This window comes from Solibacillus sp. NPDC093137 (genome assembly GCF_050280445.1).
GTDB classification, from domain to species: Bacteria; Bacillota; Bacilli; order Bacillales_A; family Planococcaceae; genus Solibacillus; species Solibacillus isronensis_B.
This window is the reverse complement of sequence record NZ_JBNNVH010000003.1, coordinates 172,393-230,063: the sequence shown is the minus strand read 5'-3', so window position 1 is coordinate 230,063 and position 57,671 is coordinate 172,393. Positions and strand designations below refer to the sequence as shown.

The following is a 57,671-nucleotide window of genomic DNA, read 5'->3' as shown; positions in this document are numbered from 1 at the left end:
CTTGCTCAGCCAGTTTTCTTACCTCATCAGCAACTACAGCAAATCCTTTTCCATGCTCTCCAGCCCTTGCAGCTTCAATTGCAGCATTTAAAGCAAGAAGATTTGTCTGATCGGCTACATCCTTAATGACGGTAACTAGGTTTGATATTTCCTGTGATTGCTTGTCTAGCCCTGCAACCTTTTTAACGGATTCATTTACAATGGAATGGATTTTTTCCATCTGTTGAATTGACTTTTTCATTAATTCCGATCCGTCATTGGTCATATTTAATACATCTTTTGAATTCTCCTCTATCCGTAACCCATTCTCATTTGCATCATGGACTCTTTCGACAAAAGTATTCATTACAGAAGCTAATTCACTTGCATGATTAGCTTGTGTTTCTGAACCAGCAGCCAATTCTTGCATTGTAGATGCCACTTGTTCTGATCCCATTCTCACTTCATCGGCAGATTGTGATAGTTCTTCACTTTGACTAGTTAATGACTCTGAAGTTTCGGAAACCTTCTTCATGGAATTTTTAAGATTTTTATGTAATAAATTGATGGCATCAGCCAATCTGCTTATTTCATCTTTTGATTTGACTAGCAGCAGTTCTTTCGTTAAATCACCATTTGCTAGATGTCCCATCTGTTCCGTTACTTTAATGATTGGTTTTGTAATTAAATTTGCATAGAACCATATGATGATTACCCCTAAAATAATTGAAATACCCATAACAATAAGAATAATAGTCAACAGCTCTGTAGCAGGTTGATTAAAATCCATCATATAGGTACTGGCAGTCACTACCCAATCCCAGTTTGGGTCTATTTTTGAATAGGAAACCTTCTCTTCAATTTGCTCTTTATTATTTGGTAATGCTGAATTATAAAAAGTAAAGCCACCACCGGCATTCGCTATTTCAATCATTTCTTGAGCGAATTTTACACCGTTTTCATCCTCATCATCCCATGCACTAGCACCCTCTTTAGATGGGTGCGCAATACGAGTTCCATCTTGACTATATACAATCATATAGCCGTTTTTACCAAGATCAATTGAAGAGTTTATAGGTCGAATCCCATCCCCATTCTTTTCGCCTAAAATAATCTCCTTTACTTTCTCTTGAGCACTTTCAAGTGAAATATTTCCTTTTTCAACTTCCGAATTATAAGCATCAATTGTAGCAAGTGTAAATTCAACACTGTTTTGCAAGTTTGTTTTACCTATTTGCTCTAAGCTAGTAGAGCTTTTCTGGTAACTTGTCACTCCAATTACAATCATCGGAACAATCAATAGTAAAATAGAGATTCCAATTAGCTTGGATTTAATAGAAGAGCTAGATTTAAACTGCTTTTTCAATTATGTACACCCCTTATATTTAATTTTTTATTGGTTACTGCAACTAATTAACCTCCCTATTTATAGAATTAATTAACTATTCCCCCTCTAAAAAAGAGTACAAATTACTCCTATACAACTTTAAATTATAGATAAAAGTACTAGTTTTAATTCTCGAATGTTATTTTAACCTAATTTTTTATTTATTCCAACATATTTTTACATAATATCCTCTTTCAGTTGTTTATTTTCTGTTTTAAGCATAAAAAAAAGCCTCCATGATTTGTATGTTTAATAACATCACAAATCAAAGAGACTCGTTATTCACAATCCATTATTCACATGGTTGTTCTACTGCTGGGCGTGCTGCCGCTTTAAAGCTTGTTCCGCAGCCGCATGAAGCAAGTGCGTTCGGGTTGTCGATTGTAAAACCGCCACCCATTAATGATTGTTTAAAATCAATTTTCGTGTCTTGTAAAATGCCCGCATCTTCTTGGGATACGATAATTTGAATGCCGTGTTGGTTGTCAACGAAGTCATCGTCATTTATTGTTTGCTCAAATGCCATACCGTATGATAGACCACTGCAGCCTCCGCCTTTTACGGCAACACGCAGGCTCGCATTTTCTTCTCCGTTATGAACCATCATTTCTTTGACTTGAAATGAGGCCGCTTCTGTTAAAATGATTACTTGTTTTTCACTTGCCATTCCAGTCACCTACTTTCTTTTATTTATCATAACAATTGTAAAAGCTATCTGACAACAAAACTGCTCTACCTGATTATATTCCTGCATTGTGTAAAAGGGGATAAGGATAAAATACCTAAAAAATTCACATAAATTCAGTAGATTACTCACACTTTTTTAAATTTCCTTGCTATAATAAGGAATCATAATTAAACGAAAGGTATGAACCTTTATGGAAATTTCCCCATTTTACGAAAAAACAGTGAACTGTATTCATTGCAAGAAAAATTTTTCAACACTTAAAGTTCGTACCAAGTCCATAAAAATTGAACATACAACTTCCGACTTTCAACCAGTCTATACAGACAATAACGTGAATGCATTATATTATAATGTTTTTGTCTGTCAGCATTGCGGGTTTTCGTTTACCGAAGACTTCAGTAAATATTTTGCTCCAGGTGTAAAAGAACAAATCAATGAAAAAATTTGCAGTCATTGGATACCGCACAGTTTCAGTAAAGAACGTTCTGTTTTCGAAACAATTCAAACATATAAACTTGCGTTGTTTTGTGCAACGATTAAAAAGGAAAAATTCGTCATTACTTCTGGCTTGGCATTACGCTTGGCTTGGTTATATCGATCATTAAAAAATAACGTTCAGGAACTGCGCTTTTTAAAATTGGCCCGCGATCATTATATGGAAAGCTATTCAACGGAAGATTATGCAGGTACAACAATGTCCAGTGTACGAATTATATATATGATTGCTGAGCTGTCCCGTCGCCTTGGGGATTATGAAAATGCAACACGCTTCTTTTCACGTGTAATTGAAAGTCAACGTGTAGGCGGTGAAGCCAAACTCGTCAATATGGCTAAAGAGCAATGGGAATTAGTTCGAGAAGAGCGAGGTAAAATCGTCCAATAAAAGAGAGCTGCCAAGTAAGTAATAACTTTCTTGGCAGCTCTTTCAAATTTGAATTAGAAAACTTGTTCTACTTCGACGATACCCGGCACTTCTTCTAGTAGTGCACGTTCGATACCTGCTTTTAATGTGATTGTAGAACTTGGGCAGCTACCGCATGCGCCTAATAAACGCAATTTAACGATACCTTCTTCAATATCTACCAATTCACAGTCTCCGCCGTCACGTAATAAAAACGGACGTAATTTATCTAAAACTTCTTGTACTTGTGCATATTGTTCTGTTTCTGTCATTTTGCTCGACTCCCTTCATTAAAATCATTATAATGTGAAGGAGCAAAAAAATCCATTATTGAATAACGAAAGGTTGGAATTCCTATGTCACAATCACATCCAGTTATAGAAGTTTTCGGCGCTGACATCATCTGTGCCAGCTGTGTAAATGCACCATCTTCCAAAGATACATATGAATGGCTTCAAGCGGCAATTTCACGAAAATATCCGGAACAGCCGTTTACTATCCGCTATATCGATATTGAAGGTGTAATTGATAATGAACGTGATCAAGATTACGCAAATCGTATTCAAGAAGATGAATTTTTCTACCCTTTAGTTCTAGTCAATGATGAAGTAGTTGGTGAAGGCTATGTGCAGATTAAGCCTGTATTTACAGCGCTCGAATCAGCGGGCTTTGTACCAACTGAAGAGTAAATTATAACATAAACAAAAAATTCAATTTTCTCCTTGAGGAAATTGAATTTTTTTGTTTACAGTCAAATTGATTTCCTTTGCAGGGATGTTCAATTTTAATTTTCGTTTTGCTTTTTATAGTACCAAAGCAGACCCGACTTCATAAGGCGTGCAATGCGTCCTGTTACCGTTGTATCAGCTAGATGAACGAAGCCTTGTTTTTTACCAAGGGAGCCCATAAAGCCTTTCATTTTGATCTCTGAAAGCTTTTCTGGAAGTGGCTCGCCTTTCCAGCGCATTTTTAGAACTTTAACGATTCGTTCGCCTTGTTCTTCTGCCAATTGCGCTGTTGGAGGTAAATGAGAAGAAGCACAGTCTCCTACTACAAATACATTTTCATCCCCAACTACATGATAATGATCCGTAATGATCGGGCGATTGAATTTATCCTTTTCAACATCAAGTTCACGAACGATTTTCACAGGCTGTACACCAGCTGTCCATACGATTACGTCAGCTTCAATTACTTCATCATGGTTGTATAAACGGCCTTCTTCAACGCGAGTGATATTTGATTCTGCAATTACATCTACGTTGTGTTTAATAAACCAAGACTTAATATACTCACTTAGCTTTTCCGGGAAATCGCGTAAAATACGGTGTGAGCGGTCAAATAATTTAATTTTTAAATCTGAACGGCTTTCACGTAGTTCACTTGCAAGCTCGATTCCTGAAAGACCTGCACCAATAATGGCAACTGTCGAACCTGGAGCTAATCCGCATACTTTTTCGAATGTTTTACGTGATTTGGCGATTGTTTGAATACTGTATGTGAATTCATCGGCACCCGGCACTCCATGATATTTATCGATACAGCCTAAACCAATAACAAGCTGATCATAAGCAAGCTCTCCGCCGTCACCCAAGTAAATTTTTTTATCTTCACGGTCGATGCGTACTACTTCTCCGTATACGCATTTTAAGCGCTCATGTTCCGGAAATGCAACACGGACTTCCTTATCTGTTGATGTACCTGCAGCAAGTGCATAAAATTCTGTTTTCAAACTATGGAATGGTGTACGGTCTACCAATGTAATTTCTACATCTGCTGGTAAACTTGGTAATAGACGAAGTAAAATTCGCATATTTCCGTATCCGCCACCTAATAATACTAACTTTTGCATAGCATATTCCCTCATATCTGTAAGTAATCAATTATAAAGCTTTTAGGCATCATAATTGTGTTCACAAAGTTTCCATAAGTATTATAACTGTTTGTGATAAGTTTCACAATATGTTAAATGATATTTTGTGAATTTATTCACATAAGTTTTTTATTATTCTATTTTATTTATTTTGTTGCAATTGAAGCATATTCAAACATATGTTGAAAGATATTAAATCGGAGAAATTGACGTTCGCAGCAAAAAAAAGTAGGATTGCTAATAGTGAGGTGACAACATGTTAAATCCATTAGTCGAATTTTGCATCAGCAATTTAGCAAATGGTGCGCAACAAACATATGAACAACTGGAGCAAGATCCTGATATTGATGTATTGGAATATGGCTGCTTAAGCTACTGTACGAAATGTGCCGAAAACTTTTATGCTGTTGTTAACGGGGATATAGTTGAGGCGGACACTCCAGAAGAGCTGACGAAGCGCATTTATAAATATATAGAAGAAAATCCGATGTGGTAAACGTCCCACATCGGATTTTTTCTTTATTTAATAAGTTCCATCAAATTTTCTACACAATACGTAGACAGCTTGGCTTGCTGTTTTACAATTTCAGTAGGAGTAACTCCCGTATTGACATGAATGGTATCACAGCCAAAGTTTATACCACATAAAATATCGGTATCATAGTTGTCCCCGACCATAACCATTTCATTCTTTTCAAAGTGATGCTCTTCAGCAATGATCTCCAGCATAACCGGTGATGGTTTCCCTACGAACGTCGGTGTAACCCCGCAAACATTTGCTACTAATTGAACAAATGACCCATTCCCCGGAGTAAAACCCGTTTCATTCGGAAATTTAATATCACCATTTGTTCCAATTAGCTTCGCGCCATTCTGGACATAGCCACATGCTTTTACAAGTTTCTCATATGAGATTTGACGGTCTATCCCCATTACAAGAACATCGCTCTGTTCATCGGTAATCTCTAATCCTTGCTCGATTAAAGCTGTGCGAATGCCAAGTTCACCGACAACATTCACTTTATTATTTGCACTCATTTTTGCTACATAGGCTGCCGTTGCAAGTGAGCTTGAATAAATATGATCAAGCGGTGCCTCTACGCCAATATCTTGTAAAATTTGCTGAAGTCGTTCACGGGTTTTCGATGAATTGTTCGTTAAATAATACGGTTCAATTCCTTCATCCTGCAATAGGTGGACAAATTTCACGGCAGAATCGATCGCTTCACTCCCCCGATAGATTGTCCCATCCAAATCAAAGCAATACGCTTTATACGGAAACATTATGCCTCATCCTCTGGTAAAAAGGCTGAAACTGGTCCTAATTCATTTGTTAAGTAATCGTGAACTTTTGGAGTGAATTGCTTGAGTATATTTAAGTTTGCAGTTAATACATTTAAAATTTCTTCACTATCTACAGCGATAAATTCACGAACGATCATTTTGCGTAAGCCGACAACCGCTTTTAAGGGTGCATCCATCTCTTCTGTAATCACTTTTTCATCAACGAAAATATCGATAATGTCTTCGTAGCTTCCAGGATCACGCATAATAAAGCCGTCAATCACCAAGTTTCCTACATCCATCATCGCTTCCATTACATTATGGCCGATTCGTTGTAATGCCAGCTTATGAATATCATCTGCCAACCAGTTTTCAGTCGATTCAAAGATCGACAGTAACTCGTCCAAGTGTGCTAAGTTGTTTGTAATTTTATTTCTATCTACGAAGTACATAGATAAAGCCTCCATTCAATCAATAAAAGTTGATAGTGTTTTCCTTTATATAGTACCATATTCTATAGAGATGGAAGGGGTACAAAACAAAATGGAACGATTTTTCTTATATGATGATGTAGAAGATACAAAAACGCGCTTCGTCAGCTTTGCCGGAAAAACTCAGCGCTATGATTTAGCCATATTGCAAAGTAGTCGCTTTTTCGGAAAAGTGCTCGTTCTTGATATCCAGTTTGGCCGTTTTGCCATTATTGGAGCAGATGATGCGGAAGAACCTGGGTATTTAGAACATGTATACAACCGTACAGAAGAAGAAACGGAAGACTTACGTGAATATTTACGTGAACTATTAAGCTAAAAAAAGAGGGGGCGCTATACGGCGCCTCCTCTTTTGTACGTTATTCAGCTGATTCAACCGGCTCTTCTGCCTCAGTTTGTTGTGCAACGATTTGTTCTTTCTTTTGTTCTTGTGCACGGCCTGTTTTTTGAAGTATAAAATAGGCGCATCCAAAATTACAATATTCGTACAAATAGTCTTGAATCGTACTAATTTTTGTATCAAACGTGGATTTTTGATTTTTATCGTCAAAAAATCCTTTTAAACGTAGCTGACCGTAACCCCAGTCCCCTACAATATAATCATATTTCGATAAAATATCTGAGTATCGTGCGATAAATGCATCTTCTTGAAAACCTTCCCGCACATTTTCGATCACTTCATAAGCATACCCATCTGCAATAATCAAACTAGACACCACCTATCTATTTCCATGTTAATGAATATTGAACCTGAAAGCAATATTCACAACAAATTTTGTAGGTAAATATGGTGAAATCAGCTATAGTCCGTCTTTCGGCGAGTATTAAAATGCCCGCATAGATAAGTTAAACGTCTATTTTTCTACAATGTAACACTTGATTGTTTTGCTGCATTCACTTGTTCATCCGCATGATAACTACTGCGTACTAATGGACCTGCTTCACAATGGCTGAAGCCTTTTTCCATAGCGATTTTACGCAGCTTGCCAAACTCGATTGGAGAGTAATATTTTTTTACTGGCAAATGTTTTTTTGTCGGCTGTAAATATTGGCCGATTGTCATAATATCAACATTGTTTGCACGCAGGTCATCCATTACTTCATAGATTTCCTCTAACGTTTCTCCTAAACCAATCATTAAAGAAGATTTTGTCGGTATAGTTGGCTGCATTTCTTTTGCTCTGCGTAAAAACTCCAGTGAACGGTCATATGTCGCTTTTGCCCGAACACGTGGTGTCAGACTGCGTACTGTTTCGATATTATGGTTTAAAATGTCCGGCTTTGCGTCCATTAATATGCGTAAACTTTCTTCACGACCGCTTAAATCAGATGGTAGTACTTCCACAGAAGTTAACGGGCTTTTACGGCGGATTGCACGCACCGTTTCTGCCAATACTTCCGCGCCCCCGTCTTTCAGGTCATCACGCGCTACCATTGTAATAACAACATGCTTTAAATTCATTAACGCAACAGAATCTGCTACGCGCTCTGGTTCAGCCAAGTCCAATTCATTAGGCAAACCTGTTTTAACTGCACAGAAACGACATGCACGCGTACATACAGAACCTAAAATCATCATTGTTGCTGTACGACGCTCACCCCAGCATTCGTGAATATTCGGGCAGCGAGCTTCCTCACATACCGTATGCAAGTTATTGTCCCGCATTAATTTTTTTAGTGCTTTGTATTCGTCATTGGTATTTAGCTTAATTTTTAGCCACTCCGGTTTGCGCAAGTGTTCTTCTCTAGGATTAGTTGGTTTACAAGATGTCATATCATTTACTCCCCTCACTCAAATGCTACGATGTTCTGATGTCAGAGTATCATATTAACAACTTTCCAACAACAGAGTATTCTCATAATTTTAATTTATCATAATTAAGTTACTATTCGTAAGGGATTGGTACTTCGATAGACGGCTGTGCCCCTTCACCTGCACTGTAAATATGCGGCACGGTTCCTCTTACTAGACCAATTGCTATCGGGATTTTCTGCTCGACCGACGCAGATTTACTGGCAAATGGCACGATAATTTGGACATTCACTCCAATGAGTAAATTTACTTCTACAATTGCATTATTTATGCCAAATTCACTTACTGTTGATTCAACATTACTGCTCACATTCCCAATAATATGAAAGCGAATCGGTATTTTCGGCCCTAAATTCCCGATAATCGGAAGGTTTAAAGCCTGCCCTAACGGTACGAAAAATACGATTCCGTCACCGGCTTCCATTTTTCCTACGTCATATTCTACATTTTCCAAATTCGGCAAATGTGATAAATCTCCATTTTCAGCCTGTTCTAAATACTCTTTTACTAATGCTGTTGTTTCTGCCCGTACTTGGTTAATTATTTCCGTATTAAATTTTGTCGTAATCATATCATCTGATTGGGTCGGTAAATCGACGATGACATCATTTACATCAAGCACACTTGATGTTCTGGAATTAATTGCTTTACTCACAACATACGAAGCTACTTTAAATGTTTGGACTTCGGCGTACTGTAAATAGGTTGGCATTAATCTATCGTTAATAACATATATACTAAAACAAACCATACCGACAATACTGACGATAACGATTGTTACGGCATTATGCATTTTGCCTTTTTTCCTGCCATAGGAATTCCACTTTCTTTTACGAAAACGCAAAAAAAATCCTCCTTCCCATAAAATATGAGAAGGAGGATTTTTCTATTCTATATTTTCATCAAAATCTACATCAACTTTTTTAATATCGACTGTCGGGTAATCACTTAAACATATTTCATATGTAGCGTCCAACATCTGACCGTTTTCCTGGAAAATACGTATCCAAGGACGTGTCACATCGACAAGATTTTGCTTTGATACAATTCCACGTCTTCCATCGGACAACAGCACAATTGATCCATTTGCATAATGGACAACACTCCGTTTAAATGCCTGCATCACCTTTGCATCAAACTGCATTCCGTTACCGTTATCTATGATTGCAATCGCTTCTGACGGCAACATTTTCTTCCGGTATATCCGATTTGATGTTAATGCATCAAACACGTCTGCAACAGCGATAATTTTTGCAAACGGATGAATTTCATTGTTAACAAGTCCCCGTGGATAACCGCTTCCATCAATTCGTTCATGATGTTGAAACGCGCAATGTGCTACAAGCAATGACACTGAATGTAAATTGCGTAATAAGTCAAACCCGTAACGGGCATGGTTCTTCATCTCTTCGTATTCTTCATCCGTTAAGTTACTCGGCTTCAATAAAATATCAGGCGAAATAAGCAGCTTGCCCACATCATGTAAAATAGCCCCAATTCCAATTAATCGTATGTCTTCGTAAGAATAGCCCATTTCCTTAGCAATCGCGATTGAATACAATGCTACTTGGAATGAATGCTGGTAAATATATTTGTCATACAAATAAGCATCCGTCAGAACCATTAATACTTCCTCGCTATTAATAATGGCATTCATAATATCATCGACAATAAAGCCAATTACTTTGGACTGTTGATCCAGCACATAGGATGCCTGATCCCGTTTCGCATTTTTCACATTTTCGAACGATTTTGCCATATTTTTTACGGCTTCCATTCTTTTTAACGGTGCAATTGTTTCTTCTATTTCAATTCCGGCTGAGAGTTTGTCATCAATGTATAAATAATGAATATTCAGCTCTCGCAGCCTTTCAATAATTCGGCTTGTTACAACGACATTTTTATGAAGCAGTGGATGACCAGCTTCATTCCAAATAGTTCTGCCGACTGCCATACCTTCTTTCAAAACATTTATCGATATTAATCGCATCTATACTAATTTCTCCATTCTACTATTACGTTCATTATATAATTGGAAAGTGGCTTTTGGGAAATTTACTGAAACTTTTTCATACAATAATTTTTAAAGACATCCCGGATAAATTCCGGTAGCATATATTGCTTTTTTGCATATTTAAAGCTTGGGAAAAAATAACCGAATGTAAACAGATCCAGTGTTGCTAATCGGTAGATCCGATCCGGCTCCATGAGTTTCCCGTTAATATATAACTCACGCTGCTTCGTCATCTCAATACCATAATTCAATATTTTTCCGAATATCACACCCCTAAAACCAAGGCCTTTTAATTCAAGACGCGGCCATTCTTCGTTTTCGGATTGAGTATAAATTTCTTTTAATTCACTGCCGGTTATTTGCACGACACATATATTTATCGGATGGGGAAAAATTTTATGAATATCATATGTAGAAATTAGTCCTTTACGCAACGGTTCGACAAAAATTCCAGCATTGAACATAACACAATCCGCTTCTGTATAATCATACATACACTCTGCAAATAAATCCGATAATTGGGAACGGTGAAACCATTCTTTATTGTAAGGTTTCGTTAATGTGAAAATAGGCTTTTCCAAAATAGCCTTTGCTTCTTTTTGAAGATTGGACAACCACTGTTCTTCTTCTTCGACAGTTGGTAAAAGTGCGTTTTCAAATAATTGATCTGATTTTTCTACTAGTTTTCGGGACAAGTGGTCAAATTCCATCGTTAACTGTCCGGTATACTGCCCAAATTTCCCGCCTCCAGTTAAAAGTACATTGTTTTCCACTTTACCTTTTTCAAACACATGATGTGTGTGCGAACCGAAAATCACATCGATAATCGGGCATTCCTGTGCCAGCAATTCATCTTCGGTAATCCCTAAATGTGATAAACAAACGATTATATCTACCTGCTCTTTTAATTCAAATGCAAGCTTTACAAGCTCTGTACGCGGGTTTGTCACGTCCCACCCAAGCTCCTTATAGAAAAGGTGGAACGGAGCAGTCGCAGCTATTACAGCGATTTTTGTGCCATACTGGGTAGTCAATATTGTGTAAGGTTTCAACCACCGGGGGTTTTCTTCTGATTGTGAATATAGATTTGCAACAACTACTTCGAACTTTGCGTCATCATATAAATGATAGAGCAAATTATAGGAGAGCGTTATGCCTTCATTGTTTCCAATTGTCACAACATCATAATCCGCATCATTCAGCATTTTGATATTACCCTTACCTAGTGTTGCCTCTGTATATAAATTGGAACGGTCCAAATGATCTCCTAAATCGATCAAGAAGCTAGTTTCACCTTTATCGGCCAGTAATTGACGTTGTATTTGAATAAACGACTGACTGCGTTTCCAGTACGTAAAATGACTATGCAAATCATTCGTATGGAATATATGAATTACTTCTCGCACTTTTGCATTGCCACCTCGCTTTACGTTATTCTTCAAAAAGACCTAATTGCTTTGGCGCTAAACCATCAAATTCAAGATCAAGAATTTGCTGCATTCGTTTTGCATTTTTTGCTGCATGCCCTCCAGAATTATTATTAAATAATACGAAGACATGTTTTGATTGGCGTGCCAAAAATTTTACTTCCTCTGCAAGTTTCTGCAGTTCCTCTTCATTATAATCATATAAAAACCGCACTTTGCGCCAGTTTTCCCCATGCCCTATATTTCGCCATCCATGAACATTGCGACCATGAATACGTACGAGCACCTTCTCACTAGTAGCAATTGGTACAAAAGGAGCGGAGCCGCTTCCTGCCTGCGGTTCATCACAAACTGTATGAATCAACTGATTGTCTTTTAAAAATTGCAGTGTCTTCTCTTTCATTTCCGCACTGTACCAAGTTTGGTTTCGAAACTCAATAGCAATAGGATACCCTTGTAATTGTTGCTTTATATAACGGATATATTGAACATTTTTCCCTTGGCAGTCAAACCAAGGAGGAAATTGAACTAGTACCATTGCAAGCTTACCGTGCTTTTTAAATGTATCTGCACAATTTCGAAATGCGTTGAACATATCATTTTTCGTCTCAAATGGCAGTTCATCGCGTAAATGACCTGTCATGCCCTGATAAGCCTTCACGACAAATTGAAAACTATCCGGTGTATCCTTGCACCATTTCTCTACATTTGCCGGTGAAGGAATCGCATAAAAGGACGTATCTAATTCTACGACAGGGAAATGCCCGCTATAATCAAATAATTTATCTTTTGCTGCAGTAACTTCACTATATACTTCCGGGTGATCTCCCCAACCAGTTAAGCCGATTGAAATCATCGTTCTTCACCTCTCTAGCATTGTATAATACCTTACCCTTCTCAATGGTCATTCATTGCAAAACACTACATTTCACATCATAATAATAGAAAAAAGGAGGACAAGTTTATGCATATTTTACAATCAACAGAGGAATTTGAGCAATTTAAAAGCAGTGCAGCCGTTATTTTCGAATTTACAGCGGATTGGTGCGGAGATTGTCGTTTCATTGATCCGTTTATGCCGGAAGTCGTTGAAAAATTTCCGGAATATAAATTCGTTAAAGTAGACCGAGATAAGTTTTTAGATCTATGTATTGATTTAGGAATTATCGGTATTCCTAGTTTTTTAGCTTATGAAAACGGCACGGAGCTTGGACGTTTCGTCAGCAAAGACCGTAAAACACAACAGGAAATCGAAAACTTCATTTCCAACTTAAAATAGAAAAAAGCTTCAAACGCTTAAGTAGTCGTTTGAAGCCATTTTAATATTATTTAATAATACCTTCATGCTCTTCATTTTTCATAATCTTACCGTTCTTCTTTTCCTTTAAAGCCCAAAAAGTGAGTGCTACTGCAACTACAACTACAGCACCAGGAACCCCTAAAGCTACTGGCCAAAATAAGTTTTCCATTTTTGTCGCTCCTTTATATACATTCTAAATCCATTATTCCATCTAATACAATTATTGTAAACGTATACTGTGCGCTTTCTGGAATCTTTCTAGTAAAGTTGTTTATTTCTTCACGAATTCACCACAATTAAATAAAAAAGCACCTGTCTCCAATAAATTGGAGGCAAGTGCCTGGATAAAAATTATCCGATAGAACCTTCCATCTCGAACTTGATTAGACGGTTCATTTCTACTGCGTATTCCATTGGTAATTCTTTTGTGAATGGCTCGATGAAGCCCATTACGATCATTTCTGTCGCTTCTTCTTCAGAAACACCACGGCTCATTAAGTAGAACAATTGCTCTTCAGATACTTTAGAAACTTTCGCTTCGTGCTCTAAAGATACATTATCATTTAAGATTTCGTTATATGGAATTGTATCAGAAGTAGATTCGTTATCCATGATTAATGTGTCACACTCTATGTTCGAACGTGCACCTTTAGCATTTTTACCGAATTTTACTTGACCAAGATACGTAACTTTACCACCTTGCTTAGCAATCGATTTTGAAACGATTGTTGAAGATGTGTTTGGTGCTAAGTGAATCATTTTCGCACCAGCGTGTTGGTGTTGACCTTTACCTGCAATGGCAATTGATAATGTCATACCACGTGCGCCTTCACCTTTAAGGATACAAGCAGGGTATTTCATTGTTAATTTTGAACCGATGTTTCCGTCGATCCATTCCATTGTACCGTTTTCTTCAACAACTGTACGTTTTGTAACAAGGTTATAAACGTTGTTTGCCCAGTTTTGAATCGTTGTATAACGGCAGTAAGCGTTCTTTTTAACGATGATTTCTACTACAGCCGAGTGTAGAGAGTTTGTTGTGTAAACAGGCGCTGTACAACCTTCTACGTAGTGTACAGATGCATCTTCGTCTACGATGATTAGCGTACGTTCGAATTGACCCATGTTTTCAGAGTTAATACGGAAGTATGCTTGTAATGGTGTGTCTAATTTAACGCCTTTAGGCATATAAATAAATGAACCACCAGACCAAACTGCAGAGTTTAATGCTGCGAATTTGTTATCTGTATAAGGGATTACTGTACCCCAGTGTTTTTTGAAGATATCTTCGTTTTCTTTTAATGCTGAGTCAGTATCTTTGAAGATAATCCCTAAATCTGTAAGGTCTTGCTTCATGTTGTGGTAAACTACTTCAGATTCGTACTGAGCAGATACACCTGCAAGATATTTTTGTTCAGCTTCTGGAATACCTAATTTATCAAATGTTGCTTTGATTTCTTCAGGTACTTCATCCCAAGAACGTTCAGTTGCTTCAGATGGTTTTACGTAATACGTAATTTCATCGAAGTTTAATGACGCTAGGTCACCGCCCCATTGAGGCATTGGCATTTCATAGAATTTTTCAAGAGCTTTTAAGCGGTAGTCAAGCATCCACTGTGGCTCTTCCTTCATACTTGAGATTTCACGAACGATATCTTCTGTAAGTCCACGTTCAGAACGGAAAATTGATACGTCCTTATCATGGAAACCATACTTGTAATCGCCGATTTCAGGCATTTTTTTAGCCATGTTGTCTCCTCCGTTCATCTATTGAGAAGTGCTAAAATGTGCATAAACACACTTTAGCCTTACTACTGTTTATTTCTTTTCGTTGTTTACGCCTTTTTCCATCGCTTTCCAAGCTAATGTAGCGCATTTTATACGTGCCGGGAATTTTGCTACACCTTGCAGTGCTTCAACATCCCCAAGGTCGTACTTTTCATCGTCAAAGTCTTCGCCCAGCATCATTTTTGAGAAAATATCAGCCAGTTCCAAAGCTTCGTCCAATTTTTTGCCTTTAACGATTTGAGTCATCATTGATGCTGAAGACATGGAGATTGAACAGCCTTCCCCATCGAACTTCGCATCTTCCACGATATCATCGTTTAGCTTCAATGTTAAATGGATACGATCACCGCAAGTAGGGTTATTCATATCGATTGTCACACTGTTTTCTTCAAGAGACCCTTTGTTACGAGGGTTTTTATAGTGATCCATTATAACGGAACGATAAAGTTGATCTAAATTATTAAAAGACATCGCCAAAATACTCCTTCGCTGAGCGCAATCCTGCAACTAAACGATCAACATCTTCTTCATCATTGTACATGTAGAAGCTTGCTCGAGCTGTTGCTGTTACTTGAAGCCATTTCATTAAAGGTTGGGCGCAATGATGTCCTGCACGGACAGCGATTCCACTCATATCCAATACTGTCGCCACATCATGTGGATGTACGTCATCTAGATTGAATGTAACGAGTCCGCATCGTTTCATCGGGTCACGTGGTCCGAAAATCTGAAGACCATCAATTGTTTCCAATTGATCCATTGCATAACCTACCAACTTATGTTCGTGGGCTGCAATATTGTCTAAACCGATTTCCTCTAAAAAGTCGATTGCAGCACCTAAACCAATTGCACTTGCAATGATCGGTGTACCACCCTCGAATTTCCACGGTAACTCTTTCCATGTTGATTCATTTAAACCTACGAAATCAATCATTTCGCCGCCAAACTCTACTGGTTCCATTTCTTCAAGAAGCGCCTTTTTACCGTATAGTACCCCAATTCCAGTTGGTGCACACATTTTATGTCCTGAAAATGCTGCGAAGTCAACATCCAAATCTTGAATATCGATCTTCATATGCGGTGCTGCCTGAGCTAAATCCGCAACAACTACCGCGCCATTTTCATGGGCAATTTGTGCAACTTCTTTAATTGGATTGATTGTACCTAATACGTTGGAAACATACATCATAGAAACAATTTTCGTTTGTGGCGTAATTGTTTCACGTACTTTTTCCAATGAAATTGTACCGTCTGCTTCAAGGTCGATATATTTCAGTACCGCCCCTTTTTCTTTTGCAAGCTGTTGCCATGGAATAATGTTTGAATGGTGTTCCATGTACGTAATGACAATTTCATCACCTTCTTGTACATTTTGACGACCATAGCCTGAAGCAACTGTATTAAGTGCTGTAGTTGTACCACGAGTAAAAATTACTTCTTGTGTTGAACTAGCATTAATGAATTTACGAACTTTTTCACGCGCACCTTCATAGGAATCCGTTGCACGGTTACCAAGTGTATGAACACCTCGGTGAACGTTTGAGTTATCTAAATTATAGTAATTTGAGATTGCTTCAATAACTTGAATCGGCTTTTGAGATGTAGCCGCACTATCCAAATAAACTAAAGGATGTCCATTGACTTCCTGATTTAAAATTGGAAAATAACTTTTAATATCGTTAGGTATCATTATCGAACTTTCCTTTCGATAACCTCCGTCAGCTGCTTTTTAACGCCTTCGATTGGCAATTTAGCAACAACTGGCGCAAGGAATCCGTGAATTACAAGGCGCTCTGCTTCTGCTTTAGAAATACCACGACTCATTAAGTAGTACAGTTGAGTTGGGTCAACACGTCCAACAGATGCCGCATGTCCTGCTGTTACATCGTCTTCATCAATTAACAGAATTGGGTTAGCGTCTCCGCGTGCACCTTCTGAAAGCATCAGTACGCGAGACTCTTGTTCTGCATTTGCTTTTGTACCACCATGCATAATATGACCGATTCCGTTAAAGATTGACTGTGAAGAATCTTTCATTACACCGTGTTTTAAAATTTGACCGTCGGAATTTTTACCCCATTGACGGATTAATGTTGTGAAGTTAAGTTTTTGATCTCCGCTACCTACAGTTACCATTTTGAAATCTGAAGTAGAGTTATCGCCAATTAAGTTTGTAGTATTTTCATAAATTGTATCTGAGTTTGTCATTAAACCTAATGCCCAGTCAATTTTTGCATCGCGCTCAGCATGTCCACGGCGGTTTACATAAGCAGTATAGCCATGTGCCAAGTTGTCTACTGCACCGAATGTTACTTGTGCATTATCTTTTGCGATTACTTCTGTTACAACGTTTACTTGACCATGTGCTTCATCAAATGTAGAAATATAAGTTTCAACATAAGTAACAGCCGAAGATTCTTCTGCTACTACTAACACGTGGTTGAATAATGAAGCTTCTGTATCGTCATTTAAAAACACAACTTGAAGAGGTGCTTCGATTACAACGTTGCGTGGCACGTATACGAAAATACCACCGTTTACTAGTGCTGCATGGTAAGCAGTTAATTTATGCTCGTCCACTTTTACAGCTGTTGTCATAAAGTATTTTTCTACTAAATCTTTATGATCGCGAACTGCTGTTTGAATATCCATGAAAATTACACCTTTGTTTTTCAGTTCTTCTGAAACTTTAATGAACGCTGGTGTATTGTTGCGTTGGATATAAAGGTTTTCTTGTGTTTCAATATCAACTACTGATTTCACCTCTACAGGCAGCTCTTCCAATGAATTAAATGGAGTGCTTTCTACTGTATGGTTAGGGAAATCAATGAAGTTCCACTTGCTAATGTTCGTTCTGTCTGGTTTTGGTAAGTCAAGCGCAGCAGCTTTTTCCATTGCGCTCACACGGAAATCAGCAAATGTTGCTGGTTCAGCATGTTTTTGCGAGAACGAGCGTACTTCTTCTGCTGATAACGCTAATTTTGTTTCAACCGTCATCTTCGTCGTCCTCCTTAATTATGCTTCTGTTACTTCTTCAGTATCTTCAATGCCTAACTCAGCTTTAATCCATTCATAACCTTCTGCTTCCAAGCGTTGTGCTAATTCAGCACCACCTGATTTTACAACTTTACCTTGCATCATTACGTGAACATGGTCAGGTGTGATGTAGTTTAATAAACGTTGGTAGTGAGTGATCATTAAGCAGCCGAAACCTTCGCCGCGCATTTCGTTAATACCTTTTGAAACTACTTTTAATGCATCGATATCTAAACCAGAGTCGATTTCATCTAAAATACCGAATGTTGGTTTGATCATCATCATTTGTAGAATTTCGTTACGTTTTTTCTCACCGCCAGAGAAACCTTCGTTTAAGTAACGTTGAGACATTTCTTCAGGCATTTCTAAGAATTCCATTGTTTTATCTAATTCACGGATGAATTTCATTAATGAGATTTCTTGTCCTTCTTCACGACGAGCGTTAATTGCTGAACGTAAGAAGTCCGCGTTTGTTACACCAGGAATTTCTGATGGGTATTGCATAGCAAGGAATAAACCTGCTTGGGCACGCTCATCAACTTCCATTTCTAATACATTTTCACCATCAAGGTAGATTTCGCCTGATGTTACTTCATATTTTGGGTGACCCATAATTGCAGAAGCTAATGTCGATTTACCAGTACCGTTAGGACCCATGATCGCATGTACTTCGTTTGTATTGATAGTTAGATTTACACCTTTTAAAATCTCTTTTCCGTCGATTGCAACGTGAAGATCTTTAATTTCTAATGTTGACATTAAATTACCTCCAAATATTCATTTGCATACTTTTTGTACGCCAAATTAAGTTCATTACCAATCTTACCCGAAATGAATGTGGGTTGCAAATAGTTTAGAATGATTTTAATTAAAAAATATCTATCATTCTTGTAAAACACTTTACTGCGGTTTATTTCTACTATTTAAACAGTAATAATTTAGCTTTTCATTTTTTCAATAGCAATCGTTTAATTGAGAATCAATTTCACTTATTCAAATGATTGATTCTATATTTTCTCAAAAATATTTAAAGTTGGATTATAACTTAAAAACGCCATTTTTCTCCGGGAGAAAAATGGCGTTTTTTGCTGTGAGTAAAAATTGATTTCCATTCCAAGACGCTTTCCGCGGGCACGGCCTGAGCCTGTAGTCTCAGGCATCATGCTTTTCCCGCTGGAGTCGCCCTCCATTCCAATCAATTTTATTAAAATATCCGTTCTTACTATCCTATTAACTTTTAACTAACATTTCATTTAAATAATAATGAACACTTGCGGCAACTCCGCGTCCTTCTTTGATTGCCCATACGACAAGGCTTTGCCCTCGGCGTGCGTCACCTGCAGCAAAAACGCCCGGAATATTTGTTTCGTAGTCTTTAACCGATGCACGGATACGGTTATTCGTTAGTTCTACTCCGAAATGTTCTGGTGTTTCTTTTTCAGCACCTTCAAAGCCGATTGCAACAAATACATGCTGTGCCGGCCATACTTTCTCAGTACCATGCAACTCTTTAAAGTAGTGGAAGCCATCCTCGCCTAGAATTTTTTCCATTTGGATAGTATGAAGCGCTTTTACATTACCCTTACTATCTTTCTCTATTTTCGTAGTTTGAATACAATATTCTCGCGGATCACGACCAAATTTTGCATCAGCTTCGGCATAAGCATAATCCATTGTATAAATGTTCGGATCTTTTGGCCACATTGTTTCATCTGTACGTGTTGTGGCTTGTTGCGGATGTTTCCCAAATTGGTAGACAGATCGGCATTTTTGGCGGAGTGCTGTTGCTACACAGTCAGCACCTGTATCCCCGCCGCCAATTACGATGACATCCTTCCCTTCCACATTTAACGCCTGATTATCCGCAAAGTCTGAATCCAGCAGGCTTTTCGTAACATCCGTTAAATAGTCCATCGCTAAATGAATATTGCCTGCATCGCTTCCTTCTAAATGAAGAATTCTTTGTTTTTGTGCTCCTGTACATAAAATTACAGCATCGAAATCAGCTTGTAATTGCTCCTTCGTTATATCTTTTCCGATTTCCTTGTTTGCAACGAAATCGATTCCTTCCACTGAGAGTAAATGAATTCGACGTTCAATCACATCTTTTTCAAGCTTCATATTCGGGATTCCGTACATTAATAACCCGCCAAATCTATCGGAACGTTCGAACACCGTCACGGAATGACCTAGTTGGTTCAGTTGGTCTGCTGCCGCTAAACCTGCAGGACCCGAGCCGACAATCGCCACTTTAAAGCCCGTACGCGATGCAGGGATACGTGGTGTAATCCAGCCATTTTCAAATCCTTTATCAATGATCGTACGTTCAATCGATTTAATCGCGACAGCCGGATCCGTAATGGCAAGTGTGCACGACCCTTCACATGGAGCAGGACAGACACGGCCAGTAAATTCAGGGAAATTATTCGTCATGTGCAAACGTTCCAACGCTTCCTGCCATTTCCCTTTATATACTAAGTCATTCCATTCAGGGATGACATTTTGAATCGGACACCCTGCTGCAGTACCGCGAATTTCAATTCCCATATGACAAAATGGCGTTCCACAATCCATACAGCGCGCACCTTGTGTCTGTAATTTTTCATCAGATAGCCTGCTTGTATATTCACCCCAATTTGAAAGACGCTCTAGTGGTCGTTGCTCCTGAACTTTCTCCCGTTTAAATTCCATAAAACCCGTTGCTTTTCCCATGCTAGAAACCCCCTCTTATTTTGTGCTCACAAGCTTCTTCTGACTAGTCGTCACTTCCGTAAATGCCTGCATTGCTGCATCGTCTTTTGTAGAACCGGTTGCAGTGTAATTGTTTATTTTATCTACCATTATTTTATAATCCGTTGGTACAACTTTAACGAACTTCGGAACGAACTGCTCCCACTTCGCTAACACATCCAATGCGTAGGAACTATCCGTTTCTTCAAAATGCTGAATAATTAATTGTCGAACAGATTCTATCTCCGCTTTGTCTGTCAGTTTTTCAAAATGGATCATTTCCATATTGCATTGTGATTTGAACTTTTCCTCTTCACTCGGCAGAATATAGCCGATTCCTCCAGACATTCCGGCACCAAAGTTTTGACCGACATCCCCTAATATAACGATCTTACCGCCAGTCATATACTCACAGCCGTGATCTCCAATTCCTTCAACAACGATTTCAGCACCTGAATTACGAACACCGAATCGATGCCCTGCACGCCCGTTAATAAAGGCTTTACCACTCGTTGCCCCGTATAAACAAACATTTCCGGCGATGACGTTTTTCTCCTGTTCGCCTTTAATCGGTGCGATGGCTGTCACTTTTCCCCCTGACAAACCTTTACCGAAGTAATCATTAACATCTCCGACTACACGCATCGACATTCCTCTAGGGATAAATGCGCCGAAGCTTTGACCAGCATGGCCTGTAAACGTTAAGTTGATTGTATTATCAGGTAATCCTGCTTCCCCGTATTTGCGGGAAATTTCACTGCCGACAATTGTTCCCATTACACGGTCTGTATTTTTAATCGGGTAGTTTAATTCAATTCGTTCATTTCCTTCTATTGCCTTTGAAACTTGCGGCAATAACTCGCGTAAATCAAAGCTTCCCTCTATATTATGGTTTTGCTGATGATGCTTCGTGCGTGTTCCTTGGATTTGGTGAAGCAGTGCCGTTAAATCAAGCTGGCTTGCTTTCCAATGTTTTGCCGTGCGATCTGAAATTTGCAGTACATCTGTACGACCGACCATCTCTTCCACAGTACGGAATCCTAAAATACTCATATATTCACGCATTTCTTCCGCAACAAAACGCATATAATTGACAACATGATCAGCTGAACCCATAAATTTAGCACGGAGTTCCGGATTTTGTGTTGCTACACCTACCGGACAAGTATCCAAATGACAGGCACGCATCATGACACAACCTAAAACGATTAACGGTGCTGTCGCAAAACCAAATTCCTCTGCTCCTAAAAGTGCTGCCATTACGACATCTTTCCCCGTCATGAGCTTGCCGTCCGTTTCCAGTGTCACTCGGTCGCGCAGTCCATTGAGCATCAATGTTTGGTGCGCTTCCGCTAAACCGAGCTCCCACGGTAAGCCTGTATGCTTAATCGATGTTTTCGGCGATGCCCCTGTACCGCCATCATAGCCTGAAATGACGATGACATCTGCCGCCCCTTTAGCAACACCTGCAGCAATTGTACCAACACCCGCTTTAGCTACGAGCTTTACAGAAATTCTTGCATGACGGTTTGCATTTTTTAAATCGTGAATTAACTGTGCCATATCCTCGATTGAGTAAATATCGTGATGCGGCGGCGGTGAAATTAACCCTACCCCAGGAGTAGAACCACGTACATCCGCTACCCATGGATATACTTTATTGCCTGGCAACTGGCCGCCTTCTCCCGGTTTGGCTCCTTGCGCCATTTTAATTTGCAGTTCATCGGCATTTACTAAATAATGCGATTTCACCCCAAAACGTCCTGATGCAATTTGTTTAATTGCACTGCGCTTGTTGTCACCATTAGGCTCGATTGTAAAACGGGCCGGATCTTCCCCACCCTCACCAGAGTTCGAACGTGCACCTAGACGGTTCATCGCTACCGCTAATGTTTCGTGCGCTTCTTTCGATAACGAACCAAACGACATAGCCCCTGATTTAAAACGTTTCACGATGGAATCCACTGACTCGATTTCTTCCATCGGGATTCGGCGTTCATTCTTTTTAAAGTCGAATAAATTACGTAAAAATCCGATTCGTTCTTCATTGGCCATTTCCGCATACATCCGGTACAAACCAAAATCATTTTTACGTGTAGCCCACTGGAGTGTATGGATTGTTTTCGGATTGAACGCATGATGCTCTCCATCTGCACGCCATTGAAAATCTGAACCTGAGTGCAATTGTTCTGACATTGATTGCATTGCTTCCTCATGGCGGCGTCTCGCTTCTTCACCGATTGTTTTTAAGTCGATCCCGTCAATTTGAGAAGCCGTACCTGTAAAGTATTCGTCAATCACTTCTTTTGAAATTCCGACTGCCTCAAACACTTGGGCACCACGATAAGATTGAACTGTTGAAATTCCCATCTTCGACATCACTTTAACGACACCATCTGCTGCTCCCTTTCGGAATTTTTGAACTGCTTTTTCAAACGGTACAGATAGATGACCCTTTTCAATTGCCTCATCAATCGTTGCATATGCTAAGTACGGGTGAATGGCATCAACACCGAAGCCGATTAGTGCAACAAAATGATGAACTTCCCGAACTTCCGCACTGCTAACGATAATGCTGGCCTTCGTACGTAAACCGATTCGCACTAAATATTGATGGATTGTACTTGCTGCCAGAAGAACAGGCATCGTTAACTGCTTAGCGTCATCCATATAGTCAGACAGTACAATAATTGTCTTGCCGCCAAAAATAGCCGCTTCCGCTTCCGTTTTGATTCGGTTAAGTTCACTTTCTAAATTTTCCGTAAATTTAAGCGAGATTTCCGCTACTTCAAAATGTTCTTCGTTATTATTTACGATTTGCTCATATTCTGCAGTCGTTAATACCGGTGTTTTCAGCAGGAGGCGACGTGCATTTTGCGCATTCGGCTGTAATAAATCACCTTCCGCTCCAAGCAATGTCATTGTCGATGTCACGACATGTTCCCGAATGGAATCAATCGGCGGGTTTGTCACTTGTGCAAATAGCTGCTTAAAGTAATTAAATAATGATTGCGGTCTATCTGACAGAACAGCTAATGGTGTATCATTCCCCATCGAACCAAGCGGATCTTTTCCGTCATTTGCAAGAGGTACAATATATTTTTGTACATCCTCAAATGTGTAACCGTGAATTTTCTGGCGTAATGTCAGATCATTTATTTCAGGTAACTGCTCTTCCTTCACTTCGAGTTTGATCATATTTTCTTCCAGCCATGCTGCATAAGGTTTTTCTGCTGCTACTTCGGATTTCAGCTCCGCATCCGAAATAATTTTTCCTTGTTCTAAATCAATTAACAGCATGCGGCTTGGGCTTAATCGGTCTTTGTAAAGAATGTCTTCCTCAGCGTAATCGACTACCCCAGTTTCAGACGAGAAAATAACATGATCGTCTTTTGTCACATAAAGTCTTCCTGGCCGCAAACCGTTACGGTCCAGAATTGCCCCGATCTGTTTACCGTCCGTGAAACAAATAGCAGTCGGTCCATCCCATGGCTCCATTAAGCTTGCATGAAATTGATAAAACGCTTTACGATCTTCATTAATGCGCGGGTTTTCTGTCCATGGCTCCGGAATCATCATCATCGCCGTCTCTGCAGGTGAACGTCCAGCTAATACAAAAAATTCAAAGGCGTTATCAAGCATCGAGGAATCTGAACCCGTTGTATCAATAATCGGTAATAACTTTTCAAGGTCATCCCCAAACGCTTCAGATACGAACTGTTGCTCACGTGCACGCATCCAGTTAATATTGCCGCGCAATGTGTTAATCTCCCCATTATGGATAATATAGCGGTTCGGATGGGCCCGTTTCCATGATGGGAATGTATTCGTTGAGTAACGTGAATGCACGAGTGCCAATGCGGATACAAAGTTTTCGTCCTGCAGATCCACATAAAATTCACTAACCTCTTCTGGTGAAAGCAAACCTTTAAAAACAATTGTCTGACTAGAAAGACTTGGAATATACAATTCGAATTGTTGCTCCGTAGCCCAATGTTCGAGCTGTTTGCGGATGACATACAATTTTCGTTCGAACGCCTTATTGTCGTTTTCGTTTGAACGAATAAATACTTGGCGAACTACCGGTGCAGTCGATTTAGCAATCTCACTTAAGTTTTCCTTATTTGTCGGAGCAGTTCTCCAACCAATCAGTTGCTGATTTTCCTGTTTAATTAATTCGTTCATCTTTTGTTCAATTTTTAGGCGTTCGTTTTCATTCTCTGTGAAAAAAATTTGGCCAACACCATATTCACCCATTTCAGGTAAATTAAGATCCGTACAGTTTTTTTGAAAGAAAGCATGTGGGATTTGAACTAACAGCCCTGCCCCATCACCTGTCTTGCCGTCCCCGCCGCGTCCTGCACGGTGTTCTAAGCGACATAACATTTCCAATCCTTTTTCTACAATCTGATGTGAAGGTATTCCTTTTATATTTGCATACATGCCGATTCCGCATGCGTCATGTTCAAATTCAGGATTATATAACCCTTGTGCTTCTGGTAACTGATGAAAACTCATATTCATTCCCCCTCATTCTTTCAATCCCGTATTTACATTTTAAAGTTTTCGAAATAATATAAACAATATATAGTTTGGATATAAACAATCTACTTTTTAGATGAATGGGGTGGGAAATGTGGAATTAAGACAGTTACGTTACTTTGTAGAGGTGGCAGAACGGGAGCATATTTCTGAAGCAGCGGAGCATTTACACGTTGCCCAGTCTGCAATCAGCAGGCAAATTGCCAACTTGGAAGAAGAACTCGGCACACCGCTTTTTGAACGAATTGGGCGTAACGTAAAGCTGACGCCGGTCGGGAAGATTTTTTTGGAACATTGTATTTCCGCACTCAAGGGAATTGATTTTGCTGCAAAGCAGGTAGAAGAATATTTAGACCCGGCAAAAGGGACAATTAAAATAGGTTTTCCTACAAGTTTGGCAAGCTATGTATTGCCGACCGTCATTTCGGCATTTAAAAAAGAATACCCGGAAATTTCTTTCCATTTGCGCCAAGGATCCTATAAGTATTTGATTGATGCGGTCAAAAATCGCGAGCTGAATTTAGCTTTGCTTGGACCATTACCACCAAAAGACGAAGCAATCAATACAACCGTGCTGTTTAGTGAAAACATCCATGCTTTATTGCCTGCAACACATCCACTAGCAAAAAAAGATTCAATTAACCTTGTCGATTTGCGTAATGACCAATTTGTACTTTTTCCGGAAGGCTATATTTTAAATAAAGTGGCTGTTGATGCATGCCGCTCTGTAGGCTTTATGCCGAATATCACTACCGAGGGAGAAGATATGGATGCTTTAAAAGGGCTTGTGGCAGCAGGAATCGGTGTGACACTTTTACCGGAAAGTTCACTTTACGATTCAACACCGCGCATGACTGTCAAAGTGCCGATTGCCATTCCTAATATAAGACGCACAGTCGGCATCATTGCACCAACAGCAAGAGATCTTGCTCCATCCGAAGAAGTATTCGTCAAATTTATATCCAACTTTTATTCACGATTAACACGATTCCAATAAAATGCATTGGGACAGAAAAAAATTTTCATTGGATAAGGAGATACCCCTTATTTAAGAAAAGGCTATTTTATGTCCAGAAAAAAAACCATTTTCTCCCCGAAGAGAGAAAATGGTTTTTTGATCATTTTATTCGCCTGAAACAGGTACTACAGAGCCGCCCCACTCTTCAACGATAAAGTCTTGTACTTCTTTTGAGCGTAATGCATCTACTAATGCTTTAATTTCTTTTGAATCTTCATCACCAGATTTTACTGCAATAATGTTTACATATGGTGATTCACTAGACTCGATTGCGATTGAATCTTCCAATGGGTTAATACCGTTATCGATTGCGAAGTTTGAGTTGATTAACACCGCATCGCCTTCTTCATTTTCATACATTTGCACTAATAATTCAGCTGCTGTGTTTGCATCGAATTCGAAGTTTTTCGGATTATCTACGATGTCTTTTATTTCTGCTTTTGTTTTATCAATACCTTCTGCTAATGTAATTAAACCTTGTGCTTCAAGTAATGAAAGCATACGTCCATGGTCTGCCACTGAGTTAGAAAGTAAAATCGTCGCACCTTCAGGAAGTTCTTCTAAAGATGAATATTTTTTAGAGTAAATACCAATCGGCTCGATGTGAATACCGCCAGCATTTGCAAAGTCATAATCGAAATCCGCTTTTTGAGCTTCGAAGTATGGGATGTGCTGGAAGTAGTTTGCATCTAAATCACCGTTATTTAAATCTTGGTTTGGAAGAACGTAGTCTGTATAAGTTTCAATTTCTAGCTCAATACCCTGTTCCTCTAAAATCGGCTTAACTTTTTCAAGGATAACTGCGTGTGGTGTATTTGACGCACCAACTACTAATTTTTCATCTTCTCCGCCACATGCTGCTAAAGCAAGTACTGAAGCTCCTAAAATAACGCTTGATAATAATTTCTTCATTTGTTTTACCTACCCTTTTTTTAGTTTGTCCAGTTTATCGAAACCTTTTTTATATTCTGATTATTTTTCTTATAGACGCGCACTTTTTTAAAGTTTGCGTCCATATTGTTTCGATGCACCATTATTTATAATTACGGCCATTTATGAGCCACTAACTATCGTTTGTCCACTCTTACTGTAATGAAGTCCCCAATAAATTGGATAATGAATACGACAACTAAAATTAAAACAGTTGCCATTAATGTCACATCTGTTCGGTTACGCTGGAAACCATCAAGGAATGCCAGGTTACCTAAACCACCCGCACCGATAATGCCGGCCATTGCTGTATATCCTACTAAAGCTACCGCAGTAACAGTAATACCAGAAATTAATGCCGGTAAGCTTTCCGGGATCAGCACTTTCCAAATAATCGTAGAAGTTTTCGCTCCCATTGAGCGGGCTGCTTCAATGACACCTTTATCAATTTCTCTTAATGCTATTAATACCATGCGCGCATAAAACGGTGCTGCCCCAATAATTAGCGCAGGTAATGCTGCATTGGCGCCACGGATTGTTCCAAGTAAAAACTTAGTAAATGGAATTAATAAAATGATTAAGACGATAAATGGAATCGACCGGAAAATGTTTACGAGTGATCCTGTCAAAAAGTGCACAATTTTATTTGCCCATAATTGATTGTCGCTCGTTAAAAATAAGACAATGCCAATTAGAAGTCCTAGTATAAATGTGATGACTGTCGCAACAGCCGTCATATAAATTGTTTCATATGTTGCTTCGAGCATTTTACCCCAATCTACGTTCGGAAATAATTGATTAAACATGCTCAATCACCTCCGCCTGAATTTCTTGCTTTGCTAAAAAGCTTAATGCTTCCGCGACTGCTTTTGGCTCGCCATCGATATGAATAAACAATGTACCAAACGAACCGCCCGTTGTATTTGAGATTTTGCCATGCACTATATTAACAACTACGTCAAATTGCTTAATCATTTGTGAGATGACAGGCTGTTCTGTCGTTGCCGCTGCAAATGTTAATTTAGCGATTTTGCCTTCTGGATAATTGGCTAAAATCTGTTCCAGTGATGCTTGCGTTTCCTGTGTTTCACCAGAAGCCTGTGATACGAAGTTTTTCGTAATTGGTGCTTGAGGATGCTGGAACACTTGCAATACATCTCCCTGTTCCACTACTTTACCGGCTTCCATTACCGCTACTCTGTTACAGATTTTGCGGATAACATGCATTTCATGTGTAATGAGTACAATTGTAAGTCCGATGTTTTTATTAATATCGAGCAGTAATTCCAAAATTGAATCCGTTGTTTCCGGATCAAGCGCTGAAGTCGCTTCATCACATAAAAGCACTTCCGGGTTGTTCGCCAACGCTCGTGCAATGCCGACACGCTGCTTTTGACCGCCTGACAATTGTGAAGGATACGCTTTCCCTCTTCCTTTTAAACCTACGAGTTCAATCAGCTCTTCTACTCGCTTTTCACGATCAGCTTTTGAAACGCCCGCAATTTCAAGTGGAAATGCGATGTTTTCTTCAACTGTACGTGACCAGAGCAGATTGAAGTGCTGGAAAATCATACTTATTTTTTGGCGTGCTTCTCGTAATTTTGCCCCGGAAGCTTTTGCAATATCCTGGCCGCCTACAATGACAGAACCTGTTGTAGGCTTTTCCAAACCGTTCAGCAGTCGGATCATCGTACTTTTACCGGCACCACTGTAGCCGATAATTCCGTATATTTCACCTTTGTTAATCGATAGGCTTACATTATCAACTGCTGTAAGTTTACCGTTTTTCGTGTTATACACTTTTGTAATATTTTGTATATCAATCATCGGTTGTACTCCTTCTAAATTGAAATAACCTTCCTGCTATTTCAAAATCATGTTCTATTCTCATTCAAAACCTCCGTTGAATGAAAAAAACCTTTCTACCAAGACAAGTAGAAAGGTTTCACATACATTTATACGGTAAACCGTTCTCTCATCTTTCAAAGTTTAAACTTTGTGTGAATTGGCACCTTTGCGTAAACGCTGGTTGCCGGGCTTCATAGGGCACTTCCCTCCACCTCTCTTTATAAGAGCAACGTTATTAAGTTTTATTATTATGAATGTTACTTTATCACGACAAAGTGACTACGTCAATTACTTTTTTAATATTTCATACAAAAACGGTACGGATTTAAATGCATAAATTTTATTCGTTAGTTCCCCGTTGTCTGAAACGATTAAACAAGGTACACTTTCAATTTTCAATTCATATGGTAAATCCCCTAAATAATTGATATTTGCCATACCAAGCGGAAGATCTGGGAGTAATTTCTCAATTACTTCCAACATTTTTTCCGACACTTCACAAGTGCCGCACATAGGCGTATATAAGAAAAACGCTGTCTGATCATACTGTTCTACGTTCTGTTCCCATTGCTGTTTCGTCCATTGTTCCATTATACTGTCATCCTTCTTTTACTAAAAATTTTGCCTGTAGTAAAATATCCCTTAAGATTTTAGTAGGTGTTTTTTCTACTTCTACATATTCGTGAGGTATGATAAGCTGTGTCGCTTCGGGATATGCACGGTTCATCAGTTTACGTAACTTCTCACCGTTTTTATCTGCATCAAACATAGTGATAATTTCATCTTGCTCATATTCTTCCAATAAATCAATTAAATTGACTTCGCTTATCGTGCCATTTGTACAAATAATTGTCACGTCTTCAGCTAATATCGGGATTAATCTCAATTTATCGGCACGTCCTTCTACAACGATGCATCTTCCCATATAACACGCTTCCTTTCATTCGTCACCTTTATATATAGAATAACAAAAAAACACTAAAACCTTTATATAGAAGGCTTTAGTGTTTCATATTATTGTTCGATTAATGCAGTGTAAGCATCTGCGTCTAATAACTCGTCTACTTCTGCTTCACTTGTTAACTCAACAGTAACCATCCATGCATTACCGTATGGTGATTCATTTACATATTCAGGATTGTCCAGTAATTCTTCGTTGATTGCAACAACTTTACCAGAAAGTGGTGCATATAGTTCAGAAACTGTTTTAACAGATTCTACACTACCGAAAGGCTGATCCCTTGAAATTTCATCGCCTACTTCAGGTAACTCTACGAATACGATATCGCCTAGTTCAGACTGTGCGAAATCCGTAATACCGATTGTCGCTTTACCGTCTTCAATTTTAACCCACTCATGCTCTTTTGAATAACGTAATTCTTTAGGTGTGCTCATTCGAAAACCTCCATGTTATATGTAGTACATTCAAGTTCATTTTGCCATATTTCGTTCGGAAATACAATGTGAATAACTGTTTATTTCCAAGTTTCTAAGAAGTCAGACTCCTTAAATCCTAAAGTTAATTTTTTACCATCTGTAACGATTGGTCGCTTAATTAACATACCATCCGATGCTAATAGCTCTAATTGCTCATCCTCGGACATTGTCGGTAATTTATCTTTTAGGCCTAATTCACGATATTTCATGCCAGATGTATTAAAGAATTTCTTCAGCGGCACTCCACTAGCTTCGTAAATTGCTTTAAGTTCCTCTTTAGATGGTGTCTGCTCTACAATATGAATATTTACATAGTCCACACCTTGCTCATCTAGCCATTTTTGCGCTTTTTTACAAGTTGTACATTTCGGATATTGGATGAATTTTACTGTCATGTAAGTACTCCTTTTTGCCCTGGATTTTCCTATATTGTAACGGATATAGAAGGACAAATCAAAAATGTGTTCGCACTATCGGAGTTTTACTGGTTATGGTTGTTATTAGAAGATGTGCAAAAATATTAGAACATGCCCGACATATTTTAGAAGAACGGCTTCACTTCACTTATTAGAAACTTTGGGTGACATAATAGAAGATAGGAAACTTATATTAGAAGTTCCCATGTATATTAGACATTTTGAAATTATATTAGAACATTTTACATTTTATTAGAAAACCCATAGAAAAACCGGGTGCATTGTATACACCCGGTTACCGTCTTTATTAAACTACATATTTTTCTGCTTCGATTAGTTTCGCTGCAGCTTCACGTTTTTTCGGAATTAAGTTGTAAGGGTTGTTGCGCGTTAATTTACGTAATGCTGATAAAATCATACGTGCATCGTCACCTTCAACTGAAGCGATTAATGTTTCTTTTGCTTCTTTTTCGATTTCTGCGAATGCTTCCTGACAGAAAATTTGAGTGTAAAGAATTTTTTGTGCTGCTTTTTCTTCTCCGTCACGCTCGATTGCTTTTTGTGTACGGATTACTGCAGATTCCATTGCGTATAATTGGTTCGCAATGTTTGCGATGTTTACTAACAGCTCTTGTTCCGCATCCAGTTTTGCACCGTAGCGTTGTGCTGCTGCACCTGCTGCAAGTACTGCAATCTTCTTGGCATTTTTCACTAAATATTTCTCTTGCTCTAAAGCACCTTGGCCGATTTCTTCAGGCATAAGCATTAATAGCTCGTTTTGCAGTTCTTGCGCAACTTGTAATAGTGGTAACTCACCTTTTAATGCTTTTTTCATAAATGTGCCCGGTACGATCATACGGTTAATTTCGTTTGTACCTTCGAAAATACGGTTAATACGAGAGTCGCGGTAAATGCGTTCTACTTCGTACTCAGCCATAAAGCCGTAACCACCGTGTAACTGAACCGCTTCATCCGCTACGAAATCCAATGTTTCAGAACCGAATACTTTTGCGATCGAGCACTCAATAGCATATTCAGCGATTGCTGCTGCAACTGATTTGCCGTCTTTTTGCTCTTCATCAGATAACTGGCTTAAACGGTCTTCGAAATAACCAACTGTACGATAGTTTAAAGATTCAGATGCATAAATGTGAGAAGCCATTGATGCGATTTTTTCTTTCGTTAAGTTGAAATCCGATAATTTTGTTTTGAATTGCTGACGTTGGTTCGTATAAGCAACTGCTAATTCAAATGCACGTTTTGATGCACCTACAGTACCTACTCCTAATTTATAACGTCCGATATTTAAAATGTTGAATGCAATAATATGACCGCGGCCTACTTCACCTAGTAAGTTTTCTACAGGCACTTCTGCATCTTCTAAAATTAATGTACGAGTTGAAGATGATTTAATCCCCATTTTCTTCTCTTCCGGACCTACAGAAACACCTGGGAATGAACGCTCTACGATGAATGCAGTGAATTTATCGCCATCGATTTTTGCGTATACAACGAATACATCTGCAAAGCCTGCATTTGTAATCCATTGTTTTTCACCATTTAATACGTAATGTGTGCCAGCTTCATTTAACTTAGCTGTTGTTTTAGCGCCTAATGCATCCGAACCTGAACCTGGCTCTGTTAATGCATATGCTGCGATTAATGCACCTGAAGCTAACTTCGGTAAGTACTTCGTTTTTTGCTCATGGTTACCGAATAATACGATTGGTAATGAACCGATCCCTACATGGGCACCGTGCGTGATTGAGAAACCGCCAGCCGGTGACATTTTTTCTGCGATTAATGCAGAAGAAATTTTGTCTAAGCCTAGCCCTTCATATTCTTCAGGTACGTCAGCTGCTAGTAAACCTAAATCACCTGCTGTTTTTAATAGACGTACAGAGTGATCGAACTCATGGTGCTCTAAGTTTTCAACTACCGGTAATACTTCGTTCGTTACATATTCCTGTGTTGTTTGAGCAATCATTTTTTGCTCGTCTGTGAAATCTTCCGGTGTAATTACTCGGTTAATATCCACGTCCTCGATTAAAAAGCCGCCACCTTTAATAATGCTGTTTGTTGTTTGTGCCATTATAAATTCCTCCCTAGTTTCCTTTGTGATTTTTATTGTATTGTTTCCCCAGACAATTAAAGAACTTCAAATACCCCTGCTGCGCCCATTCCGCCGCCGATACACATTGTTACAACACCGTATTTACCGCCGCGGCGTTTTAATTCGTTGATTAACTTCACTGTAAGAATCGCACCTGTTGCACCTAGTGGATGACCTAATGCGATAGCCCCTCCGTTAACATTCACTTTCTCCATATCAATACCTAGCTCACGAACTACTTGGATTGACTGTGATGCGAATGCTTCGTTAATTTCCCATAGGTCTACTTGATCTTGTGTAATCCCTGCAATTTCAAGTGCTTTCGGTACTGCTACGATTGGACCGATACCCATTACTTCCGGTGGAACTCCGCCGACAGCAAATCCTAGGAATTTTGCCAGTGGCTGCATGCCTTGTTTCTCCGCTTCTTCACGGTCCATTACTAGTACTGCTGCTGCACCGTCAGAAGTTTGAGAAGCATTTCCTGCTGTTACAGAACCTTTTACATTGAATGCTGGACGTAATTTTGCCAACGTTTCTACCGATGTACCTGGACGAACCCCTTCATCTGTATCAAAGATTGTAACTTTTTCTTTTAACTGGTTGTTTTCATCGACGTAATATTCCGTCACTTCAACCGGAACGATTTCGTCTTTAAACTTACCTTCTTTAATCGCTTTTTCAGCTAATTCGTGTGAACGTACTGCAAAAGCATCCTGCTCTTCACGTGTTACATTGTAACGATTCGCTACCTCTTCAGCTGTGTGACCCATACCGATATAGTATTGTGGTGCCTCTTCAGCAATTTTCGGGTTTAGGCGAACTGTATTACCAGTCATCGGAATCATACTCATTGACTCTGTACCACCCGCAACGATTGCTTTTGCATGGCCAAGCATAATGCGCTCTGCTGCATAGGCAATTGTTTGTAGCCCTGATGAACAGAAACGGTTAACTGTTAATGCTGGTGTTTCATCCGGTAACCCTGCCAATGCCCCAACTAAGCGGGCAACATTCATCCCTTGTTCTGCTTCTGGCATTGCACATCCCATAATTAAATCATCAACTGGACCTTCATAGCCCGCACGTTTTAATGCTTCTTTTACTACTACTGCACCAAAATCATCTGGACGAGTGTTCGCAAGTGATCCTTTTTTCGCACGCCCGATTGGTGTTCGTGCTCCTGCAACGATAACGGCTTCACGCATAATGATGTTTCCCCCTTGTGATTAGCCAGCAAGTAAACTCGTAAGCTAGTTGCCGGCAAAATATTTCAACTGATACAACGTTTTAAGATAAAGTCTGTCGCTTTTTGCGCACGGACTTCGATTAGTTACGTAATGGCTTTCCTTTTACAAGCATGTGCTGCATACGCATTTGTGATTTTTGGTCTGCAACTAATTCAAGGAATGCTTGTTTTTCCAGGTTTAATAAGTACTCTTCTGAAACTTCTGTTCCGTATGGTACCTTTCCGCCTGCGATTACATATGCAAGTTTCTTCGCGATTTTCAGATCATGCTCTGTAATATAGCCTGAATCGAACATTCCTTGAGCCCCTAATAACAATGTTGCATAACCAGGTGCGCCTACTACTTTCACCGGTTTTTTCACTGGTGCTGTATAGCCAGCTTCCGCAAGTGCAAGTGCTGCTTGTTTTGCATCATAGATTAAGTGATCCGGATTTACTGAAATACCGTCCGCAAAGTCCAGGAAGTTATTTTCACGTGCTTCTTCACCAGAAGTCGAAACTTTTGCCATTGCAATTGTTTCGAATACTTTGTTTGCGATTTGCTGGTAATCTACTTCCACGCCATTTGGCAAGCCTTTAATGAACTTTTGGTAAAGCCCTAAGTTACCGCCGCCTCCTGGGATTAAGCCGACACCTACTTCTACAAGACCCATGTATGTTTCAGCAGATGCTTGAATATGTGCAGCCGGTAAACATACTTCCGCTCCGCCACCTAATGCCATTTGGAATGGTGCCGCAACAACCGGTTTTGTTGAATATTTAATACGGCGCATTGCTTGCTGGAATGACTTAATAACAAAGTCCAATTCAAAAATATTATCATCTTGTGCTTCCATTAAAATCATCGCAAGGTTGGCACCGACACAGAAGTTTTTACCTTGGTTCCCAATTACAAGGCCTTTAAAGTTTTTCTCAACTTCATCAATGGCATAGTTGATCATTTGAACAATATCCAGACCGATTGCATTTGATTTTGAGTGGAATTCAAGTAACGCGATTCCATCACCTAAATCGATTAGGCTTGCACCTGAATTCGATTTGATCACGCCATGTTTTTTCTTGTAGCGTTTTAAGTCGATCGCTTTTTCATTTACAGGAACTTTTACATATTCTGAACCGTTGTAGTAAGCTAAATCACCATCGATTTCTGAATAGAATGTTTTCTGGCCTTTCTCTAATAATCCAGTAACGAATTCTGGAATTTCACGGCCTTCTTCTTTCATTTTAACGACTGATTTTTCTACGCCGATTGCATCCCACATTTCAAATGGACCTTGAGCCCAGCCGAAGCCCCATTTCATTGCATTGTCAATTGCAACGATGTCATCAGCAATTTCACCTACTAATTTTCCTGAGTAAATTAATGTCGGTGCAAATGAATTCCATAATAGTTCCCCAACTCGGTCATTTGCATAAATTAAAACTTTTAATTTGCCTCCTGGACCTTTTGCTTGTTTTGCCATTTCCAATGATGGTGCTACAAGTTTCGTAGTCGGTTCATATTCAAATGTTGATAGATTCAATTGCAGAATTTCTTTTCCTACTTTTTTGAAGAATCCTTGGCCCGATTTCGCGCCAATCCAGCCATTTGAGATCATTTTCTTTAAAATAGGTGATTCTTCAAATACTGCCTGTTCTTCACCCGTTGTCTGGTCATATACGTTTGTAGCAACATGTGCAAAAGTATCAAGACCAACAACATCCAAAGTGCGGAATGTCGCAGATTTCGGACGTCCGATTAGTGGTCCTGTTACCGAATCTACTTCCCCTACTGTATAGTTACGTGCAATCATTTCGTTCATTGTCACGATTAGGCCGTATGTTCCGATTCGGTTAGCGATAAAATTCGGTGTATCCTTTGCGATAACAACACCTTTACCTAATACATCCTCACCGAATGTTTGCATAAAGCTTACAACTTCCGGGTTTGTCGTGTTTGCCGGAATGATTTCCAGTAATTTTAAATAGCGTGGCGGGTTGAAGAAATGTGTCCCAAGGAAATGCGCCTGGAAATCTTCTGAACGCCCTTCCGCCATTGCGTTAATGCTAACCCCTGATGTATTTGATGAAACGATTGTGCCTGGTTTACGTACAGCATCAATCTTTTCAAATAAGCCTTTTTTAATTTCTAATCTTTCTACAATTACTTCAATAATCCAGTCAACATCTTTCAGCTTTTCTAAATCATCGTCAAAGTTACCTGGTGTAATTAATGCTAGATTTTTTTTCGATGAAAGTGGTGCTGGTTTTTGCTTTAGTAATTTTTGCATTGCTGAAACTGCAAAACGATTTTTAACAGGTTTTGAATCAAGTGTTAACCCCTTAGCTTCTTCTTCCTTTGTTAGTTCGCCCGGAGCTATGTCCAATAACAATGTAGGAATCCCGATATTCGCCAAATGTGCTGCAATCCCTGAACCCATTACCCCTGAACCTAAAACCGCTACTTTTTCAATTTTGTAAGACACGAGCACTTCCCCCTTCTCTCTTGAATGAACAGTCATTCATTTTGAAATCAAAAAAAAACTTCAAACAGCTTTTCTGTTCTTAGTGTAGATTATTTTGACAATTTAAGCAATAATTTTCTCGCAATTTTAAATAAAATTATTATTCTTATATTTTTATTGCGAGAAGGAACATATATTAAGCTAAATTACTTTTCGTAAGCTGTCATAATCGTGTACAATGGGCGTAAGGAGCGTGATTAATATGCAAGAAATTACAACAATTGAACAATTCACAGAACTGACAAGCAATGAAAAACCAGTAATCGTAAAATTCTTCGCTGGCTGGTGCCCGGACTGCACACGTATGGATATGTTTATCGATCCAATTATTGAAGAGTACAATCAATATGACTGGTATTCAATCAACCGTGATAACTTCCCGGATTTAGCGGAGAAATATCAAGTAATGGGTATTCCTTCATTACTAATCTTCAAAAATGGTGAAAAATTAGCACACTTACATAGCGCTAATGCAAAATCACCTGCACAAGTAGAAGAATTCTTAAACGCACAAGTATAATATGTATTTATGAATAAATCCAAAAGTTTACCGCTTTTGGATTTATTTTTTATTTTTCATAAGCTAAAGCGCTAGTCATAATGCGGTTTTTTAATTACAATTGATTACGTGAAATTTTATTGTAAGAAAGGAAAATTTATGACTTCAGATCAACGAAAAAAGCTCGCTTTACTTATGCTTAACATGTTTATTGCTGTTGGGAGTTTCGGGATTATCATTCCAATTATCCCTGCCTATTTAAAAGAAATTGGGCAAGGCGGAACAGCTGCAGGTTTAATCATTGCGATTTTTGCATTCGCACAATTTTTAGTATCACCTATCGGGGGAAAATGGACGGATAAGTATGGTCGTCGCCCGCTCATTAATATCGGACTGCTTACGTTAGCTATTTCGATGTTTATTTTCTACTTTGCTGATTCCATTTGGCTGCTTTACTTTTCACGTGCTATCGGCGGAATTGGCTGTGCGTTCTTAATTCCTGCGATTTTCGCATATGTAGCAGACATTACAACAATGGATCAACGTGCAAAAGGTAATAGCTTTATTTCAGCCTCGATGTCACTCGGTATTGTAATCGGACCAGGTATCGGAGGTTTTTTAGCGGATTTCGGACTTAAAACACCGCTTCTTGTTTCAGCGGTAGTCGGATTGCTTGCGTTTATCGTATCTTATTTTACTTTGGCGGAGAGCCAGGAAGAGAAAGTCGAAATTCTTCAAGACGAAAACTCTTCAATGATGAAAGATATTCTTTTATCTGTTAAAAAGCCATTCTTTATTCCACTAATTATTACGCTAATCATGAGTTTCGGTTTAATGTCTTATGAAACTGTTCTTGGACTTTATGTAGATGATAAATTTGGTGCAACACCACAGGAAATTGCCTTCATGGTCACATCAACAGGATTAGTCGGTGTTATTATGCAATTATTTGTAGTTGACCGCCTTGTGAAAGCGATTGGCGAAGTAAATGTATTAAAATTATTTTTAGTCGTTACGGCTTCTGGCTTCTTCCTGTCGATTATCGCAGGAAGCTATACGATGTTCTTTGCGATTTCGTTATTAATATTCCTTGCGACATCAATTTTGCGTCCTGTATTAACGACATTAATTTCAAAAATGGCCGGGAATGAACAAGGGTTTGCAATGGGTATGAACAATGCCTATATGAGTATAGGCAATATTATGGGCCCTCTTCTTGCAGGCGCGTTATATGACATCGATATCCTATACCCGTTTATCGCAGGATTAATCATATTAATTTTCACTATTATTCTAACATTTATGTGGAAAGGTATTAAGATCCAAAAAGCAGCATTAAAAGGAGGCCATTAATCGTGAAAATTATTGTATTCGGGGCTACTGGTGGCGTTGGCCAGCATTTTGTTGAAATGGCTGTCGCCGCTGGTCATACTGTTACCGCATTTGTACGTACACCTGAAAAGTTAAAAACGAAAGATGTAACAATTATTCAAGGCGATGCATTTAATGCAGAGCAAGTGGCCGATGCGATCGTCGGGCAAGAAGCGGTCATTTCATGTTTAGGTTCAAGTACAGGTGTAAAGAAATCCAATGAACTTGAAACAATGGGTAAAAACATTGCGGACGGTATGGAGAAAGCTGGCGTAAAACGTTTAGTGTATTGCGCTTCAGCTGGCGTGGATGGAGAAATTCCGGGTGTATTGGGGAAACTCATGATGAAAATGCTCGCAAATCCATTAGCGGACCACCGCGCAGCGCTTAACTATTACAAAACAAAAGATATTACGTACACAATCGCTCGTCCTATGGGCTTAAAAGATGAACCGTTAAAAATCGATTACAAAGAAGCAGTCGATACGGTTCCAAAAGGTTCAAGCTCGATTCCAAGAGCAAGCGTTGCACATTTTATGGTAAATGCATTGGATGATGCACAATACGAAAACAAATCAGTTGGTTTATGCAGCTAAATATACAGACAAAAACTACCCCAAATACTTGAGGTAGTTTTTGTTTTTATTTGGCGTTGTTGATTTCTTCTATCTTCTCGGCTAATTGATGAAAATGATCGGCCAGTGCTTTTGGAATTTTGAACACTGTCAAAGTATTATTTACTATATCATGTTTTTTTACATAGCTTGCTTCATTGCTTTCACTCACCATTAGCTCCAGGTTTCCTCTATTTCCATTCTCATATTTAATATCAATCATGTACTCAGGTATGCTTAATCTAATGTACTCTTCATTCACGGTTGCCTGATTGAATAATTCATTTACCTCGTCTAAATCTTCCTCTAAAGTATAAGCATATGTCCCAAGACCGCCGATTTTATAAATCCCCAGCGATTGGATTTTATCATCCAGCAGAATATCACTAGTTTTAGGTATATCTTCAAAAGCAATCGGTATTGTATATTCATTACCTCTCTCGTCTACAAGGATACGAGGAGCGGTCCGTGTCAAGATCCAGCTAAACCCGTCATCCCCTGTAATGAAATATTGGTTATCTTTTGTTTTGATTTTTATATTTGTATATCTTTCCTCGAATAATTCCCCCGAGTAGGGTATTTCATCTTCTGATTTAGGTTTTTCTAAATAAAGGCGTGTATCGCTTGTGTAATAAAGTGTTCCATTATTAAATACATACATTAATCTGCTATCTCTACGATTTTGCATCATCATGTCATTAAAATGTTCAGGTTTTGCCAAATACATATTCTCATCTTCCGAATCTACCGCCAACTGGTCATCCGATTGTGGCATAAAGTAAAGTATTCCGCCAATTACAAATAGAAACAGTAATACAATGGCCGGTTGCATGAGCGGCACTTGCTTCTTACGTTGTTTTTTTCCATCCGACACTTTTTGTACAAATGCTTCATTCATCAGCGGCTCATTGCTAATCACTTCATCAATTGCTCGTTTCATTTGAGAATTCGTCATGCCACTCACCACCTTTTAATTGATCTCTTAACTTTTCACGTCCACGCCTAAGTCTCGTTTTCACGGTATTGTCCGAAATTGAGAGTAAATGTGCGATTTCATCGATTTTCAGTTCCTTATAATAATAGAGAATGATAATTTCACGGTACTTAATCGGAAGCTCAAGAACTGCATTTCCCAGTAACTGATTTTCGTTTTGTTCAAGCACTTGCTGTTCTGCAGATTTCGTCCCTTGAAAAATTTGCTGTATTTTATTCGTTAAAATGGTATTTTTATAGCTCCAGCTGCGTAAATAATCATAACTGCGATTGATCGTCATTCGGTATAAGTATGTTCGGTAACTCGCATTTCCGCGGAAGTGCTCACGCTGTTCATATGCTTTCAGCAGTACATCCTGTACAATATCTTCTGCCATTTCTTTATTTTTCACATATGTATAGGATAGTCGAAGTAATTCCTCGCCATGTGTTCTTATAAACTCTTCAAGCTGCATTTTCTTCCCCCCTCTTCTCCAAATGCCAACCGTTAGACGGAGCTGTTTTATTTTTAGTTTCAACTTTAAATGTTTATTTTTTTTGAATGTGGGTATTAAACTACTTTATAACAATTTGGAGGTTTTTAGTATGCGAGTATTATTAAATGTAAATGGCAGGTCACAATATAGTTCGGACATCCGGCCTGAATATCAAAACTCGGCATGCGGCCCAACGACTGCACACGTTATTTTGAATTACTTATGCGAAGACGAAAAAATCCGCACAAAAGATGTAAATGAACTTTATAAATTTTTAGGCGGCACAAAAATCGGACTTTTTAAATGGCGGATGATCAGAAACTTGCGTCGATTGCTAGGGGAAGACTGGTGTATCGAGGAATGTACATTAACACAGGCGATTGAGCAATTACGCTTAGGTAATCCGGTAGCGATGAAGTTTGATGTGTATTTTACCGGGCAGTTTTTGAAAAATTATACCCCTCTCTATAAATACCACTGGGTACCGTTAATTGGTTATGAAATAAAAGACGATGAACTCTACTTAACGATTCATGATAATGGCGGTCGTAACCGTGACAGTCAAATCCGGACTTTTAAATATGATGACCAACGCAATATTTTAAGCTTTGTGAAAATCGAAAAGGAACAGCAGTAGCATTTTATGCTACTGCTGTTCCTTTTTCTGAATAAATGCTTAGTCAATTGGCTATTACTGTAAAAAAACTGCGAGGATATATTATGAAATCAGTTGGCTCTATTAGTATTTTACATATAATTTTTTTAACGATGACATTCATCGGGTTAAAAAACCATGTCACGATTATTCCATCCTTACTAAATGGAGCAGGTCGTGATGCTTGGTTTTCTGTTATTTTTTCAATATTTTTAATGATTCCCTGGTTAGTTCTTCCTTTTATCACATTAAAAAAACTTAAAGACGAATCAATTCGTATGTATTTACTAAACAATTACCCAAAGCTGGGCAAAGTGCTTATTTTTATTATCGCTTTTTACTTGCTTCTCATGGCCGTTATTACAATGCATGAAACACTACAATGGGTTTCAACAACCTTTTTGCTGCAAACGCCGCCATTGCTTTTGTTTTTCTTTTTTACAATTGTATGCTTTTTACTGGCAACATCCTCCATATTAACGATTACGATGGTCAATGTTGTCGTCTTGTTTGGTGTTGTCGTCCTTGGTTTCTTTATCGCCATTGTTAATATTCAAGTGAAAGATTATGCATTGCTGCAGCCATTTTTCGAGCATGGATTTACACCGGTTTTCACATCTATGGTATATCCTGCTTCCGGCTTTATTGAGCTTTATTTGCTCGTATTCATTCAGCAGCACTTTAAAACAAAGCTTAAATTTTGGCATTTATTAATCATGCTCTTTATACTATTTGGTTTAACACTAGGTCCCTTATTGGGGGCAATTGCAGAATTCGGACCAACTGAGGCTGCTAAACAGCGCTACCCCGCATTTGAAGAATGGCGAATTGCCTCAATCGGAAGCTTTATAAACCATATCGATTTCTTTTCTATTTACCAGTGGCTTACAGGTGCATTTGTACGTGTTGGTTTTATATTATTCATAACTATCGAGCTATTAGGGTTCACTGGTCAAAAGAAGAAAGTTTGGGAATATACTTTTCCGCTCTTTGTTTTTTGCTCGCTGCCTCTTTATTTACTCGATGACAGTATATTTAGCAAATGGAAGGGGCAATATTTTCTAATAAGTACTACGTTATTCTTTTTCGTACTTTCATTTATTCTCTTAATATTAGTAAATCGAAAATCGAAGCGAAAGTTGGAATATAATGATTGAATACGCTACCTTAAAAAAGCAATTTGATAATTGTGCTGATATTCGCTTTCAAACATTCGACTTCCCTGCAAGCAATGTTATGCTCATCACCTGTGAAGCGATGACAGATAATCATTTATTCAATGAAGTAGTCGTACCCCGATTAAGAATGGCATGCCAACAAAAGGAACAATTTGATGAGGCAGTTTTAATGCAGAAACTGCATCTTCCCCAGCTATTGAAAATTGAAGATTTGCAAGAAGCTATTACGAATGTATTTAGCGGATTTGTTCTTATTTATATCGAGAATTTAAATATACTGTTATGCAGCAATATTGAAAACAAGCCTAATCGAAGCCCTGAGGAAACAAACTTAGAAGTAACTATTAAAGGTCCACGTGATAACTTCATAGAAGATTTAGGTGTAAATATTGCTCTTATACGCAAACGTCTGCCTACGAATTCTTTAAGTGTTGAAAAGATAACGTTAGGAACACGTTCAAAAACAAAAATCGCTATTTTATATTTTAATGACATTGCAGATTTATCTATCTTAAAACAATTAAAAAAACAACTCTCTGAAATTGATACAGATGTTATTCTAAGTGGTGAATTAATAATGGAACGGATGAATAAAATTTCATATTTAATTCCTTTAAATGATTCGACAGGTCGTCCTGATTTCGCGATGCAAGCACTCGTTACCGGACGCTTTATCATTTTAGTAGACGGAATTGCATACGCAATTATTACGCCCGCCAATATTCTAACATTATTAAAGTCCGGAGAGGATAATGATTTCCCGTCGATATTCAGCTCGTTTGAAAGATTATTACGTTTATTCTGCATATTAATAGCGCTTTTACTTCCAGCTTTTTGGCTTGCGTTAACAACATTTCATCAAGAGCAGCTCCCAATTCAATTACTTGCGACAGTTGTACAAGCAAATACGGGCTCCCCACTGCCTGCTGCTTTAGAAATGCTTGGAATGCTTTTTATGTTCGAGTTATTTCGTGAAGCGGGATTACGCTTACCGAGTATTTTAGGTGGAACGATCAGTGTTGTAGGAGGTTTAATTATAGGGGATGCAGCCATCCGAGCTGGGATTACAAGTCCGGCAATGATTGTGGTCATAGCCATTTCAACGATTGCTACCTTTACACTTGTCAATCAGTCCCTCGTTACAACGATAAGCATGCTGCGAATTGTAATTATTATTATTACATCGATTTTAGGACTTTTCGGCTTCTTCTTATCTATTTATATTTGCCTTGTTTATATCGCGAATATCCGTGTATTTGGAGTTCCTTATTTAAATATAGCAGTCAATTTGAGCTGGGATAATTTAAAAATGTCCCTGTTCCGTCCACCAGCAACTTCTAACACTAAACGACCGGAAGTATTAAATGTTAAAGATAAAACAAAGGAAAAAACAAAATGAAGAAATTACTTTTATTTCCATTGTTACTTTTAGTTGCTGGCTGCTGGGATACAAATCAGCCTGAACGTATGTATTATTTACTTGGCCTAGGAATCGATTATAAAGAAGATCAATATGAAATTTATAGTCAAGTTGTTGCTTTCACTAATATTGCTAAAAGCGAACAGCCAAACCCGGAAGCTACGCAGGCTGAAGTTGGGATTGCCAAAGGAAAGACTTTTGATGAAGCATTTTTTAATTTATATCAAACGATGGATGAACGCTTCTTTTTAGGGCATTTAAACTATGTTCTCTTTTCGGAAAATATCGCAAAGGAAGGTAAAGTAGAACCTGTTATCAATTCCCTTATCCGTTACAGGGAATGGAGGTATACAACTTGGGCTTATATTACAGATTCACCACTTAAGGAAGCTTTGCTCATCACACCCATTATTAATAAATCCATTACCCTTTCAAAGGTGTCCGACCCGCTCAGTTCATTTAATCAGTCATCCCGGGTCCGTCCTATACAATTACGGGAACTTATGATTCATTTGAATGAACCTAGTCATGAAACGAAAATACCATTCATCGAAATTAGCGAAAACTGGTCAAAGGAAGATGGACCGGACCCAGTCTATTCATTTAAAGGCATAAGCATTCTCGGTAAGAACTCTGGTTTAAAAGGGAACTTATTAGGCGACGATTTAAAAGGTATTCAATGGCTGGAAAATGAAACAGACCGCTCAGATATTACCGTTAAAACGGAAGAATTTGAAGAATTATATACAACGACAACCGTTGACGAAGTGCGTTCTAAAATTACACCAATTGTTTCCGATAGTAATGTGCAATTCGATTTACAAGTGCAATTGGTTGTTCAAACAAATGAAATGCGTGATGAAAATAAAATGGATTTATTAGAAAGTAAGATTAAGGAGCAAGTAAAAGAAGAAATCGAGCAAACCTATAAAGCTTCCTTAAAATTTGATGCTGATATTTACCGGTTAGCTGAGGTATTGTATCGAAAAGATTTGAAAACTTGGAAAAAGTATGAACAAGATGGAAATATTCCTCTTGACGAGTCTACTATTCGGAAAGTGGATGTGGAGCTTGTAAAAGTCAAAGGTGAACGTATCATTTCCCATTAAAAAGAGGTTGTGCAACTGTGCACAACCTCTTTCGCATTTTATTTATAAATCGAACGCGCATGTTTCGCGATTAAGCGGTAGCCATGCTTTTCAATGTGTTCAAATAACTCCGGAGCATAAGGTGCTAATGCTAATTGATCCAGCTCTATGTCAATCGGTACATCGCAGTGTATTGTAGCCAATTGATGCGATAATCGTAACATCGCTAAATTTTCACTGATTTTAATACGTTGGCCAGGCTTTAATGTCGGCAATGCTTCTAATACGCCATCAATGGAACCATGGTTTTGAATAAGCTGTAACGCTGTTTTCGGCCCAATGCCCTTTACCCCCGGGTAACCATCGCTTGTGTCTCCCATAAACGCTTTAACTTCAGCGAATTGTTTTGGCGCAATGCCATATTCCTCAACAAATCGGCTTTCCGTATACACATCGTATTCTGTATAGCCCTTTTTCGTAAAGGCAATCGTTGTCGAAGGGTTTAGTAATTGCAGTAAATCTTTATCTCCGCTAATCACAGTAATTTGAGCATCGTCTTTCCACTTTTCAATCATTGATCCGATTAAATCATCCGCCTCAAGACCTTGTGTTCCAAAGTTTTGCCATCCGATCATTTCCGATACTCTTTTAGCCATATCAAACTGCGGCAGCATCTCTTCCGGTGGTGCAGGTCGATTTGCTTTATAGCCATCGTACAGTTCATTGCGGAACGTAACCGCACCCATATCCCAGCAAACAGCTAAATGTGTCGGCTGCATCAGATTCTGTGCTGTCAATACATGACGGGCAAAGCCTTGAACACCGTTTGATGGTGTTCCGTCATCTAAACGTATAAATTGATTCATCGCTGCTGACGCAAAAAATGAACGAAACAATAGTGCCATTCCATCAATTATTAATAAATGTGGTTTTGTCATAATAAATCTCCTCTTTCTACTAAACACTTATTATAACAAAAGCACCGGTAGAATGTTGCTGTAAATACTTACCCGTTCGGTTTCAAGTAGTCGATGATACGATTCACGTCTTTGCTGAAAATCCGATCCTCCGTCATGGCAGGTGCTAAGTTACGAATGTCTTTCCACTTCTCATAAAGCTTTGGCGACATATTCTCTACACCTCTATATTCCACTGCCTGTGCGGCACAAAATGCCTCGATTGCCAGTACATTTCTTACATTGGCAATAATCATGCGCGCATGGCGAGACCCTGTCGTACCCATCGAAACGTGGTCTTCCTGATTCGCAGAAGACGGTATGGAGTCAACTGATGCGGGATGTGCCAATGTTTTATTTTCCGATACTAAACTTGCTGCGCTATATTGCAATATCATCGCGCCTGATTCAAGTCCTGGATTCGCACTTAAAAATGCAGGCAGCCCTTCATTTAACTGCGGGTTTACTAATCGCTCAATACGTCGCTCTGATACATTGGCTAACTCCGCCATCCCGATTTTCAGAAAGTCCATCGCAAACGCAATTGGCTGTCCATGGAAGTTTCCTCCTGAAATGACTAAACCACCGTCATCAAAAATGAGCGGATTATCTGTTGCCGCATTCATTTCGATTTCGAGCTTTTCTTTGACGTAATTCAATACTTGCCAACTCGCTCCGTGGATTTGCGGGATGCAGCGAAGCGAATACGGATCCTGCACCCGCTTTTCCCCTTGATGTGTAATGAGTTTACTATCCTTTAACCAATCACGCATACGCTCTGCAACACCCATTTGTTCTTGCATGCCGCGCGCTTCATGAACAGCTGGATGGAAGGCATCGATAATCCCGTATAAACTTTCCATTGTTATTGAGGCAATCCATTCACTCGCATAAGCCAGTTTCTCGGCTTCCAAATAATTGACTACGCCTTGTGCAGTCATTGCCTGGGTTCCATTAATTAATGCAAGACCTTCTTTTGCCTGCAGTTCAATTTTCGGCAGTCCCCGATGTTCAAATATTTCATGTGACGGATGTTTACTACCATTTACAAATACTTCTCCTTCCCCAATAACCGCCAAAACTAAATGAGAAAGTGGTGCTAAATCTCCCGATGCTCCAAGTGAACCTTGCTGTGGAATAACAGGAACAACATTTTCATTAATCATCCATAACAGCCGTTCCAGCACTACCAAGCGAATACCTGATAACCCTTTTAATAGTGCATTTAATCTAAGCACCATCATCGCTTTTGCAACTTGTTCCGAAAAAGGTTCCCCAAAACCGCATGCATGGGAACGGATTAAATTAACTTGGAGCTTGCTTACTTCGTGCTCCGCAATTTTCACATCGCTAAACTTTCCAAACCCTGTGTTAATGCCGTATACGGTTTTATCCTGCTGAACAATTCTTTCCACTGCTTCACGACTTTTAACAACACGTACTATCGCTTCCTCTGCTATTTCTACTTTTTCCCCATTATATAAAATGCTCCCTAATTGTTCGATCGATAAATTTTGTCCGTTTAACTGAATCATTTACCGCACCCCTTTTAACTATTCTTATCTCTCAATTTTATTATTGTTTAAATAGCAGTTAATTGCTACTAATATTTCACCTTTAAAACAATAGTTAAGTCGAAAATGCTTATTTTAAGGCCTTTATACGTTTTATTTCTAAAAAATTGTTTACCTGCTAATACATTAATCTTCTAGTGATTTAGTATTTTATTATAGTAAAGTGTTAAAGCGGAGAAGGATAAAAAAATAGAGATCCTGTAAAAGGACCTCTACTTTGTACGCTTCATATCTCGGATTGCTTGAATGGATAATCGCACGAGCAAAATCGCACATAAAAACAAACCTAAATAAGCAGCCGTATTTAAATAAATTGCATAAGCATTATGAATAAATTGCGAGATTGCTAGTAATGCAACCGATATAATCCCAAATGTAATTCCGACCATCAGCAAAACAAACCGTGAAAACAGCTGTGTTATAAACATGGAATTCGCTTTATCTGAGAAAATATCGTGATGCAAAATGATTTTCCCGCTCTCCACTTTTCTGAACAACTGATCAAGCCGGCGCGGTATTTTCCGTAAATTCGGCAACATCAGTGCCAGTTCTTCTTCGATTAAGTCTTTCGTCTCTACCGGATGTTTGAAAGGTTTCAGGAAGCTTGATTTCAAATAATCATTGGAGAAGTCTTTTACTTCACTGAAAATCCTAAATCCTGGGCAAATAATAGACAATGTACCGTCCAATGTTACAATCGCACGTAATGCCACGTTGACGGAAGGATAGAAATGGAGTCCAAACTCACGCACAACAGAGAAAATGGAGTACATTAGCTCATCAGTCGGGATCGTCGACACATAGTTGATTTTCAGCAGAATCTGGCTAATCGCCTGCTCCATTTCATGCCGATTGATCTGCTCGGCATTTTCTACAAGCTGGGCAATCCCATCAACAACAAGTGCTGCATCGTTTTGATGAATTCCGACAAGGAAATACTTTAACCCTTCCTGCTGCAATTCAGCTAAACGGCCGACAGCCCCATAATCGAGAATCGCGACACGTCCGGTTGTTTCCTCAATATAAATATTCCCTGGGTGCGGATCAGCATGGAAAATTCCAGAAATAAGCGTTTGCTCTAAAAACGAATACAATAATGTTTTTGCAAACTGATGACGGTCAGTGCCCAAATCTGTAAATAGTTCATTAGCTACTGTAACGGACTTCCCTTTTATATATTCCATCACCACAACATTGGAATTACTGCACTCCCGGTATACTTTCGGCACTTTTACGTCGATACTGCCACGTTCTACAATTTTGGCAACTTGCTCCATATTGCGGGCCTCGATATTAAAATCAATTTCTTCCTTCAATGCCATGCTGAAGCCTTTCGCCAAATCGTAAAATCCTAAATTTTCAGCCCACTGTGATTTGCTGGTAATCCATCTGGCAAACTCCATTAAAATCGATAAATCATCCTGCATTATATTTTTCACGTCAGGCCGTAAAAACTTCACAACAACAGGTTCGTCTGTTTCCTTTAACACCGCTTTATGTACTTGACCGATCGAAGCGGAAGCTAACGGTGTCTTACTTATATAGGAGAAGATTTGATTCGTTCCCGCATTAAAGTTTTCGGCAATTATTTGGTCTACTTGATGTTCGGAAAGCGGTTTTACATGTTGCTGAAGCTTTTCAAGTTCATCAATAAAAATCGGAGACAAGAGCTCTTTACGTGTTGACAGTACTTGACCAAATTTAATAAATACCCCGCCGCACTGCTCAAGTGTATCCCGTAATGCCTTTGCCAGTTCACGTTCATCTTCGCGTGCACGGGCATATTTCATCGTTCGTGTGACTCCGTTCGTTACAGCAATCCCCACCACTTCACGCAATCGTTTTTGACGCTTCCAATACGTAATGAGTGTTTTAAAATAGGAACGTCTGCCGACAGGTGTGCCGTTTTCATTCAATTCTATCGAATCAAACAGCTCGAAGAACAGATAAAGCAGCATCGAAATCAGAAGCATACTGCCGAGCCAGATAATTGTTGTTATGTTGACAACATTTGAAACGATTCCTTGGTCATAATAGTCCGATCCACGCAAATATGTATACCAAAAAACAAAGGTCGTTAATGAAACACTAATTAGCACGGATAATATTCTTTTCATGAGACTTATTTGTGAGCCGATTAAACGACCGCTAATAAAGAATATAAGCGCGGATGCAATGAGCAGTTGAATTATAGCTGAAATAAAATCCATTCAAATCGCCCCTTTAGGTCAAAGTTAAATGTGTATGCACTTCTACATTCCCTTTTAACGCTTTACTAATCATACAAGTTTCCTCTGCCTTATATGCATAGCGTTCCGCTATACGACGGGTACGTTCATCTTCTTTGTTCTGCAGATCAATATCGACATAATGGTGGATCGCTTTGTAAGTAAAAACTCCATTTGTCACATCAACAAGCCCTTCTGACTTCAAATCCAGCTTCGCGTCAATTTGGCTTCGCTCAAGCATTGCCGCCAATGTAATTAAATAACAGGTTGCCGCAGCACCTAGCAGCATTTCATCCGGATTTGTACCAATACCAGGACCATCCATTTCCGGCGGAATCGAAATTTGTGTCTGCAATCGTTCGGTTTTCAAGTCCCCAACCGCATTTCGTCCCCCTGGCCAGTCAATCGTTAACGTAAATGTATGTACCGTCATAAATATCACTCTTTTCAATTTTCTTTAACTATAACATTTTGGTATAAGATTTTCAGATAATGAAAACAGCCGATTAACAGAAAGTTCCTGTTAATCGGCTGATGTTTACCAAACGTTTTGTTTATATTTTTTATAGTAGTTGACCTGACGGATAAACATGTAGATTTTGCGTTTCAAATGCTTGTCCTGTTTATAGAACAACGGATTTACAAGTTTCTTTTCCTTGATTAGACGTCGAATATCCTTTTTCACCGTTTCATCGTAAACGAATTTTTTCAATACAATTTTCGGAACGACTGAAAACAGGACATCTCCTTTTAAATACGAGCAAGGTTTCGGAATATCGTGAATCAGATCTTCAACAAAATTGCGCGCCAAATTATGACCCATAGCGTTAATATAATAACTTGAACGACCTTGACGGATATTTACTTCGAACACTTTAAACTTCCCGTCACGTTCATCGTATTTCAAATCAAAGTTACCGTAGCCGCGATAGCCGACCGCTTCCAAAAAGCCGCGCAGTTTCGTCATCACTTCTTCGTTGTAGCGAGTTATTAGCGCTGTGTAATTGCCGATCGCCGTTTTCGTATGTTCCTGAAGGACAACTTGTGCAAACGATACAAGCTGTGTTTCCCCTTTTGAATTGACATAGACAACCGAATCCCACATTGCTGTGTCATCACCGGGAATATAATCCTGAATAATGAGTTCTTCCTGGTAACCGCTATTTTTAATCATATCGATTACATTTTGAACTTCTTCTTTGCTTTCCACTTTGAATACTTTGGCCTGGCCTGTAAATGGATGACGGCTGTATTCAATCCCGTTACTTGGTTTAATAATAACCGGATACATCATGTCGGTTTCAAATGCACCATCTGTTTTGCAATCATAAAATACAGTCGTTGGAATATCGATGCCGTATTGTTCGCACAGCTTATAGAAATTGGATTTAATCTGCAAGTCATTCATTAAATTCTCATCGATATAGTTGAACACGAAATAATCTCTTAAGATCGCTCGGTTTTCAATAATTAAACGGACGTATAAATCGTTTGTGCCAATTAAAATCAGTTTTTCCGCTTCATTTTCATATTTCTTCGCTACGCTAATTAATATTTTGGCAAACTGGTCCGGTTCACCAAGTTTTTTGTCATACTCAATTGCACGTGGAATATTGCTTAAGTTCGTAAAAGGCAAAACACCTTTTCCTACTAGAATCGGACGGATTTTATATTCTTCATGGAAAGAAATCGCCATGTTATATGCATTAATATCAGTACCGACTATAATCGGTAAAAATGGTTGTCGAGTCATTACTATACTTCCTCTCAATCTGTTCAGCGGTCTTTATATTTGATTTATCACTTATTTATCATACAATACTCTATCGATTTATGCTGTATTTTGTAAACGGTTTTTATTATTTCGCGAATATTTTAATGAAACTTCTCCTCGATTAAAACGTATGTATTAAGTAAGAGGTGATCGGGATGAATGCTCAATTACAATTATTTTTTACAAACATTGATAAAATCGTTTTATATTTTGGGGCTGATGCAAAATATTTTTATATTGACCTTGCATTAAAGCTGACTGTCCGCAATATCGTATTCAACTATGAAGATTATGAAAAAGTCCGTCAGCAAATCAAAAACAATACAAAATGGTATAACTTTGCTCGAGTTAATACTCAAATTATTAATACATACTTTGTTCATTATGCAAAGGAACCTGAAAAAGTCGGTGATGCTTTAAATCTCCACAAATCTCTTACAAAGCAGTTTACCCGCCATGATGACAGCTATATTGCGGCTGCCTATTTAAAATCGGAAGAACATATCGAGCGAATCAATCTGTTAATTAAAGATTTAATGAACAAACAAAGCGTAAAATATGCACCGTTAAAACTCTCCACTAACGCGATGCTAGCCGGACGGGCGGAAGACACAAAAGTACTGGCAAACAGTGTGGAGCAGTATTATCAGGCACTTGTGTCAATCGGATTTGAACGTACTAAGGACACGACAAATACAGCTGTCATTTTAACAATCGGAACAGGGAATTTTCATCACGAAACCTTTGCCCGGTTAAAAGAGCTGGTGACTTATATTAATAAGACAGAAATAACACTTACAACGCACCGTTACAATACGATTGCCCTGCTCTCACTCGCCAAGTTTGAAGTTCACCAGTTCCCGGCACTCCATGATATGCATGAAGAAATATGCCGCTTTATAAAGTTAGATCGGATGCATTTTAACTCTCTGCTTGTAGCAACCCAAATATACACATCGACTGAAGCAATCGGTGACTTACCCTCATACGATGTAGACTTCTCCACAATTATTTTCTCTGCTGCAGAGCATTCCAATACAGGGCGTTATGATAGTGACATTACTGCCGGCGGTGCTGATTGAATAATAAAAAAACTGTGCTGAACCGGAATCGATTCCGTTCAGCACAGTTTTTGTTAATTTTGTTTACGTTCTTTCGCATATTCAGCTGCTGCTGTAAAAACGATATCTGTCGAAGAATTCAATGCTGTTTCACAAGAATCCTGAATTACACCGATGATGAAACCAATTGCCACGACTTGCATTGCAATATCATCTGAAATCCCGAATAAGCTACACGCTAACGGAATCAATAACAGTGAGCCGCCTGCAACACCAGATGCACCTGCAGCAGACAGTGCAGCCAGTACCATTAAGATAACTGCAGTCATAAAGTCCACTTCGATGCCTAATGTATTAGCAGTTGCCATCGTTAGCACGGAAATTGTAATCGCTGCTCCGCCCATATTGATTGTTGCACCTAAAGGTATCGATACAGCATATGTATCTTTATCTAATTTCAGCTTTTCTGCCAATGCCATATTGACTGGAATATTGGCCGCTGAACTACGTGTGAAGAAGGCAGTAATTCCACTCTCTTTAATAGATGTAAAAATAAGCGGATACGGATTTCTTCTTGCTACCGCATATACAATTAGCGGATTCACAACGAGTGCCACGAAGAACATTGTCCCTACTAAAATTAGAATTAGACGGGCATATTCCCCTAATGCTGAAAGGCCTGTCGTAGAAATCGCTTCAAATACTATTCCTAATATACCGAATGGTGCTAAGTTAATAATCCATTGTACAACTTTCGTAATTGCATCCGAAAAATTCGCAATAACACCTTTTGTTGAATCATTGGCTGCTTTTAAAGCAATCCCTAAAACTACTGCCCAAGCTAATATACCCAGATAATTTGCATTCATAATAGCAGTTACCGGATTTGTCACGATATTGAACAATAATGTTTCAAACACTTCAAGGATCCCGCTAGGCGGTGTCACATCCTGTGCTTCTGTTTTTAAAGTTAATACTGTCGGGAAAATATAGCTTGCAACGACTGCTACAAATCCCGCTGCTAATGTCGCAACCCCATATAAAGCAAGAATCATTTTCATATTTGTTGCTTTGCCGCCAACATGTGAAGCAATCGCATTAATAACAAGCACAAATACCAAAACTGGTGCAACTGCTTTTAAAGCTGAAACGAATAGAGTCCCTAGAATGGTAATACCACTTACCGTATCAGGAATCGTTAGTGCTAAAATAACGCCAATTATTATACCAATAATAATACGGTTTACTAAGTTAATGCTGTTCCATTTTTCGAACAATCTTTTCATAATTTCCCCCGCTATTCTAAGATGTTACATTGCTTCTGGATGTTTGAGACGAGTAAGTGAATGGGATCATTGCACCACAATATTTCTCCGGCTGAAGCTTCATTTTTATATAACTCTTTAAAATTAAATAATTTACTATAGACCAATAATACAATGTGCGACCAAATAACACAACTGTATTTTTCCACAGTACACTATTAACGAACGTCTTTACTCTATTTCCGAATTTTTTCGGATGATTTTATAAAATATTGAAGCTAATACTTGCTGGAATAACATCCCGAAAACGACCGGCATTGCTACTTTTGACGGGAAATATGTTGTAGCGATAACGACCCCTACCGCAATATTCCTCATTCCCCCATTAAAGACAAATGTCGCCTGATCGGCCTCTGATTTCCAAAATAGACGGCCTAATAAAAGAGAAAATACATACCCCGAAACTGCTAAAAAGAGAACTACAGCAATTACTTTCGCGAGCTCCCAATCTATCGTTTTTACATAGGGGGCAATCGCACTACTATTAATCATAATAATTGCGAACAAACAGAGCTTCGAGATTAAAGACATTGGTTTACCATATTGTTCGAACAGCTTTCCTTTTGTCCATTCATTGACGAGGATACCTAATATCGAAGGTAAAACAATCATCCAAATGAGATCAAAAATAAGCGCTGGCGTATTTAGCGAAATAGACTCTCCAACAACTAAATGCAAGATTAACGGCATAAGAATCGGAGCAAGCAATGTATCAATCAAAATGATGGCGAGTGATAAAGGCAAGTTTCCTTTACTGATCGTCACCCAAATGACGCTCGTAACTCCTGTTGGCACGGCAACGGAAATGAGAAAACCGATTGTTAATAGGCGGTCATCGAATATGAGCTCCGCCAGAATGAATGCCCATAAAGGCATGAGTATATGTAGAAATGCAATCATCGATAAAATCGTTTTAGGGTATTGTTTAAACACTTTTATATCGCGAAATTTCAGATTCAAACTGCTAATGAAAGTCATGACCGCAAATAATATCGGAACTAGAAAAAGAAAATGTGTACCGATTTTTTCGAGCAGAACACCGATGACTAAACTGAGCGGTGTTAATACCGGCATCCACCTTTGAATAAATTGGTTGAGCGATTGAACCATGTACTGCGCCTCATTTCTTGAATTAGTATTCCTTACCGAATTGTAACATAAGCGGAATGCATCCGGACGAGAATGGAAATCATCTTTCTATTAGGTAATGGAACCTTTTAAATAGATAAGTCTGCCAACATTATGTTATTTTTATGATATGTATTTAAGGAGGGTTTGCAGTGTCATTATCTAAAAAGGGCTATCTTGTGTTATTTGTCGGGATGCTTTTATTAATCATTTCCATCTTTTTCACAACTAATTGGAGCATTACAGCATGGCTAGTATTATTTATCGTCAGTCTTCTATTCTGTACAGTCGGAATCATTATGTTAATCCTACATTTAGTTAAACAAATAAAGTTAGAAAAGCAGAACAAACAAAACAAATGAAAAAATGAGCAACCTTATTATTGGTTGCTCATTGTTATTTTTCTTCCTTTACTGACAGGATGTTAACGGCTTCTTCATATTGAATACGTACTGTTTTTCTGGCACGTACTGACGATCTTGCTTTTACTTGAACTTGCTTTTTTTCGCCATTATGCTCAATTTCTACTAAAAAGCATTTTGCCCCACATTGCATATTCTTCAACTCCTTATTCCTTCAATTATAACGACAATTGTCCTTATAATCTATTTGAGCGGCTTTCGTTAATATAGCAAAAAAGCCGCAAATAATGGATGATACAACCATCATTTACGACCTTTTTTTATCCCGCATTAACGAAAGTAAAAATCCCCGTTAATGCCTGATTGGTTCAACTAACAATCTGCGGGGCTGAAAAATACCCCACGGATTGGAATTTCACTTTAAGTTGAGGGAACGATAATTTCCCCATCATCTTCATCTTCAATTTCTCCCACAATTTCGGACAGGATATCTTCCATCGTAACAAGACCGATTGTGATGCCTTTTTCGTCCGTTACAATTGCCATATGGTTGCGCGATTGCTGCATTTTTAAAAACACATCTTTTATCGCCACCGTTTCTTTATAGCGAGGAATCTCACGAATGTACGTAATGAAAGAATTCGTACGTCCTGCAGCAATATCTGTCAGCATTTCCTTAGTGTTAATGAAACCGATAAAGGCTGCAGTATTTTTAGTACGATCAATGACCGGGTAACGCGTAAATTCGTATTCATCAATTACGTTAAGAATTTGCTGTAATGTAGATGTTTTTTCGATTGTAATCATTTCACTGCGCGGAATCATTACTTCCCGTAACTTTCGCGAATCAAAAGCGAAAATATTTTCTAAATAGGCAAGCTCCGTCTGGTTGATCTCTCCGCCTTCATAACTTTGCGTCACAATCAGTTTAAGCTCTTCTTCCGAGTAAACTGTATCGTGTCCAGCAGGTTTGACACCAAAAATTTTTAGCAGTCCACGAGCAGAACCATTTAATACGGAAATAATCGGTCCTGTAATTTTCCCGAACCAATAAAGTGGCGGTGCTAATAAAAGCGTCATTTTTTCAGCATATTGGATGGCCAATGTTTTTGGCATCAACTCGCCAAGTACTACGTGTAAAAAAGTAACAACTGATAACGCAATTACATAAGAAAGGGCTGTTGCAACTGCCGCAGGAATGCTGAAATAGTCAAAAACAGGCTCAAGCATTTTTTCTACGGTTGGTTCACCGAGTGCACCAAGAATTAATGCTGTAATCGTAATCCCAAGCTGACAGGCCGATAAATAGTAATCCAAATCCTTTGTCACCTTTTTTGCAGTGATGGCTTTTTTATTACCCTCTGCGATAAGCTGATCGATTCGTGACATTCGCACTTTTAAAATCGAGAATTCTGCCCCAACGAAAAAGGCTGTTAACAAAATAAATACCGCAATTAAAATTAAATTTATTATTATAATACTGTCCAATTAATTCCCCCGAAATATGAGGGATTCACCTCCAAGACATATAAAGTATCGATCATTTACTGCTGAAGTTTATATTGTCTTAATACAACTTCTTTAATATGATAATTGTCCATATCTGAAATGACCCAAATATGGTCGTCGAATTTTATTTCATCACCGATTTGAAGCTCTTCTCCGTTTTTGATTGAGTCGATATTTGTATGCTGAATCCAGCCGCCAATTGTATCAATCTCTTCACTGTCCTCAAACTCAAATCCGAAGCGATCTTCCAGTTCATCAAGCAGTACACGGCCATTAATCGTATACTCGTTTTCTCCTGACTTGCGGATATCATCTACTTCATCCTCGTCAAATTCGTCTCGAATCTCTCCAACCAACTCTTCCAAAACGTCTTCCATTGTTAAGACACCGGCAGTACCGCCATATTCATCGATAATAACCGTCATATGCACTTTCGCCTTTTGCATTTTTAACAGTGCATCTTGAATACTCGTCACGCCTAAAACAAACGGGACTTTCGTTAAAAACTGCTCGAGCTGTACCGTGCGATTTGAAACGATATAGCTAAGAAGCTTATTAGCATTGACGACACCAATAATGCGGTCTTTATCATTATTTTCAACAATCGGATAACGTGTATAGTTATGTTCATCTAAAATTTGGATAATCTCTTCTGCGCTCATATCTTTGTCGATTGTAACTAAGTCTGTTCG

General features: G+C 38.7%; 56 protein-coding genes, 1 pseudogene and 1 riboswitch (2 of these 58 only partly in view). Of the genes and pseudogenes, 15 read left to right on the top strand and 42 right to left on the bottom strand.

Annotated elements, in window-relative coordinates; genetic code table 11:
- Together ACQKN3_RS14095 and ACQKN3_RS14090 are read right to left on the bottom strand one after the other, a co-directional pair.
- A protein-coding gene (locus ACQKN3_RS14095) for a methyl-accepting chemotaxis protein (RefSeq protein ID WP_427712414.1) crosses the window boundary here: on the bottom strand, positions 1–1,345 show its 5' portion. 410 nt of this gene lie to the left of the window's left edge; only the first 1,345 of its 1,755 coding nucleotides appear in the window; it begins with the start codon at positions 1,343–1,345; its stop codon lies off the left edge, out of view.
- A gap of 313 nt (positions 1,346–1,658) precedes the next feature.
- Positions 1,659–2,033 carry a HesB/IscA family protein gene (locus ACQKN3_RS14090; protein WP_251690074.1) on the bottom strand — a complete coding sequence of 125 codons (375 nt, stop codon included), beginning with the start codon at positions 2,031–2,033 and terminating at the stop codon, positions 1,659–1,661.
- A gap of 211 nt (positions 2,034–2,244) precedes the next feature.
- Here ACQKN3_RS14090 and ACQKN3_RS14085 point away from each other — a divergent pair, with 211 nt between their 5' ends.
- Positions 2,245–2,937 (top strand): DUF2225 domain-containing protein, encoded by a 693-nt coding sequence (locus ACQKN3_RS14085; RefSeq protein WP_427712412.1) that lies wholly within the window; start codon positions 2,245–2,247, stop codon positions 2,935–2,937.
- 53 nt (positions 2,938–2,990) lie between these two features.
- Here ACQKN3_RS14085 and ACQKN3_RS14080 read toward each other — a convergent pair.
- Positions 2,991–3,355, bottom strand: a pseudogene (locus ACQKN3_RS14080) (NifU family protein).
- Here ACQKN3_RS14080 and ACQKN3_RS14075 point away from each other — a divergent pair.
- Positions 3,312–3,644 (top strand): YuzD family protein, encoded by a 333-nt coding sequence (locus ACQKN3_RS14075; protein ID WP_008409039.1) that lies wholly within the window; start codon positions 3,312–3,314, stop codon positions 3,642–3,644. The pseudogene ACQKN3_RS14080 and the gene ACQKN3_RS14075 overlap by 44 nt on opposite strands.
- A gap of 95 nt (positions 3,645–3,739) precedes the next feature.
- Here the strand turns inward: ACQKN3_RS14075 and ACQKN3_RS14070 are convergent, their stop codons facing one another.
- Positions 3,740–4,807, bottom strand: a complete 1,068-nt coding sequence (locus ACQKN3_RS14070; protein WP_251690076.1) for an NAD(P)/FAD-dependent oxidoreductase — start codon at positions 4,805–4,807, stop codon at positions 3,740–3,742.
- Between the two features lie 277 nt (positions 4,808–5,084).
- Between ACQKN3_RS14070 and ACQKN3_RS14065 the strand changes: the two genes are divergently transcribed.
- Entirely contained in the window at positions 5,085–5,324 is a 240-nt protein-coding gene (locus tag ACQKN3_RS14065; protein WP_079524177.1) for a YuzB family protein, read from the top strand.
- A 23-nt stretch (positions 5,325–5,347) separates the two neighbouring features.
- Here the strand turns inward: ACQKN3_RS14065 and ACQKN3_RS14060 are convergent, their stop codons facing one another.
- A complete protein-coding gene (locus ACQKN3_RS14060; RefSeq protein WP_427712408.1) occupies positions 5,348–6,112 on the bottom strand; it encodes a TIGR01457 family HAD-type hydrolase in 765 nt (254 codons plus the stop codon).
- Positions 6,112–6,564, bottom strand: a complete 453-nt coding sequence (locus tag ACQKN3_RS14055) for a DUF86 domain-containing protein (protein WP_251690078.1) — start codon at positions 6,562–6,564, stop codon at positions 6,112–6,114. Before ACQKN3_RS14055 ends, ACQKN3_RS14060 begins: the two co-directional genes overlap by 1 nt.
- A gap of 91 nt (positions 6,565–6,655) precedes the next feature.
- On the opposite strand from ACQKN3_RS14055, the gene ACQKN3_RS14050 reads away from it, so the two are divergent.
- Positions 6,656–6,922, top strand: coding sequence for a DUF3055 domain-containing protein (locus ACQKN3_RS14050; protein WP_427712403.1), 267 nt, complete (start codon positions 6,656–6,658; stop codon positions 6,920–6,922).
- 40 nt (positions 6,923–6,962) lie between these two features.
- On the opposite strand, the gene ACQKN3_RS14045 is transcribed toward ACQKN3_RS14050, so the two are convergent.
- The 6 genes from ACQKN3_RS14045 to ACQKN3_RS14020 all read right to left on the bottom strand — a co-directional run bounded on the left by ACQKN3_RS14045 (position 6,963) and on the right by ACQKN3_RS14020 (position 12,713).
- Complete coding sequence (locus tag ACQKN3_RS14045; RefSeq protein ID WP_340732945.1) at positions 6,963–7,310, bottom strand: YutD family protein; 348 nt, start codon at positions 7,308–7,310, stop codon at positions 6,963–6,965.
- 155 nt (positions 7,311–7,465) lie between these two features.
- Complete coding sequence (gene lipA / locus ACQKN3_RS14040) at positions 7,466–8,377, bottom strand: lipoyl synthase (RefSeq protein ID WP_008408659.1); 912 nt, start codon at positions 8,375–8,377, stop codon at positions 7,466–7,468.
- Between the two features lie 112 nt (positions 8,378–8,489).
- Complete coding sequence (gene yunB / locus ACQKN3_RS14035; protein WP_251690080.1) at positions 8,490–9,260, bottom strand: sporulation protein YunB; 771 nt, start codon at positions 9,258–9,260, stop codon at positions 8,490–8,492.
- A 42-nt stretch (positions 9,261–9,302) separates the two neighbouring features.
- Complete coding sequence (locus ACQKN3_RS14030) at positions 9,303–10,406, bottom strand: HD-GYP domain-containing protein (protein WP_427712400.1); 1,104 nt, start codon at positions 10,404–10,406, stop codon at positions 9,303–9,305.
- 65 nt (positions 10,407–10,471) lie between these two features.
- Positions 10,472–11,836: a bifunctional metallophosphatase/5'-nucleotidase gene (locus ACQKN3_RS14025; protein ID WP_427712397.1), complete on the bottom strand. Its 1,365-nt coding sequence runs from the start codon at positions 11,834–11,836 to the stop codon at positions 10,472–10,474.
- Between the two features lie 25 nt (positions 11,837–11,861).
- On the bottom strand, positions 11,862–12,713 hold the full coding sequence (locus ACQKN3_RS14020; RefSeq protein ID WP_427712395.1) for a DUF72 domain-containing protein: 852 nt from the start codon (positions 12,711–12,713) through the stop codon (positions 11,862–11,864).
- Positions 12,714–12,782: 69 nt separating this feature from the next.
- Here ACQKN3_RS14020 and ACQKN3_RS14015 point away from each other — a divergent pair, with 69 nt between their 5' ends.
- Complete coding sequence (locus ACQKN3_RS14015) at positions 12,783–13,136, top strand: thioredoxin family protein (RefSeq protein ID WP_427712443.1); 354 nt, start codon at positions 12,783–12,785, stop codon at positions 13,134–13,136.
- A gap of 46 nt (positions 13,137–13,182) precedes the next feature.
- Here ACQKN3_RS14015 and ACQKN3_RS14010 read toward each other — a convergent pair whose 3' ends face one another.
- The 8 genes from ACQKN3_RS14010 to gltB all read right to left on the bottom strand — a co-directional run bounded on the left by ACQKN3_RS14010 (position 13,183) and on the right by gltB (position 25,229).
- Positions 13,183–13,326: a hypothetical protein gene (locus tag ACQKN3_RS14010; protein ID WP_251690084.1), complete on the bottom strand. Its 144-nt coding sequence runs from the start codon at positions 13,324–13,326 to the stop codon at positions 13,183–13,185.
- 182 nt (positions 13,327–13,508) lie between these two features.
- Positions 13,509–14,906 carry a Fe-S cluster assembly protein SufB gene (gene sufB / locus ACQKN3_RS14005; protein ID WP_251690085.1) on the bottom strand — a complete coding sequence of 466 codons (1,398 nt, stop codon included), beginning with the start codon at positions 14,904–14,906 and terminating at the stop codon, positions 13,509–13,511.
- Positions 14,907–14,975: 69 nt separating this feature from the next.
- Positions 14,976–15,416 (bottom strand): Fe-S cluster assembly sulfur transfer protein SufU, encoded by a 441-nt coding sequence (gene sufU, locus ACQKN3_RS14000; RefSeq protein WP_251690086.1) that lies wholly within the window; start codon positions 15,414–15,416, stop codon positions 14,976–14,978.
- On the bottom strand, positions 15,406–16,635 hold the full coding sequence (locus tag ACQKN3_RS13995; protein WP_251690087.1) for a cysteine desulfurase: 1,230 nt from the start codon (positions 16,633–16,635) through the stop codon (positions 15,406–15,408). The genes sufU and ACQKN3_RS13995 overlap by 11 nt, the downstream gene beginning before the upstream one ends.
- Entirely contained in the window at positions 16,635–17,942 is a 1,308-nt protein-coding gene (gene sufD / locus ACQKN3_RS13990; RefSeq protein WP_427712390.1) for a Fe-S cluster assembly protein SufD, read from the bottom strand. Before sufD ends, ACQKN3_RS13995 begins: the two co-directional genes overlap by 1 nt.
- A gap of 18 nt (positions 17,943–17,960) precedes the next feature.
- Positions 17,961–18,740 (bottom strand): Fe-S cluster assembly ATPase SufC, encoded by a 780-nt coding sequence (gene sufC / locus ACQKN3_RS13985; protein ID WP_251690089.1) that lies wholly within the window; start codon positions 18,738–18,740, stop codon positions 17,961–17,963.
- Between the two features lie 471 nt (positions 18,741–19,211).
- Entirely contained in the window at positions 19,212–20,693 is a 1,482-nt protein-coding gene (gene gltD, locus ACQKN3_RS13980) for a glutamate synthase small subunit (RefSeq protein WP_427712388.1), read from the bottom strand.
- A 15-nt stretch (positions 20,694–20,708) separates the two neighbouring features.
- The gene (gltB, locus tag ACQKN3_RS13975; protein ID WP_427712385.1) at positions 20,709–25,229 is read right to left on the bottom strand and encodes a glutamate synthase large subunit; all 4,521 of its coding nucleotides are present in this window, start codon (positions 25,227–25,229) and stop codon (positions 20,709–20,711) included.
- 118 nt (positions 25,230–25,347) lie between these two features.
- Between gltB and ACQKN3_RS13970 the strand changes: the two genes are divergently transcribed.
- On the top strand, positions 25,348–26,250 hold the full coding sequence (locus ACQKN3_RS13970; RefSeq protein WP_251690092.1) for a LysR family transcriptional regulator: 903 nt from the start codon (positions 25,348–25,350) through the stop codon (positions 26,248–26,250).
- Between the two features lie 126 nt (positions 26,251–26,376).
- Here ACQKN3_RS13970 and ACQKN3_RS13965 read toward each other — a convergent pair whose 3' ends face one another.
- From ACQKN3_RS13965 to ACQKN3_RS13920, 10 genes are all read right to left on the bottom strand, one after another.
- Positions 26,377–27,183 carry a MetQ/NlpA family ABC transporter substrate-binding protein gene (locus ACQKN3_RS13965; RefSeq protein WP_427712383.1) on the bottom strand — a complete coding sequence of 269 codons (807 nt, stop codon included), beginning with the start codon at positions 27,181–27,183 and terminating at the stop codon, positions 26,377–26,379.
- Between the two features lie 155 nt (positions 27,184–27,338).
- Entirely contained in the window at positions 27,339–28,007 is a 669-nt protein-coding gene (locus tag ACQKN3_RS13960; RefSeq protein WP_427712381.1) for a methionine ABC transporter permease, read from the bottom strand.
- Positions 28,000–29,028: a methionine ABC transporter ATP-binding protein gene (locus ACQKN3_RS13955; RefSeq protein WP_008408682.1), complete on the bottom strand. Its 1,029-nt coding sequence runs from the start codon at positions 29,026–29,028 to the stop codon at positions 28,000–28,002. The genes ACQKN3_RS13960 and ACQKN3_RS13955 overlap by 8 nt, the downstream gene beginning before the upstream one ends.
- 145 nt (positions 29,029–29,173) lie before the next feature.
- A riboswitch (SAM riboswitch) is annotated at positions 29,174–29,276 on the bottom strand.
- A 61-nt stretch (positions 29,277–29,337) separates the two neighbouring features.
- Positions 29,338–29,640 carry a thioredoxin family protein gene (locus ACQKN3_RS13950; RefSeq protein WP_427712377.1) on the bottom strand — a complete coding sequence of 101 codons (303 nt, stop codon included), beginning with the start codon at positions 29,638–29,640 and terminating at the stop codon, positions 29,338–29,340.
- 7 nt (positions 29,641–29,647) lie between these two features.
- Positions 29,648–29,974 carry a toprim domain-containing protein gene (locus ACQKN3_RS13945; protein ID WP_251690095.1) on the bottom strand — a complete coding sequence of 109 codons (327 nt, stop codon included), beginning with the start codon at positions 29,972–29,974 and terminating at the stop codon, positions 29,648–29,650.
- A gap of 89 nt (positions 29,975–30,063) precedes the next feature.
- Positions 30,064–30,444, bottom strand: coding sequence for a glycine cleavage system protein GcvH (gcvH, locus tag ACQKN3_RS13940; protein ID WP_251690096.1), 381 nt, complete (start codon positions 30,442–30,444; stop codon positions 30,064–30,066).
- An 80-nt stretch (positions 30,445–30,524) separates the two neighbouring features.
- On the bottom strand, positions 30,525–30,881 hold the full coding sequence (locus tag ACQKN3_RS13935) for an arsenate reductase family protein (protein ID WP_427712374.1): 357 nt from the start codon (positions 30,879–30,881) through the stop codon (positions 30,525–30,527).
- A 328-nt stretch (positions 30,882–31,209) separates the two neighbouring features.
- Complete coding sequence (locus ACQKN3_RS13930; RefSeq protein WP_251690098.1) at positions 31,210–32,994, bottom strand: acyl-CoA dehydrogenase family protein; 1,785 nt, start codon at positions 32,992–32,994, stop codon at positions 31,210–31,212.
- Between the two features lie 56 nt (positions 32,995–33,050).
- The gene (locus ACQKN3_RS13925; protein ID WP_008408694.1) at positions 33,051–34,223 is read right to left on the bottom strand and encodes an acetyl-CoA C-acetyltransferase; all 1,173 of its coding nucleotides are present in this window, start codon (positions 34,221–34,223) and stop codon (positions 33,051–33,053) included.
- A 121-nt stretch (positions 34,224–34,344) separates the two neighbouring features.
- Positions 34,345–36,729, bottom strand: a complete 2,385-nt coding sequence (locus ACQKN3_RS13920; protein WP_427712370.1) for a 3-hydroxyacyl-CoA dehydrogenase NAD-binding domain-containing protein — start codon at positions 36,727–36,729, stop codon at positions 34,345–34,347.
- Between the two features lie 241 nt (positions 36,730–36,970).
- Here ACQKN3_RS13920 and ACQKN3_RS13915 point away from each other — a divergent pair, with 241 nt between their 5' ends.
- From ACQKN3_RS13915 to ACQKN3_RS13905, 3 genes are all read left to right on the top strand, one after another.
- Positions 36,971–37,288, top strand: a complete 318-nt coding sequence (locus ACQKN3_RS13915; protein ID WP_251690100.1) for a thioredoxin family protein — start codon at positions 36,971–36,973, stop codon at positions 37,286–37,288.
- Positions 37,289–37,426: 138 nt separating this feature from the next.
- The gene (locus tag ACQKN3_RS13910) at positions 37,427–38,620 is read left to right on the top strand and encodes an MFS transporter (protein ID WP_427712366.1); all 1,194 of its coding nucleotides are present in this window, start codon (positions 37,427–37,429) and stop codon (positions 38,618–38,620) included.
- A 2-nt stretch (positions 38,621–38,622) separates the two neighbouring features.
- Entirely contained in the window at positions 38,623–39,234 is a 612-nt protein-coding gene (locus tag ACQKN3_RS13905; RefSeq protein ID WP_427712363.1) for an NAD(P)-dependent oxidoreductase, read from the top strand.
- Positions 39,235–39,280: 46 nt separating this feature from the next.
- Here ACQKN3_RS13905 and ACQKN3_RS13900 read toward each other — a convergent pair whose 3' ends face one another.
- Together ACQKN3_RS13900 and ACQKN3_RS13895 are read right to left on the bottom strand one after the other, a co-directional pair.
- Positions 39,281–40,207, bottom strand: coding sequence for a hypothetical protein (locus ACQKN3_RS13900; protein ID WP_427712361.1), 927 nt, complete (start codon positions 40,205–40,207; stop codon positions 39,281–39,283).
- Positions 40,176–40,700, bottom strand: coding sequence for a sigma-70 family RNA polymerase sigma factor (locus tag ACQKN3_RS13895; protein WP_427712358.1), 525 nt, complete (start codon positions 40,698–40,700; stop codon positions 40,176–40,178). Before ACQKN3_RS13895 ends, ACQKN3_RS13900 begins: the two co-directional genes overlap by 32 nt.
- 130 nt (positions 40,701–40,830) lie before the next feature.
- Here ACQKN3_RS13895 and ACQKN3_RS13890 point away from each other — a divergent pair, with 130 nt between their 5' ends.
- The 4 genes from ACQKN3_RS13890 (at position 40,831) to ACQKN3_RS13875 (ending at position 45,083) form a co-directional block, all read left to right on the top strand.
- Positions 40,831–41,358: a C39 family peptidase gene (locus tag ACQKN3_RS13890; RefSeq protein ID WP_427712356.1), complete on the top strand. Its 528-nt coding sequence runs from the start codon at positions 40,831–40,833 to the stop codon at positions 41,356–41,358.
- Between the two features lie 83 nt (positions 41,359–41,441).
- A complete protein-coding gene (locus ACQKN3_RS13885) occupies positions 41,442–42,533 on the top strand; it encodes an endospore germination permease (RefSeq protein WP_427712354.1) in 1,092 nt (363 codons plus the stop codon).
- Positions 42,526–43,953 (top strand): spore germination protein, encoded by a 1,428-nt coding sequence (locus tag ACQKN3_RS13880; RefSeq protein ID WP_427712351.1) that lies wholly within the window; start codon positions 42,526–42,528, stop codon positions 43,951–43,953. The genes ACQKN3_RS13885 and ACQKN3_RS13880 overlap by 8 nt, the downstream gene beginning before the upstream one ends.
- Positions 43,950–45,083: a Ger(x)C family spore germination protein gene (locus tag ACQKN3_RS13875; protein WP_427712348.1), complete on the top strand. Its 1,134-nt coding sequence runs from the start codon at positions 43,950–43,952 to the stop codon at positions 45,081–45,083. The genes ACQKN3_RS13880 and ACQKN3_RS13875 overlap by 4 nt, the downstream gene beginning before the upstream one ends.
- A 38-nt stretch (positions 45,084–45,121) precedes the next feature.
- Here ACQKN3_RS13875 and ACQKN3_RS13870 read toward each other — a convergent pair whose 3' ends face one another.
- The 5 genes from ACQKN3_RS13870 to ACQKN3_RS13850 all read right to left on the bottom strand — a co-directional run bounded on the left by ACQKN3_RS13870 (position 45,122) and on the right by ACQKN3_RS13850 (position 51,573).
- Positions 45,122–46,000, bottom strand: coding sequence for a 5'-3' exonuclease (locus tag ACQKN3_RS13870; protein ID WP_427712345.1), 879 nt, complete (start codon positions 45,998–46,000; stop codon positions 45,122–45,124).
- A gap of 68 nt (positions 46,001–46,068) precedes the next feature.
- Entirely contained in the window at positions 46,069–47,553 is a 1,485-nt protein-coding gene (gene hutH, locus ACQKN3_RS13865; RefSeq protein ID WP_427712342.1) for a histidine ammonia-lyase, read from the bottom strand.
- A 251-nt stretch (positions 47,554–47,804) separates the two neighbouring features.
- Complete coding sequence (locus tag ACQKN3_RS13860) at positions 47,805–49,802, bottom strand: ABC1 kinase family protein (RefSeq protein ID WP_427712340.1); 1,998 nt, start codon at positions 49,800–49,802, stop codon at positions 47,805–47,807.
- Between the two features lie 13 nt (positions 49,803–49,815).
- Positions 49,816–50,253: an SACOL1771 family peroxiredoxin gene (locus ACQKN3_RS13855; RefSeq protein WP_427712338.1), complete on the bottom strand. Its 438-nt coding sequence runs from the start codon at positions 50,251–50,253 to the stop codon at positions 49,816–49,818.
- A gap of 105 nt (positions 50,254–50,358) precedes the next feature.
- A complete protein-coding gene (locus tag ACQKN3_RS13850; RefSeq protein ID WP_427712335.1) occupies positions 50,359–51,573 on the bottom strand; it encodes a carboxylate--amine ligase in 1,215 nt (404 codons plus the stop codon).
- 176 nt (positions 51,574–51,749) lie between these two features.
- On the opposite strand from ACQKN3_RS13850, the gene ACQKN3_RS13845 reads away from it, so the two are divergent.
- Positions 51,750–52,676: a DUF4003 family protein gene (locus ACQKN3_RS13845; protein ID WP_427712332.1), complete on the top strand. Its 927-nt coding sequence runs from the start codon at positions 51,750–51,752 to the stop codon at positions 52,674–52,676.
- Positions 52,677–52,729: 53 nt separating this feature from the next.
- Here ACQKN3_RS13845 and sstT read toward each other — a convergent pair whose 3' ends face one another.
- Positions 52,730–53,941: a serine/threonine transporter SstT gene (sstT, locus tag ACQKN3_RS13840; RefSeq protein WP_427712330.1), complete on the bottom strand. Its 1,212-nt coding sequence runs from the start codon at positions 53,939–53,941 to the stop codon at positions 52,730–52,732.
- Between the two features lie 210 nt (positions 53,942–54,151).
- Positions 54,152–55,090 carry a bile acid:sodium symporter family protein gene (locus ACQKN3_RS13835; RefSeq protein ID WP_251690116.1) on the bottom strand — a complete coding sequence of 313 codons (939 nt, stop codon included), beginning with the start codon at positions 55,088–55,090 and terminating at the stop codon, positions 54,152–54,154.
- Positions 55,091–55,260: 170 nt separating this feature from the next.
- On the opposite strand from ACQKN3_RS13835, the gene ACQKN3_RS13830 reads away from it, so the two are divergent.
- Positions 55,261–55,470 (top strand): hypothetical protein, encoded by a 210-nt coding sequence (locus ACQKN3_RS13830; protein WP_251690117.1) that lies wholly within the window; start codon positions 55,261–55,263, stop codon positions 55,468–55,470.
- A gap of 34 nt (positions 55,471–55,504) precedes the next feature.
- Here the strand turns inward: ACQKN3_RS13830 and ACQKN3_RS13825 are convergent, their stop codons facing one another.
- From ACQKN3_RS13825 to ACQKN3_RS13815, 3 genes are all read right to left on the bottom strand, one after another.
- Positions 55,505–55,663: a hypothetical protein gene (locus ACQKN3_RS13825; RefSeq protein WP_339172928.1), complete on the bottom strand. Its 159-nt coding sequence runs from the start codon at positions 55,661–55,663 to the stop codon at positions 55,505–55,507.
- 227 nt (positions 55,664–55,890) lie between these two features.
- On the bottom strand, positions 55,891–56,958 hold the full coding sequence (locus ACQKN3_RS13820) for a hemolysin family protein (RefSeq protein WP_427712326.1): 1,068 nt from the start codon (positions 56,956–56,958) through the stop codon (positions 55,891–55,893).
- A 56-nt stretch (positions 56,959–57,014) separates the two neighbouring features.
- Positions 57,015–57,671, bottom strand: partial view of a hemolysin family protein gene (locus tag ACQKN3_RS13815; protein ID WP_427712324.1) — the 3' portion only. Its footprint extends 672 nt past the window's final position; 657 of the gene's 1,329 nt are visible here — the last part of the coding sequence; its start codon lies beyond the right edge, outside the window; the stop codon is at positions 57,015–57,017.

Excerpts from the sequence above, each read along its gene's own strand:
- ACQKN3_RS14090 (WP_251690074.1), bottom strand. The coding sequence starts at position 2,033 with ATGGCAAGTGAAAAACAAGTAATCATTTTAACAGAAGCGGCCTCATTT.
- ACQKN3_RS14085 (WP_427712412.1), top strand. The coding sequence starts at position 2,245 with ATGGAAATTTCCCCATTTTACGAAAAAACAGTGAACTGTATTCATTGC.
- ACQKN3_RS14075 (WP_008409039.1), top strand. The coding sequence starts at position 3,312 with ATGTCACAATCACATCCAGTTATAGAAGTTTTCGGCGCTGACATCATC.
- ACQKN3_RS14070 (WP_251690076.1), bottom strand. The coding sequence starts at position 4,807 with ATGCAAAAGTTAGTATTATTAGGTGGCGGATACGGAAATATGCGAATT.
- ACQKN3_RS14065 (WP_079524177.1), top strand. The coding sequence starts at position 5,085 with ATGTTAAATCCATTAGTCGAATTTTGCATCAGCAATTTAGCAAATGGT.
- ACQKN3_RS14060 (WP_427712408.1), bottom strand. The coding sequence starts at position 6,112 with ATGTTTCCGTATAAAGCGTATTGCTTTGATTTGGATGGGACAATCTAT.
- ACQKN3_RS14055 (WP_251690078.1), bottom strand. The coding sequence starts at position 6,564 with ATGTACTTCGTAGATAGAAATAAAATTACAAACAACTTAGCACACTTG.
- ACQKN3_RS14050 (WP_427712403.1), top strand. The coding sequence starts at position 6,656 with ATGGAACGATTTTTCTTATATGATGATGTAGAAGATACAAAAACGCGC.
- lipA (WP_008408659.1), bottom strand. The coding sequence starts at position 8,377 with ATGACATCTTGTAAACCAACTAATCCTAGAGAAGAACACTTGCGCAAA.
- ACQKN3_RS14030 (WP_427712400.1), bottom strand. The coding sequence starts at position 10,406 with ATGCGATTAATATCGATAAATGTTTTGAAAGAAGGTATGGCAGTCGGC.
- ACQKN3_RS14020 (WP_427712395.1), bottom strand. The coding sequence starts at position 12,713 with ATGATTTCAATCGGCTTAACTGGTTGGGGAGATCACCCGGAAGTATAT.
- ACQKN3_RS14010 (WP_251690084.1), bottom strand. The coding sequence starts at position 13,326 with ATGGAAAACTTATTTTGGCCAGTAGCTTTAGGGGTTCCTGGTGCTGTA.
- sufB (WP_251690085.1), bottom strand. The coding sequence starts at position 14,906 with ATGGCTAAAAAAATGCCTGAAATCGGCGATTACAAGTATGGTTTCCAT.
- sufU (WP_251690086.1), bottom strand. The coding sequence starts at position 15,416 with ATGTCTTTTAATAATTTAGATCAACTTTATCGTTCCGTTATAATGGAT.
- ACQKN3_RS13995 (WP_251690087.1), bottom strand. The coding sequence starts at position 16,635 with ATGATACCTAACGATATTAAAAGTTATTTTCCAATTTTAAATCAGGAA.
- sufD (WP_427712390.1), bottom strand. The coding sequence starts at position 17,942 with ATGACGGTTGAAACAAAATTAGCGTTATCAGCAGAAGAAGTACGCTCG.
- sufC (WP_251690089.1), bottom strand. The coding sequence starts at position 18,740 with ATGTCAACATTAGAAATTAAAGATCTTCACGTTGCAATCGACGGAAAA.
- gltD (WP_427712388.1), bottom strand. The coding sequence starts at position 20,693 with ATGGGAAAAGCAACGGGTTTTATGGAATTTAAACGGGAGAAAGTTCAG.
- gltB (WP_427712385.1), bottom strand. The coding sequence starts at position 25,229 with ATGAGTTTTCATCAGTTACCAGAAGCACAAGGGTTATATAATCCTGAA.
- ACQKN3_RS13965 (WP_427712383.1), bottom strand. The coding sequence starts at position 27,183 with ATGAAGAAATTATTATCAAGCGTTATTTTAGGAGCTTCAGTACTTGCT.
- ACQKN3_RS13960 (WP_427712381.1), bottom strand. The coding sequence starts at position 28,007 with ATGTTTAATCAATTATTTCCGAACGTAGATTGGGGTAAAATGCTCGAA.
- ACQKN3_RS13955 (WP_008408682.1), bottom strand. The coding sequence starts at position 29,028 with ATGATTGATATACAAAATATTACAAAAGTGTATAACACGAAAAACGGT.
- ACQKN3_RS13950 (WP_427712377.1), bottom strand. The coding sequence starts at position 29,640 with ATGGAACAATGGACGAAACAGCAATGGGAACAGAACGTAGAACAGTAT.
- ACQKN3_RS13945 (WP_251690095.1), bottom strand. The coding sequence starts at position 29,974 with ATGGGAAGATGCATCGTTGTAGAAGGACGTGCCGATAAATTGAGATTA.
- gcvH (WP_251690096.1), bottom strand. The coding sequence starts at position 30,444 with ATGAGCACACCTAAAGAATTACGTTATTCAAAAGAGCATGAGTGGGTT.
- ACQKN3_RS13935 (WP_427712374.1), bottom strand. The coding sequence starts at position 30,881 with ATGACAGTAAAATTCATCCAATATCCGAAATGTACAACTTGTAAAAAA.
- ACQKN3_RS13930 (WP_251690098.1), bottom strand. The coding sequence starts at position 32,994 with ATGGCACAAACAACAAACAGCATTATTAAAGGTGGCGGCTTTTTAATC.
- ACQKN3_RS13925 (WP_008408694.1), bottom strand. The coding sequence starts at position 34,223 with ATGCGTGAAGCCGTTATCGTTGCAGGAGCACGAACACCAATCGGGCGT.
- ACQKN3_RS13915 (WP_251690100.1), top strand. The coding sequence starts at position 36,971 with ATGCAAGAAATTACAACAATTGAACAATTCACAGAACTGACAAGCAAT.
- ACQKN3_RS13910 (WP_427712366.1), top strand. The coding sequence starts at position 37,427 with ATGACTTCAGATCAACGAAAAAAGCTCGCTTTACTTATGCTTAACATG.
- ACQKN3_RS13900 (WP_427712361.1), bottom strand. The coding sequence starts at position 40,207 with ATGACGAATTCTCAAATGAAACGAGCAATTGATGAAGTGATTAGCAAT.
- ACQKN3_RS13895 (WP_427712358.1), bottom strand. The coding sequence starts at position 40,700 with ATGCAGCTTGAAGAGTTTATAAGAACACATGGCGAGGAATTACTTCGA.
- ACQKN3_RS13890 (WP_427712356.1), top strand. The coding sequence starts at position 40,831 with ATGCGAGTATTATTAAATGTAAATGGCAGGTCACAATATAGTTCGGAC.
- ACQKN3_RS13885 (WP_427712354.1), top strand. The coding sequence starts at position 41,442 with ATGAAATCAGTTGGCTCTATTAGTATTTTACATATAATTTTTTTAACG.
- ACQKN3_RS13880 (WP_427712351.1), top strand. The coding sequence starts at position 42,526 with ATGATTGAATACGCTACCTTAAAAAAGCAATTTGATAATTGTGCTGAT.
- ACQKN3_RS13875 (WP_427712348.1), top strand. The coding sequence starts at position 43,950 with ATGAAGAAATTACTTTTATTTCCATTGTTACTTTTAGTTGCTGGCTGC.
- ACQKN3_RS13870 (WP_427712345.1), bottom strand. The coding sequence starts at position 46,000 with ATGACAAAACCACATTTATTAATAATTGATGGAATGGCACTATTGTTT.
- hutH (WP_427712342.1), bottom strand. The coding sequence starts at position 47,553 with ATGATTCAGTTAAACGGACAAAATTTATCGATCGAACAATTAGGGAGC.
- ACQKN3_RS13860 (WP_427712340.1), bottom strand. The coding sequence starts at position 49,802 with ATGGATTTTATTTCAGCTATAATTCAACTGCTCATTGCATCCGCGCTT.
- ACQKN3_RS13855 (WP_427712338.1), bottom strand. The coding sequence starts at position 50,253 with ATGACGGTACATACATTTACGTTAACGATTGACTGGCCAGGGGGACGA.
- ACQKN3_RS13850 (WP_427712335.1), bottom strand. The coding sequence starts at position 51,573 with ATGACTCGACAACCATTTTTACCGATTATAGTCGGTACTGATATTAAT.
- ACQKN3_RS13845 (WP_427712332.1), top strand. The coding sequence starts at position 51,750 with ATGAATGCTCAATTACAATTATTTTTTACAAACATTGATAAAATCGTT.
- sstT (WP_427712330.1), bottom strand. The coding sequence starts at position 53,941 with ATGAAAAGATTGTTCGAAAAATGGAACAGCATTAACTTAGTAAACCGT.
- ACQKN3_RS13835 (WP_251690116.1), bottom strand. The coding sequence starts at position 55,090 with ATGGTTCAATCGCTCAACCAATTTATTCAAAGGTGGATGCCGGTATTA.
- ACQKN3_RS13825 (WP_339172928.1), bottom strand. The coding sequence starts at position 55,663 with ATGCAATGTGGGGCAAAATGCTTTTTAGTAGAAATTGAGCATAATGGC.